Annotated in this window: 53 protein-coding genes; 31 read left to right on the top strand and 22 right to left on the bottom strand. The window is 68.7% G+C overall.

Translation table 11 applies throughout. The annotated features are described in order from the left end of the window. Positions 1 to 332 precede the first annotated feature (332 nt). The 4 genes from ACYVOK_RS35875 (at position 333) to ACYVOK_RS35860 (ending at position 4,368) form a co-directional block, all read left to right on the top strand. Positions 333 to 896, top strand: coding sequence for a dihydrofolate reductase family protein (locus tag ACYVOK_RS35875; RefSeq protein ID WP_460667077.1), 564 nt, complete (start codon positions 333 to 335; stop codon positions 894 to 896). A gap of 159 nt (positions 897 to 1,055) precedes the next feature. Beyond that, positions 1,056 to 2,483: a serine hydrolase domain-containing protein gene (locus ACYVOK_RS35870; protein WP_460667076.1), complete on the top strand. Its 1,428-nt coding sequence runs from the start codon at positions 1,056 to 1,058 to the stop codon at positions 2,481 to 2,483. Between the two features lie 128 nt (positions 2,484 to 2,611). Beyond that, positions 2,612 to 3,544, top strand: coding sequence for a hypothetical protein (locus ACYVOK_RS35865; protein ID WP_460667075.1), 933 nt, complete (start codon positions 2,612 to 2,614; stop codon positions 3,542 to 3,544). A gap of 62 nt (positions 3,545 to 3,606) precedes the next feature. Further along, positions 3,607 to 4,368 (top strand): alpha/beta fold hydrolase, encoded by a 762-nt coding sequence (locus ACYVOK_RS35860; protein ID WP_460667074.1) that lies wholly within the window; start codon positions 3,607 to 3,609, stop codon positions 4,366 to 4,368. Between the two features lie 65 nt (positions 4,369 to 4,433). Here ACYVOK_RS35860 and ACYVOK_RS35855 read toward each other — a convergent pair whose 3' ends face one another. From ACYVOK_RS35855 to ACYVOK_RS35840, 4 genes are all read right to left on the bottom strand, one after another. Beyond that, the gene (locus ACYVOK_RS35855; RefSeq protein WP_460667073.1) at positions 4,434 to 4,865 is read right to left on the bottom strand and encodes a YybH family protein; all 432 of its coding nucleotides are present in this window, start codon (positions 4,863 to 4,865) and stop codon (positions 4,434 to 4,436) included. Positions 4,866 to 4,936: 71 nt separating this feature from the next. After that, complete coding sequence (locus tag ACYVOK_RS35850) at positions 4,937 to 5,890, bottom strand: sigma-70 family RNA polymerase sigma factor (RefSeq protein ID WP_460667072.1); 954 nt, start codon at positions 5,888 to 5,890, stop codon at positions 4,937 to 4,939. Beyond that, complete coding sequence (trpD, locus tag ACYVOK_RS35845; protein ID WP_460667071.1) at positions 5,890 to 6,936, bottom strand: anthranilate phosphoribosyltransferase; 1,047 nt, start codon at positions 6,934 to 6,936, stop codon at positions 5,890 to 5,892. Before trpD ends, ACYVOK_RS35850 begins: the two co-directional genes overlap by 1 nt. 146 nt (positions 6,937 to 7,082) lie before the next feature. Next, positions 7,083 to 7,877 (bottom strand): glycoside hydrolase family 16 protein, encoded by a 795-nt coding sequence (locus ACYVOK_RS35840; protein WP_460667070.1) that lies wholly within the window; start codon positions 7,875 to 7,877, stop codon positions 7,083 to 7,085. A 90-nt stretch (positions 7,878 to 7,967) separates the two neighbouring features. On the opposite strand from ACYVOK_RS35840, the gene sigJ reads away from it, so the two are divergent. After that, the gene (sigJ, locus tag ACYVOK_RS35835; protein ID WP_460667069.1) at positions 7,968 to 8,846 is read left to right on the top strand and encodes an RNA polymerase sigma factor SigJ; all 879 of its coding nucleotides are present in this window, start codon (positions 7,968 to 7,970) and stop codon (positions 8,844 to 8,846) included. On the opposite strand, the gene ACYVOK_RS35830 is transcribed toward sigJ, so the two are convergent. Beyond that, complete coding sequence (locus ACYVOK_RS35830; protein WP_460667068.1) at positions 8,836 to 9,579, bottom strand: phosphotransferase family protein; 744 nt, start codon at positions 9,577 to 9,579, stop codon at positions 8,836 to 8,838. The genes sigJ and ACYVOK_RS35830 overlap by 11 nt on opposite strands. A gap of 82 nt (positions 9,580 to 9,661) precedes the next feature. Here ACYVOK_RS35830 and ACYVOK_RS35825 point away from each other — a divergent pair, with 82 nt between their 5' ends. Further along, a complete protein-coding gene (locus ACYVOK_RS35825; RefSeq protein WP_460667067.1) occupies positions 9,662 to 10,924 on the top strand; it encodes an FAD-binding oxidoreductase in 1,263 nt (420 codons plus the stop codon). A gap of 70 nt (positions 10,925 to 10,994) precedes the next feature. Here the strand turns inward: ACYVOK_RS35825 and ACYVOK_RS35820 are convergent, their stop codons facing one another. After that, complete coding sequence (locus tag ACYVOK_RS35820; RefSeq protein WP_460667066.1) at positions 10,995 to 11,930, bottom strand: SH3 domain-containing protein; 936 nt, start codon at positions 11,928 to 11,930, stop codon at positions 10,995 to 10,997. 244 nt (positions 11,931 to 12,174) lie between these two features. Further along, the gene (locus tag ACYVOK_RS35815; RefSeq protein WP_460667065.1) at positions 12,175 to 12,810 is read right to left on the bottom strand and encodes a TetR/AcrR family transcriptional regulator; all 636 of its coding nucleotides are present in this window, start codon (positions 12,808 to 12,810) and stop codon (positions 12,175 to 12,177) included. A 54-nt stretch (positions 12,811 to 12,864) separates the two neighbouring features. Here ACYVOK_RS35815 and ACYVOK_RS35810 point away from each other — a divergent pair, with 54 nt between their 5' ends. Next, positions 12,865 to 13,389: an ester cyclase gene (locus ACYVOK_RS35810; RefSeq protein ID WP_460667064.1), complete on the top strand. Its 525-nt coding sequence runs from the start codon at positions 12,865 to 12,867 to the stop codon at positions 13,387 to 13,389. A 52-nt stretch (positions 13,390 to 13,441) separates the two neighbouring features. Here the strand turns inward: ACYVOK_RS35810 and ACYVOK_RS35805 are convergent, their stop codons facing one another. The 3 genes from ACYVOK_RS35805 to ACYVOK_RS35795 form a co-directional block, all read right to left on the bottom strand. Then, the gene (locus tag ACYVOK_RS35805; RefSeq protein ID WP_460667063.1) at positions 13,442 to 13,753 is read right to left on the bottom strand and encodes a YciI family protein; all 312 of its coding nucleotides are present in this window, start codon (positions 13,751 to 13,753) and stop codon (positions 13,442 to 13,444) included. 72 nt (positions 13,754 to 13,825) lie between these two features. Then, positions 13,826 to 13,981, bottom strand: coding sequence for a DUF6131 family protein (locus tag ACYVOK_RS35800; protein WP_460667062.1), 156 nt, complete (start codon positions 13,979 to 13,981; stop codon positions 13,826 to 13,828). 96 nt (positions 13,982 to 14,077) lie between these two features. Continuing rightward, on the bottom strand, positions 14,078 to 15,478 hold the full coding sequence (locus ACYVOK_RS35795) for an MFS transporter (protein ID WP_460667061.1): 1,401 nt from the start codon (positions 15,476 to 15,478) through the stop codon (positions 14,078 to 14,080). A 170-nt stretch (positions 15,479 to 15,648) separates the two neighbouring features. On the opposite strand from ACYVOK_RS35795, the gene ACYVOK_RS35790 reads away from it, so the two are divergent. The 3 genes from ACYVOK_RS35790 to ACYVOK_RS35780 are packed head-to-tail and all read left to right on the top strand — an operon-like array spanning position 15,649 to position 17,969. Continuing rightward, entirely contained in the window at positions 15,649 to 16,011 is a 363-nt protein-coding gene (locus ACYVOK_RS35790; RefSeq protein WP_460667060.1) for a YciI family protein, read from the top strand. After that, a complete protein-coding gene (locus tag ACYVOK_RS35785) occupies positions 16,008 to 17,267 on the top strand; it encodes an RNA polymerase sigma factor (protein WP_460667059.1) in 1,260 nt (419 codons plus the stop codon). The genes ACYVOK_RS35790 and ACYVOK_RS35785 overlap by 4 nt, the downstream gene beginning before the upstream one ends. 36 nt (positions 17,268 to 17,303) lie before the next feature. Then, entirely contained in the window at positions 17,304 to 17,969 is a 666-nt protein-coding gene (locus ACYVOK_RS35780) for a hypothetical protein (protein WP_460667058.1), read from the top strand. A 42-nt stretch (positions 17,970 to 18,011) separates the two neighbouring features. Here ACYVOK_RS35780 and ACYVOK_RS35775 read toward each other — a convergent pair whose 3' ends face one another. The 3 genes from ACYVOK_RS35775 to ACYVOK_RS35765 are packed head-to-tail and all read right to left on the bottom strand — an operon-like array spanning position 18,012 to position 19,978. Continuing rightward, complete coding sequence (locus ACYVOK_RS35775; RefSeq protein ID WP_460667057.1) at positions 18,012 to 18,566, bottom strand: DUF4240 domain-containing protein; 555 nt, start codon at positions 18,564 to 18,566, stop codon at positions 18,012 to 18,014. 46 nt (positions 18,567 to 18,612) lie between these two features. Next, positions 18,613 to 19,173, bottom strand: coding sequence for a dihydrofolate reductase family protein (locus ACYVOK_RS35770; RefSeq protein WP_460667056.1), 561 nt, complete (start codon positions 19,171 to 19,173; stop codon positions 18,613 to 18,615). A gap of 1 nt (position 19,174) precedes the next feature. After that, positions 19,175 to 19,978, bottom strand: coding sequence for an alpha/beta fold hydrolase (locus ACYVOK_RS35765; protein ID WP_460667055.1), 804 nt, complete (start codon positions 19,976 to 19,978; stop codon positions 19,175 to 19,177). Positions 19,979 to 20,081: 103 nt separating this feature from the next. Here ACYVOK_RS35765 and ACYVOK_RS35760 point away from each other — a divergent pair, with 103 nt between their 5' ends. Further along, positions 20,082 to 20,774 carry a TetR/AcrR family transcriptional regulator C-terminal domain-containing protein gene (locus ACYVOK_RS35760; RefSeq protein WP_460667054.1) on the top strand — a complete coding sequence of 231 codons (693 nt, stop codon included), beginning with the start codon at positions 20,082 to 20,084 and terminating at the stop codon, positions 20,772 to 20,774. On the opposite strand, the gene ACYVOK_RS35755 is transcribed toward ACYVOK_RS35760, so the two are convergent. Beyond that, the gene (locus tag ACYVOK_RS35755; RefSeq protein WP_460667053.1) at positions 20,754 to 21,755 is read right to left on the bottom strand and encodes a LacI family DNA-binding transcriptional regulator; all 1,002 of its coding nucleotides are present in this window, start codon (positions 21,753 to 21,755) and stop codon (positions 20,754 to 20,756) included. The two genes, ACYVOK_RS35760 and ACYVOK_RS35755, sit on opposite strands and share 21 nt — an antisense overlap. A gap of 537 nt (positions 21,756 to 22,292) precedes the next feature. Between ACYVOK_RS35755 and ACYVOK_RS35750 the strand changes: the two genes are divergently transcribed. The 11 genes from ACYVOK_RS35750 to ACYVOK_RS35700 all read left to right on the top strand — a co-directional run bounded on the left by ACYVOK_RS35750 (position 22,293) and on the right by ACYVOK_RS35700 (position 34,358). Then, a complete protein-coding gene (locus ACYVOK_RS35750) occupies positions 22,293 to 23,798 on the top strand; it encodes a sugar ABC transporter ATP-binding protein (protein ID WP_460667052.1) in 1,506 nt (501 codons plus the stop codon). After that, positions 23,795 to 24,814: an ABC transporter permease gene (locus ACYVOK_RS35745; RefSeq protein ID WP_460667051.1), complete on the top strand. Its 1,020-nt coding sequence runs from the start codon at positions 23,795 to 23,797 to the stop codon at positions 24,812 to 24,814. Before ACYVOK_RS35750 ends, ACYVOK_RS35745 begins: the two co-directional genes overlap by 4 nt. After that, positions 24,804 to 25,781, top strand: a complete 978-nt coding sequence (locus ACYVOK_RS35740) for an ABC transporter permease (protein ID WP_460667050.1) — start codon at positions 24,804 to 24,806, stop codon at positions 25,779 to 25,781. Before ACYVOK_RS35745 ends, ACYVOK_RS35740 begins: the two co-directional genes overlap by 11 nt. Before the next feature lie 68 nt (positions 25,782 to 25,849). Then, on the top strand, positions 25,850 to 26,902 hold the full coding sequence (gene rhaS / locus ACYVOK_RS35735) for a rhamnose ABC transporter substrate-binding protein (protein WP_460667049.1): 1,053 nt from the start codon (positions 25,850 to 25,852) through the stop codon (positions 26,900 to 26,902). A 10-nt stretch (positions 26,903 to 26,912) separates the two neighbouring features. Next, the gene (locus ACYVOK_RS35730; protein ID WP_460667048.1) at positions 26,913 to 27,254 is read left to right on the top strand and encodes an L-rhamnose mutarotase; all 342 of its coding nucleotides are present in this window, start codon (positions 26,913 to 26,915) and stop codon (positions 27,252 to 27,254) included. A gap of 5 nt (positions 27,255 to 27,259) precedes the next feature. Next, positions 27,260 to 28,423 carry an L-rhamnose isomerase gene (gene rhaI, locus ACYVOK_RS35725; protein ID WP_460667047.1) on the top strand — a complete coding sequence of 388 codons (1,164 nt, stop codon included), beginning with the start codon at positions 27,260 to 27,262 and terminating at the stop codon, positions 28,421 to 28,423. A 6-nt stretch (positions 28,424 to 28,429) separates the two neighbouring features. Continuing rightward, positions 28,430 to 30,463, top strand: coding sequence for a bifunctional aldolase/short-chain dehydrogenase (locus ACYVOK_RS35720; RefSeq protein WP_460667046.1), 2,034 nt, complete (start codon positions 28,430 to 28,432; stop codon positions 30,461 to 30,463). 10 nt (positions 30,464 to 30,473) lie between these two features. After that, on the top strand, positions 30,474 to 31,919 hold the full coding sequence (locus tag ACYVOK_RS35715) for an arabinose isomerase (RefSeq protein WP_460667045.1): 1,446 nt from the start codon (positions 30,474 to 30,476) through the stop codon (positions 31,917 to 31,919). Further along, complete coding sequence (locus ACYVOK_RS35710; protein ID WP_460667044.1) at positions 31,916 to 33,340, top strand: rhamnulokinase; 1,425 nt, start codon at positions 31,916 to 31,918, stop codon at positions 33,338 to 33,340. The genes ACYVOK_RS35715 and ACYVOK_RS35710 overlap by 4 nt, the downstream gene beginning before the upstream one ends. Before the next feature lie 5 nt (positions 33,341 to 33,345). Next, a complete protein-coding gene (locus tag ACYVOK_RS35705; protein ID WP_460667043.1) occupies positions 33,346 to 33,588 on the top strand; it encodes a LuxR C-terminal-related transcriptional regulator in 243 nt (80 codons plus the stop codon). Positions 33,589 to 33,770: 182 nt separating this feature from the next. Then, complete coding sequence (locus ACYVOK_RS35700; protein WP_460667042.1) at positions 33,771 to 34,358, top strand: hypothetical protein; 588 nt, start codon at positions 33,771 to 33,773, stop codon at positions 34,356 to 34,358. Positions 34,359 to 34,537: 179 nt separating this feature from the next. On the opposite strand, the gene ilvA is transcribed toward ACYVOK_RS35700, so the two are convergent. Continuing rightward, positions 34,538 to 35,830, bottom strand: a complete 1,293-nt coding sequence (gene ilvA / locus ACYVOK_RS35695; protein ID WP_460667041.1) for a threonine ammonia-lyase IlvA — start codon at positions 35,828 to 35,830, stop codon at positions 34,538 to 34,540. Positions 35,831 to 36,061: 231 nt separating this feature from the next. Here ilvA and ACYVOK_RS35690 point away from each other — a divergent pair, with 231 nt between their 5' ends. Next, the gene (locus ACYVOK_RS35690; protein ID WP_460667040.1) at positions 36,062 to 36,928 is read left to right on the top strand and encodes an HIRAN domain-containing protein; all 867 of its coding nucleotides are present in this window, start codon (positions 36,062 to 36,064) and stop codon (positions 36,926 to 36,928) included. A gap of 82 nt (positions 36,929 to 37,010) precedes the next feature. Then, positions 37,011 to 37,535 (top strand): GNAT family N-acetyltransferase, encoded by a 525-nt coding sequence (locus tag ACYVOK_RS35685; RefSeq protein WP_460667039.1) that lies wholly within the window; start codon positions 37,011 to 37,013, stop codon positions 37,533 to 37,535. Here ACYVOK_RS35685 and ACYVOK_RS35680 read toward each other — a convergent pair. Together ACYVOK_RS35680 and ACYVOK_RS35675 are read right to left on the bottom strand one after the other, a co-directional pair. Beyond that, positions 37,450 to 38,019, bottom strand: a complete 570-nt coding sequence (locus tag ACYVOK_RS35680; protein ID WP_460667038.1) for a dihydrofolate reductase family protein — start codon at positions 38,017 to 38,019, stop codon at positions 37,450 to 37,452. The two genes, ACYVOK_RS35685 and ACYVOK_RS35680, sit on opposite strands and share 86 nt — an antisense overlap. A 53-nt stretch (positions 38,020 to 38,072) precedes the next feature. After that, complete coding sequence (locus ACYVOK_RS35675) at positions 38,073 to 38,522, bottom strand: winged helix-turn-helix transcriptional regulator (RefSeq protein ID WP_460667037.1); 450 nt, start codon at positions 38,520 to 38,522, stop codon at positions 38,073 to 38,075. Between the two features lie 145 nt (positions 38,523 to 38,667). Between ACYVOK_RS35675 and ACYVOK_RS35670 the strand changes: the two genes are divergently transcribed. Further along, on the top strand, positions 38,668 to 39,579 hold the full coding sequence (locus ACYVOK_RS35670; protein ID WP_460667036.1) for a nitrilase family protein: 912 nt from the start codon (positions 38,668 to 38,670) through the stop codon (positions 39,577 to 39,579). 79 nt (positions 39,580 to 39,658) lie between these two features. Here ACYVOK_RS35670 and ACYVOK_RS35665 read toward each other — a convergent pair whose 3' ends face one another. After that, positions 39,659 to 40,204 carry a GNAT family N-acetyltransferase gene (locus tag ACYVOK_RS35665; protein WP_460667035.1) on the bottom strand — a complete coding sequence of 182 codons (546 nt, stop codon included), beginning with the start codon at positions 40,202 to 40,204 and terminating at the stop codon, positions 39,659 to 39,661. An 84-nt stretch (positions 40,205 to 40,288) separates the two neighbouring features. On the opposite strand from ACYVOK_RS35665, the gene ACYVOK_RS35660 reads away from it, so the two are divergent. The 3 genes from ACYVOK_RS35660 (at position 40,289) to ACYVOK_RS35650 (ending at position 42,251) form a co-directional block, all read left to right on the top strand. After that, complete coding sequence (locus ACYVOK_RS35660) at positions 40,289 to 40,645, top strand: 5-carboxymethyl-2-hydroxymuconate Delta-isomerase (protein ID WP_460667034.1); 357 nt, start codon at positions 40,289 to 40,291, stop codon at positions 40,643 to 40,645. A gap of 113 nt (positions 40,646 to 40,758) precedes the next feature. Further along, complete coding sequence (locus ACYVOK_RS35655) at positions 40,759 to 41,178, top strand: hypothetical protein (RefSeq protein WP_460667033.1); 420 nt, start codon at positions 40,759 to 40,761, stop codon at positions 41,176 to 41,178. Next, positions 41,175 to 42,251, top strand: a complete 1,077-nt coding sequence (locus ACYVOK_RS35650) for a hypothetical protein (protein WP_460667032.1) — start codon at positions 41,175 to 41,177, stop codon at positions 42,249 to 42,251. Before ACYVOK_RS35655 ends, ACYVOK_RS35650 begins: the two co-directional genes overlap by 4 nt. A 28-nt stretch (positions 42,252 to 42,279) precedes the next feature. On the opposite strand, the gene ACYVOK_RS35645 is transcribed toward ACYVOK_RS35650, so the two are convergent. Together ACYVOK_RS35645 and ACYVOK_RS35640 are read right to left on the bottom strand one after the other, a co-directional pair. Then, positions 42,280 to 43,062 (bottom strand): DinB family protein, encoded by a 783-nt coding sequence (locus ACYVOK_RS35645; RefSeq protein ID WP_460667031.1) that lies wholly within the window; start codon positions 43,060 to 43,062, stop codon positions 42,280 to 42,282. Positions 43,063 to 43,257: 195 nt separating this feature from the next. Then, on the bottom strand, positions 43,258 to 44,133 hold the full coding sequence (locus ACYVOK_RS35640; RefSeq protein ID WP_460667030.1) for an alpha/beta fold hydrolase: 876 nt from the start codon (positions 44,131 to 44,133) through the stop codon (positions 43,258 to 43,260). 83 nt (positions 44,134 to 44,216) lie between these two features. On the opposite strand from ACYVOK_RS35640, the gene ACYVOK_RS35635 reads away from it, so the two are divergent. Next, complete coding sequence (locus ACYVOK_RS35635; protein ID WP_460667029.1) at positions 44,217 to 44,714, top strand: GNAT family N-acetyltransferase; 498 nt, start codon at positions 44,217 to 44,219, stop codon at positions 44,712 to 44,714. On the opposite strand, the gene ACYVOK_RS35630 is transcribed toward ACYVOK_RS35635, so the two are convergent. Together ACYVOK_RS35630 and ACYVOK_RS35625 are read right to left on the bottom strand one after the other, a co-directional pair. Further along, positions 44,711 to 45,196, bottom strand: a complete 486-nt coding sequence (locus tag ACYVOK_RS35630) for a DUF488 family protein, N3 subclade (protein WP_460667028.1) — start codon at positions 45,194 to 45,196, stop codon at positions 44,711 to 44,713. The genes ACYVOK_RS35635 and ACYVOK_RS35630 overlap by 4 nt on opposite strands. A 115-nt stretch (positions 45,197 to 45,311) precedes the next feature. After that, positions 45,312 to 45,665 (bottom strand): YybH family protein, encoded by a 354-nt coding sequence (locus ACYVOK_RS35625; protein WP_460667027.1) that lies wholly within the window; start codon positions 45,663 to 45,665, stop codon positions 45,312 to 45,314. A 62-nt stretch (positions 45,666 to 45,727) separates the two neighbouring features. On the opposite strand from ACYVOK_RS35625, the gene ACYVOK_RS35620 reads away from it, so the two are divergent. Together ACYVOK_RS35620 and ACYVOK_RS35615 are read left to right on the top strand one after the other, a co-directional pair. Beyond that, positions 45,728 to 46,699 carry a helix-turn-helix transcriptional regulator gene (locus ACYVOK_RS35620; RefSeq protein ID WP_460667026.1) on the top strand — a complete coding sequence of 324 codons (972 nt, stop codon included), beginning with the start codon at positions 45,728 to 45,730 and terminating at the stop codon, positions 46,697 to 46,699. Between the two features lie 239 nt (positions 46,700 to 46,938). After that, positions 46,939 to 47,298 (top strand): YciI family protein, encoded by a 360-nt coding sequence (locus ACYVOK_RS35615; RefSeq protein ID WP_460667025.1) that lies wholly within the window; start codon positions 46,939 to 46,941, stop codon positions 47,296 to 47,298. The last annotated feature ends 410 nt before the right edge of the window (positions 47,299 to 47,708 follow it).

The raw sequence follows: 47,708 nt of genomic DNA, 5'->3' as shown, positions 1-47,708 counted from the left end.
GAGACACGTGTCGCCTATGTCCTGAGACATCTGTCGCCTATGTGTTGAACCACAACACCACACCCTCCGCTCAAACCGTCGGGAAAGTCGCTTTGACCTGCGGAAACACACAGCCGTAGTTGGCTGGGGGTGGTGTCCCACTGAGTCCGGTTGAGTCCGATTGCGAGCGGTCACTTTCGGTTCTCCATGCGGAGTGCGTGCAATGCCCCCGTATGTTCCAGCCCTCATGACGCGTTCTGCCAATGACCTGTCGGATCCGGAGTGAGGCGTTCGTAGTAGGGGTGACGGGCGGCCGGAGGAAGGCCGCCGGACTGACAGAGAGGCATAGCGCCATGCGGAAGCTGGTCTACGGCATGAACCTGTCCCTGGACGGCTACGTCGCCGCGGCGGGCGACGACCTCGGCTGGAGCGTGCCGAGCGACGAGCTGTTTCAGTGGTGGCTCGACCAGGAGCGGGCGATTGGTCTGTTGCTGTACGGGCGCAAGCTGTGGGAGACCATGAGTTCCTACTGGCCGACCGGCGATCAGCAGCCGGGCGCCACCCCGGCGCAGGTCGAGTTCGCGCGGAACTGGCGGGATACGCCGAAGGTGGTGTTCTCTTCGACGGTCGACAAGGTTGACTGGAACACCCGTGTGGTCACCGGCGACGCGGTCGCGGAGATCACCCGGCTCAAGGCCGAGGACGGCGAGCCGATGAGGGTTGGTGGCGCAGCGCTCGCTGGGGCGGCCATGCGGGCCGGGTTGGTCGACGAGTACGAGATCGTGACCCATCCGGTGCTGGTGGGCGGCGGCACACCGTTCTTCACCGCGCTGGACAGCTGGGTGAACCTGAACCTGGTGGAGACGCGGACGTTTCCCGGCGGCGTGGTCCTGACCAGGTACGAGACGAGGCGTTGAGCGCGATTCCTTTGCGCGGCGCTCGCGCCGCGCCTTGAGACCATGACAGGCCAGTTCGGCATTTGCAGCGGGGACGGGGCGAGACGGCTCGCGGCCGACCGCTGTTGCCCGGTCAATTTGTTCGGGGGCAGTCTCGGTGCGGGCAGTTAGGATGCGCGGATGTCTCCTCGTGCCCTGCTGCCGCGGTCGACGCCGGCCGCATCGGCGATCTCGTCCCGCGCAGTTGCCGCGCTCCTGGACCGGCTCGAAGGGCAATCCATCGAGTGTCACTCCATCATGGTCGTACGCCACGGACACGTCGTCGCTGAAGGCTGGTGGGCGCCGTACTCGGCCGAACGCCCGCACCTTCTCTACTCGCTGACCAAGTCGTTCACGTCGGTCGCCGTGGGGCTTGCGATCGCCGACGGGCTGCTCTCGCTGGACGATCGAGTGGTGGACGTGTTGCCCGACCACGTTCCGGCCGGCGTCTCGGAGCAGGGACGCCGCCTCACCGTTCACCACCTGCTGTCCATGACGACCGGACACCGTACGGACAGCCTCGCCGAAGCCTGGCAACTGGAACCGGGCGACCTGGTGAAGGGCTTCTTGCGCGTGCCGTTTCCCGACCCCGAGGGAACCCGGCACGCCTACGACAACTCGACCACCTACATCCTGGCCCGGATGGTGGAACGGGTCACCGGGTGCGGCCTCCCGGAACTGCTCGACGACCGCCTCTTCAAGCCGATGGGCGTCGACCACGCCGAATGGGATCGAGTGGCGAGCGGTGCCGCCTTCGGATTCCACGGTCTGCACCTCACGACCGAGGCCGTGGCCGCCTTCGGCGAACTGCTGTTGCGCGGCGGGCTTTGGGGCGACCGGCAGCTCGTCCCGCGCGAATGGGTGGACCTCGCGACCACACGGCACATCGAGACACTGCCCTTCGATGAGGCGTCGGCGAATGCCGACTACCTCTGCGGTTATGGGTACCAGTTCTGGATGTCGCGTCACGGTTACCACGGTGACGGCTCGTTCGGCCAGCTCTGCGTGGTCGTCCCGGCACACGATCTCGTGGTCGCCATGACCGGCGCCAATCGGCAGGCACAGGCAATCCTCGACGCACTCTGGGAGTGCCTGCTGCCCGGCATGGATCACGCGGGAAGCACCCGGGACGACGAGATCCTCAGCGAGCGGCTGCAACGGCTGTCAATCGCGCCGGTGCTGGGTGCGGCTGCCCCGGAGCGTTCCATCGAGGCGCGACTCGACGGCTCCGCCGAGCATTCGGCTCTGCCCGACGGCACCACGGTGGTCGTCGATCCCGTGGACCGTGGGTGGCTCCTGCGACTCGGGTCGTCCCTCGACGTCGAGGTCGGCCACGGTGAATGGCGGGAAAGCTCACCGCTCGGTCGCCCTGTCGTCGCGGCCGGCGCCTGGCAGGGCAATACCTTCGTCGCCGAGCTCTGCGTCATCACCACCCCGCACCGGGTCCGGCTGGTGGTCGACGCCGACGCGGGGACAGCGGTGGCAACCTGGAACATCGTGCCCCTGACCAGCCCAAGTCTGGCGTTGCATCTGCGGTCGCCGTTGATGACCCGGCCCGACGTCGCGTAGGCGTGTTGCCAGCCGATCCGGCAGGTCTTGGTGCCCGAATCCCACACCCTCCGCTCTGTGATGTCTCAAGACATCGGCGTAGCTTCGGACACTCATCGGGCTCGAGGGCTTTGACTTGTGGGAGAAGCGTGATCACCAAGTGGCTGTGGCGCGAGTATGTCGCCGCCGATGAGGAGTATGAGCACGCGGATCGGCGTCTGCTGGGAACCGCCTACGGGCCCGCGGTGGCCAGGGCGCTCGCCTCAGGGCCGGATGTGGACGCAGCGCTCGAGTTCCTGTCCGTCCACCGCCCGCTCGAGGTCGTCGAGCGGTGTCTTGATGCGTTGCTCCCGGTGGCCGTCGAAGGCGGATCGGAGCAGGGTGAGGTACGGGAGTTGGTGTTCGCGGCCGACCGTCAGGCGGTGTCCAATGCCTTGCCCGCGTTGGTGGCTCGGGTCGTCAGGGGCCCGAATGAAGGGGATGCGGCCTATCTGGCCTATCACGGACTGATGGACCTACTCGAGAGGCTCGAGGAGTGGCGACTGCTGCACTACGTCGTGCGAGCCGCGCGGCAGTCGCCGGATCCGGAGGTCCACTCCGCAGCGGACGACTTCGACGACGATTTCGGCGCGCTGGAAAGGCACCCTGAGGAGCCTGGGATCGCTCCGGTGGATCCCTCTCGGCCGGAGTCACCTCCCCCAGAGGCAGCCCAGGCGTGGCAGGACTTCGCCCGGGCGCGGTCGCGGCGCAACAGCGCACGCAACGAACTGCTGCGACGCAGCTGGGTTACCAGGGTGATGCCTTACCGGCGGTCCGGCGCCCGGCTGCTGGCCGACGTGCTCGGCTCAGAGACGTACACCAACGACATCCGTGACGCGCTCCGCACGCTGGACACCGCCTCGCTCCGCCAGGCAGTGACCCTGATCTCGGAGACCCTGCTGACCGACCATCGACGACGTACCGAACGTTATCGCGCGCTGCTGACGGTCCTCGGCGAGCTACCCGACACCGCCGGCCTCGTCATCGCCCTGGAGTGCGCCCGCACCAGCGCAGACCCCGATATCAGGCGCCTCGCCTCGTAACCGCGTCCCGGGGACGGCCTGGCGGTTCCACTGCGTCGGTGTCTGGCTGCGAGAGTGGGGGGATGGAGCTGCAGGTGCCGGTAGCGGGTGGCGAGGTCTGGGCTGAGCATGTCGCGGGGGCCGGTCTGCCGGTGGTGTTGCTGCATCCGGGGGTTGGGGACTCGCGGGTGTGGGATCCGGTGATGCCGCGGCTGGTGGAGCGGCATCGGGTGGTCCGGTACGACGTACGCGGCTACGGGCGATCCGCGTTGCCGACGAGTGAGTTCTCGCTTGTCGAGGACCTGGTGAGCGTGATGGACCAGCTGGGGCTCGAGCAGGTCGTGCTGGTGGGCTGCAGCATGGGCGGTGACACGGCGCTGAGTCTGGCGCTGGATCATCCGGCACGGGTCCGCGGTCTCGTCCTGCTGTGCCCGGGCGTCAGCGGCTTCCCGTGGCCGGACGAGCCTGAGCTCGACGCGGAGTTCGAGGCGCTTGTGGAGAGGCGCGACGTCGACGGCCTGGTGCAGCTCGGCTTGCGGCTGTGGGCCGCCGCCGGAGCCGACGACGCCGCGGTCGCTCAGCTGGAGGCCGCCGTACCTGCATGGTTCGACCAAGGCGACTACCTGCGGAAGGACCCGCCGGTGTACGACCGCCTCCACGAGATCCAGGCGCCGTCCGTGGTCATGGTCGGCGACAAGGACCGCCCGATCCTGGCCGCCGTCGCAGGCGCCGCGGCCGCACGCATTCCCGGCTGCGAGTTCATCTGGCTGCCCGGTGCCGACCACCTGCCGAGCCTCCGCAGCCCGGACCAGGTGGCCGAGACCATCCTCCGGCTCGCGGTCTAGCAGTCCCCTCGAGCCGGCCTTGTACGCGGTACCCGCCGCGGCTACGGGTTCAGCGTGCTGGTGGATCAGTCGCCAGTCTGGTCCGCGGCGACCGCCGGGGGTACGTCGTCGTGCGGGAACGAGTGGTGTTCGTGGGTGACGATCCAGCGGCCCGACTCCTTGCGGAGACCGATCGTTAGACGCAGCCGCATATCCGGCTTGGCCTCGAACTCGTCCGGTGTGCCGCAGCGCAGCAGCGCGAAGGCGAAGGCGACGTCCTCGCCGGCCGTGACCTCGAGGGACTCCAGTTCGAAGGAAGCACCTGAGCGCTGCCATTCGAAGAACCCGGGCCAGGTGTCGCGGTAGGCGTCCAGGCCGCGCACCCCGTCGTACGGCGGGGGTACGTCGAACATCACGATGTCCGGGGCGTGGTCGGCCAGGACCGTGTCCAGCTCACCGGCGTGGACCGCGGTGACCCAGTTCTCGATCAGTGTGCGGACTTCCTGCTCGTTCGTCATCTTTCCGTCCTTCCAGAGGGAGCCGTCACGGGTAGAACCCCGGCTCCGGCCGGAAACTCATCGCGGAAACGTCAGCGAACTTCCTCGGGCAGCCCGAACGCGGTGAAATCGGCCTCCAGGAACGACACGACCTCCACGATCTGCGACCCGCGCACCTGGATCACGTCCAGCCCGCCCGGCACGTACCGGTCCCGGTCCCACAGGTACGTCCCGAAGGCCAACTGCCCGTTCGCCCGCGTCGGCAGGAACCGCCACTTCTCCCGCAGCGGGCCGTTCAGCAGGAACTGCCGGATGCCGGCCCGCCCCGAGAACCAGTGCATCAGCGGCGGCATCGAGTACTTCGCGTCCTCCGCCAGCATCGCCACGATCGCGTCGACGTCACCGGACTCCCAGGCGGCCATGTACCGCCGTACCAGGTCTCGCTGGGCAGATTCACCCAGCTTCCGCAGCGTCTCCTGCTGAGTGGGCTGCAACCCGCTCAACACCGCACGCGCCCGTTGCAGCGCACTGTTGACCGCGGCCACCGACGTCTCGAGCACGTCCGCGACCTCACGGGAAGCGAACGACAGTACGTCGCGCAGCAGCAGGACCGCACGTTGTCGCGCGGACAGGTGCTGCAGCGACGCCACGAATGCCAGCTCCACCGACTCCAGCGCCGTCACCCGCGCCTCCGGGCTCAGCCGCGAGGTCCACTCCAGCCGGCTCGGCGGGTACGGCTCCAGCCACTCGGCCTCGAAGGTGGCGTTCAGATCGGTGGGCAGCTCCCGCTTGCCCCGCTTCTCGATCAGGGTGAGGCAACGGTTCGTGGCGATCTTGAACAGCCACGACCGGATCGAACCGCGGTCCTCGTACCGGTCGAGCGCGGTCCAGGCCCGCACGAGCGTCTCCTGGACGGCGTCGTCCGCGTCCGCGTCGGACCCGAGCATCCGGTAGCAATGCGCATGCAGCTCTCCACGCCATGGCCCCACCAGCGCTCCGAAGGCGTCCTTGTCGCCGGCCTGTGCGGCGTCGAGCAGCTCACGCATCACCTGAACGCTAGCGACTGACCGGCCCAGCGTTCCAGCGTTGCCGTGGCGTCGCCGTTGTCCACAGCCTTCCGGCACCGCTCCAGGCAGTCGGCAAACTGCTCGAGCAGCAGGCCTTTGCCGAGCTCCAGAGTGACCAGTGCGGCCGCGGCATTCAGCAGTACGACGTCCCGCACCGGACCCGGCTCGCCGTCGAGCAGACCGCGCAGCACCCGCGCGTTGTACGCAGCGTCACCGCCGCGCAGCTCAGCCAACGACACCGGCGCCAGTCCGAGCGACCGCGGGTCGAACACCACCTCCGAGGCGATGCCCTCGTGCACGACCCACACCCGAGACGGTCCAGTGGTGGTCAGCTTGTCCAGCCCGTCCTCGCCGCGTGCCACCAGTGCGGACCTGCCCTGCGCAGCGAGGGCGTCGGCGATGACCGGCAGCATCCGCGGGTTCGCCACCCCCACCAGCTGGTGGTGAGGGTCTGCCGGGTTCAGCAGCGGCGCCAGCACGTTGAACGCCGTCGGCACCGCCAGCTCACGTCGTACGACGGCCACGTGGCGCAGCGCCGGGTTGAAGCGTGGAGCGAACAGATAGGTGAGCCCGACCTCGGCAGCGACCCGCGCCGCCTCCTCGGCCGACAGGTCGAGTGGGACGCCCAGGTGCTCCACCAGGTCAGCAGAGCCGCCTGCTGACGAGGAGGCGGCGCGGCCGCCGTGCTTGACCACAGTCACGCCGGTGGACGCTGCCACCACCGCTGCCATCGTGGAGATGTTCACGGCGCCGGTGCGGTCCCCGCCGGTCCCGACGATGTCCACGAACGGTCCGGGGATCCGGACCGGCGTTGCGTGCGAACGCAGTACCGAAGCCAGACCGGCGATCTCGTCAGCTGTCTCACCCTTGGCGCGCAGCGCGATCAGGAAGCCGGAGATCTGCGCCGCTGACGCGTCGCCCAGCACCAGCTGGTCCATGGCCCACGCGGTGTCGGCGGCGGTCAGGTCGGAGCCGGCCAGAAGCGCGGAGATGAGGCCGGACCAGGTCCGGAGTGGTGTTGCCATCGGCAATCCTCGGGGTGCTGGGCCGCCCACGAGGAGACATGACAACGGCCGCCTCGCAGGAGACGGCCGGGTGGGTACGCGGAAGCAGACCGTCTACTCGACGGCCCACCACATGCCCGCGCGCAGGAACATGCCGGCGACCTTACTCAGGCCACCAGCTGCTCCGCAACGTTCCACCCGCGGATGTGGTCGACGGTGAAGGCGGGAACGAGGTGGTCGTCGTCACCCCGGCTGCGATCAGGGAAGTCGAACACCGCGAGCATGAGCTGCATCGGGTACGATGGTGCGCCCTGGCAACTGCGGATCTGGGCGCCGTCGACGAAGAACGACGCCTCGCCGGCGGTCCACTCGACGGCGTACGTGTGGAACTCGCGCAGGTCGATCGGGAGGGGCACGGCTTCGAAGTCCTGGGGCATGGACGGGTCGCGCAACTGCTTCAACCCCATGCCGACCGCGGTCGACTCACCGGGCACGATCGCGTCGCCGAACACCTCCATCACGCAGATCTCGCCACACCGCTCCGGCTGGTCCTCGAGCCCGACCATCCACAGCGACACCATCGACCGCGGACTGATCTCGGCACGGGCGCGCAGCTCGATGTACCCGCCGTTCGGCGTCCAGCCCCAGAACGGCTCCTGCTCCTCGCGGACGACCAGGCCCTCGCGGTACGGCTGCTGGCCGACCGTGCTGCCCACCGGTCCGGAGTAGTTGCCCGACTGGATCCCTGAGACGCGCAGATCCGGCTTGTGATCACCGGCGCACCAGAGTCCCTGGTCCGGCGGGATGCTGAGCGTCAGACAGGAGTCACTCAGCTCGTACGTCGCTGCGGACGCCGCACGCGAGCTCCAGTGCGGGAGGTAGTACGGCGACCACACCGACAGGTCCAGTGAGGGTCCGTCGAAGTGGTCCTCGAACACCAGGTCACGTGGGGTATCCGGCATTCCCCCATCATGAGCCCTGGCCCAGCGCTGTCACATCATGGTGGCGCGATCCGTCAGGGGTGTGACGGCGTACGACAGGAGACTGTGACAGTGGACGAGCACGACCAGCTTGCGCGGCAGTTCGAGCAGCACCGTGGGCACCTGCGCGCGGTGGCGTACCGGATGCTCGGGTCGCTGGCTGAGGCGGAGGACGCGGTGCAGGAGGCGTGGCTGCGGCTGAGCCGGTCGGACGTGAGTGACGTCGGCAATCTGGGTGGCTGGCTGACCACTGTCGTGTCGCGGGTGTGTCTGGACACGCTGCGCAGTCGCAGGTCGCGTCGTGAGGAGTTCGTGCCGGACCCGATCGTCACGCGGGAGGACAGCGGGCCGGGTCCCGAGGAGCTGGCGGTCCAGGCGGACGCGATCGGTCTCGCGCTGCTCGTCGTACTGGAGACCCTGGCGCCGGCGGAGCGGCTCGCGTTCGTGCTGCACGACATGTTCGGGGTGAGCTTCGACGAGATCGCGACGATCGTGGACAGGTCGCCGGCGGCCGCGCGGCAGCTGGCGAGCCGGGCGCGGCGGCGGGTGCAGGGCCGGCCGGCGGCCGACGGGGATCCGGGTCGGCAGCGGGAGATCGTGGACGCGTTCCTGGCCGCCTCCCGGGGTGGAGACTTCGAGGCGCTGCTCGCCCTGCTCGATCCGGACGTCGTACTGCGGGCCGACGCCGGGGCGGCGAGTGCGGAGTTCGCGGGCCCGGCGGTGTCGAAGCTGATCCGCGGTGCGCGGGCGGTGGTCGAGCAGGCGCTCCTGTTCAGCCGGATGGCGCCGTACAACGAGACAGTCCTGATCAACGGCATGCCGGGCACGCTGACGGTCGTCAACGGCCGGGTCATAGGCGTGATGGACCTAGTCGTCGTCAACGGCAAGATCACCGAGATCAACATCCTCGCCGACCTCGACCGCCTCAACCACCTACCAATCACCGCCTGACCAACGCCAGCACCCGCTCAGCCTGCATCTCCGCCGTACCGGGTGGGTTCCGCCCGGCGCTCGGGCCGCCCGGACCGACCAGCGTGAGCCAGAACGCGGCCCACAGGCACCGCGCTGCGTGGAACCGGTCCGGGTCGACGGCGAACCGATCGGCGAAGCCGGTCCAGTCGGTACGACGACCGGACAGGTGCTCGACCAGGTTGGCGAGCTCTACCGCGCGGTCGCCGCGGCCCGCGTCCTCGAAGTCGACGATGCGGATCCGCGTGCCGTCCCACAGGTAGTTCTCCAGATTCGGATCACCGTGGGCAACCACCGGATCCCGTACGTCGATCAGTTCGACGGACGTGTCCAGCCACGCACGTGCCGCCGATCCGATCACCCCCGGACGGTCACGCAGTACGCCGAGCCCGGACCGGACCCGGCCGACGAGCGCCGGTAGGTCGACAGCGGGAAGACCGTCAGGAGGAATCGACCACAGCTCCCGCAACGCGTGCGCCAGCGCATCGAGCCGGCGGTCGTCCAGAGCGCCCCCGAGCGGGACACCGGTGACGACGGTCATCGTGATCGACGGAGGGGAGAGGACGCGGTCCAGGGGTTCGGGGGCCAGGTCGGGGCTGTGCCGGGCGAGCAACTGCAAGGCGGCCCACTCGCGGCCCGGCTCGTCGCGGGACCAGGAGACGTAGCGCTTGGTCAGGACCGAACCGTGGACTTCGACCGTGTGGGTGGGGCTCATTCGGAAAAGTTTGGTGGGGGTGTCAAGAAACGGGGGGCTTCTTCGACGTCTGGGTAGGGACGGATGTGAAGGAGTGGTTGGGATGACTGCGCAGACGGTGGTGCCGGTTGCGAGTGATGTGGTGGCGGGGCTGTCGGGGGCCGGGTTCAACGGGGCGGTTCGGCTGCCGGGGGAGGCGGAGTACGACGTACAGCGGAAGTCCGTGATCCCGACGGTGGATTCGCGGCCGCTCGTGGTTGCCGAGGCGTACAGCCGGACCGACGTCCAGGCCGCGGTGCGGACGGCGCGTGAGTACGGCGTGCCGATCGCGGTCCAGGCGACCGGGCACGGCACCCGGGTCCCCGCCGACGGTGGCATCCTGCTGAAGACGACCCCGATGACCTCTGTGCTGATCGACCCCGAGCGCCGGATCGCCAAGGTCGGGCCCGGTGCCCGCTGCGGCGCGGTGATCGACGCGGCCGGGCAGTTCGGTCTGGCGCCGTTGTCGGGTTCACACCGCGACGTCGGCGTGACCGGGTACACCCTCGGCGGCGGCGTCGGCTGGCTCGCCCGGAAGTACGGGTTCGCGGCCGACAGCGTGATCCGCGCCGAGATCGTCACCGCGGACGGCCGGTTCGTCACCGCCAGCGCGGAACACCACCCCGACCTGTTCTGGGCGATCCGCGGCGGCACGGGCAACTTCGGCATCGTCACGTCGCTGGAGTTCCGGCTCTACCCGGTCCGCCAGGTCCACGCCGGCATCGTGTACTACGGAATCGACCACGCCGGCGCCATCCTGCGCCGCTACCGCGACTGGACCGCCACGATCCCGAACGAGCTCAGCACCGCCGTCGTACTCACGAAGCTGGACGACGGTCGGCGTGCGGTCGCGATCAAGGTCATGTACGCCGGTGAGGCCGACGTCGCCGAGCACCTGCTGAAGCCGCTGTTCGAGGTCGCCGGACAGCGGCTGGCCGGCGAACTCGCGACGATCGAGTACGGCGCGGCCGCGATGGGCGGGACCCCCGCCCGGCACTTGGACTTCCTCGACGAGCTCACGGACGAACTGATCGACGTACTGGCCGACCAGGACGCGACCGTGGAGATCCGGCACTGGGCCGGCGCGATGGCCCACCCCGGGCCGGGCGCGGGTCCGGTCGGTCACCGCACCGCGACGTACTCGCTCATCGTCGACCGGGAGATGCCGACGCTGCCGAACTCCGGCCGCACCTTCGTGAACTTCCTCGGCGATCCCGGGCGGGCCGACACGGCGTACGCACCGGACGACCTGCGCCGCCTGCGCGAGGTGAAGCGGGCCTACGACCCGGCCAACCTGTTCCGGCTGAACGCGAACATCCGGCCGTGAACACAGCGACCCCGGCCCTCAGGTTCCGGAGGGCCGGGGTCGCTCGGGGCGTCAGCTGAAAGCCGACGGCTCAGACCGTGCCGGAGTTCCCGTAGACGGAAACGTGCACGTGGTCGTAGTGGTTCGCGGTCGCACCGCCGCGGTCCTCCATCGGGCGCCAGCCCTCGCTGCTGCGCTGGACCGTCCAGATGCGCTGCGCCCAGATCAGCTCGCTGATCCCGAGCTTCTTGTAGTTGGCCTTCAGCCAGGCGGCGACCTCGTCGCCCGCCGAGCCGCTGACCATGACGTCGAGCGCGCGACCGGTGGAGTGCTCGGAACCGCTGTCGCCGGCCCGGAGTCCGCCGTACGACGTGATGTTCGGGAACTTCGCGCAGACTGCCCGGTGCACCCGGATCGCGTCCGGGGTGAGGCCGTCCTCGACGTCCGAACCGGACTTGCAGGGGGCCTGGGAGATGCTGCCCGCGGTGCTGGTGCCGGTGCTGGGGCGGCGGGCGGTGGCTGCGACCGGCTTGGTCGCGGACAGGTACTGCGCCTTGACCCAGCGGGACTTCTCGTCGCGGACGATCTCGGCCCAGATGCCGTCGACCTTGCCGGTGACGTAGACCTTGGTGCCCTTGGGGATGACGTCGAGCAGGGTGCCGACGACCGGAACGGACCAGACGTTCAGGTCGGTGGTGGTGTACTTCGTGCCCATCACCTTCGGCGGCGTCGGCGCGGCCGCTGCCGCCCGGGTCTTGGTGGCGGCGGGCTTCGGGATCGGAGCCTGCTTCTTCAGGTGCTTCGCCGTCGGGCTGGCCTTGGGCTTCGGCTTCGGCGGGGTGACGTTCACTGGCGGGCGGAGGGCGTCGCGGCTGATCGCCGATTCGCGCGCCAGCTGCAGGGACGAGCTGGCGATCGGGGTGTCGATCTTCACTTCCGGGCTGGGCAGCGCGGCCGCCGAACCGGTGGCCACCAGAGCCACCGCCGCGCCGGGGATCGCCACCTTCGCGAGGCCTGGCTGGATCACCTTCGGGCGCGGTTGTCGGTGCCGCGCCTGTCTATGCCGTCCTGCAGTCACTGATCTCCCCATCTTGTCGAGACCAAACCGTTATCGACCGGAGGAGTCAAACACAGATCGCCGCAAAGTTCGCAATCGGCCCACACATTTAACGGATTACGAACATCCGAATGGGGTACCGGACGTAATCCGCCCGCTATCCGGATGTTATCGGTCCGAGATCAAACGCTTGGGCTGATTTCGTGCTGCCGTTTCAGCACAGAGCGTGAATGATGGCGCGCCCGATCCAGTCCGCGTACCGCTCGAGCGACCAGCCGCGGTGCAGGACCAGCAGTTCGTACAACTCGACCGCGATATAGGTCCAGAGCACGTCGGCCACCTCGTCGACCGTGATGCCGTCACGCAACTGACCGCTCTCGACCAGGTGCCGGCCGAACAGCGTCATCCCGGTCAGCCGCTCGTCCAGCAGCGTCTGCCAGGTCTCGCGCAGCGTCTCGTCGTGGTGCCGGCCGTCCCGGATCAGGATCTGGACCCGGGCCGAGCGCTCCTGCCGTCGCGCGAGACCGTCGACGTACAGCTGGATCTTCCGTCGTACGTCGGGCTCGGCCTGAATGACTCGCGCCTCGGGCCGCTCGGCCATCGGAACCGGCTCGTCGTCACCGGCGATGACGAAGTCGAACACCGCCTTGGCCAGCGCGGCCTTGGTGCCGAAGCCCTTGTAGATGCTCTCGGCCGAGACCCCGGCCTGCCGGGCGACCGCCGCGATCGTGGTCGCCTGGAAGCCGTCGGCCTCGAACAGGTCCCTGGCCGCGACCACGACGTCCCGCCGCCGACGACGGGCCTGCTCGCGCCGGCCGGAGGCGTCGTACTGCCTCTTGACTTCTGCCATCACCGGTCCCATGGTTTTAGATACAGGTCAACTGTATCTAATTCAGGGGGAGACATGAACACCACCGCAGGCGTGTCGGCGGGCGATCTGGCCGTCCGTGCGATCCGGATCATGGCCGACGGCGACCGGGCTGATTTCGACGCGGTCGTCCACCCGGACGCGGTGAACCGGGAGGACGACGTCGAACCGCCGGAGTGCCGCGTCGGCGGGCCCGCGGGGTTCTACGCGACCGCACTCTGGCTGCGGACCGCGTTCGCGGACCTGGCCTACGAGATCCACCATGTCGTTGCCGACGGCAACCTGGTGGCGGTGAACTCGACGATGAGCGGACGGCATGTCGCGCCGTTCGCCGTCTACACCCCCGACGGCGTGGACACGGTGTTCCCGGCGACCGGGAAGACGTTCGCGATCACTCAGTCGCACTGGTTGCGGGTCCAGGACGGCAAGGTGATCGAGCACTGGGCCAACCGCGACGACCTCGGCCAGGCCAGACAACTCGGCTGGGTTCCCCCGACGCCGGCGTACCTGTTCCGGATGGCACGGGCGAAGTCGCGCGTGAAGCGGGCCGCGACGAGGTGATCCGCAGGGGACGATCACGCTGGGCCGAGGTCTGGGGGACGCGAGGTTTCCGTCAGGCGCTGATCAGCGTCCCGCGGAGTTCGACCCGGTCGCCGACGGCGGCGGAGATCCGGGCGGCGACCGCCTCCGCGCGGGCGTCGTCGGCCACGTCGATCAGGACGAGGCCTGACACCTGATGATCGGTGGGCACGAACGGGCCCGCGGTGACGGTCTGTTCGTCGTCGCGGATCCGCACGATCCGGCCTTCGCTCGGCAGCTGGAGCTCCTCGGCGCTGACGAGCTCGCCGGTGGCGGCCAGCTCGTCCTTGACTGCGGGCAACCGGCGGGCGGCGTCCGCCCCGTAGATCATCACGACGTACTTCATGGGCTCACGGTAGCGACGCGGACGGACAGAACCCCGCGGGCGGACGCCCACGGGGTTTCCGAGGTCCAGCTGTCAGTACCAGTGCCTTCGTCCGCCGACCGCGCGGCCGGTGGACCCGAGCAGGAACAACACCGCGCCGACGACCAGCACGATGATGCCGAGCGTCCACAGGATCGAGATGTTCAGCACCAGACCCAGGACCAACAGGATCAGTCCGAGGATGATCATTGAATCCTCCTTGTCGAGGGCCGCCGGGCGGAGGTGGCGGCCGCACCAATCCCGTTCCCACTCCCGCGGGACGTCAACCTCCAACAACTGTTTGACCTACGGTGCGGTGACTGTCTGCAACCGCCGCTCCACAGGATGTTTCCGGCTGAGCAGGAGGCCGCAGCCCGCGAGGCCGACGGCCAGACATCCCCACACGGCCCAGAACGCGATCCGGTAGCCGTGGGTGAGTGCGGCGGGGCTGGAGCCCGTCGTATGGGCTGCGGCCACAGCAGAGAGGGCCGCGATCCCGACTGCTCCACCGATCTGGAAGCTGGCACTCTGCAGTCCGGACGCGACACCGGAGTCGTCGCCGGCCACGTCGCTGAGTGAGGCGATGGAGCCGGCCACGGTTCCGGCGCCCAGTCCGGCGCCGAAGATCGTCAGACCCCAGAAGGCCAGCTCGAAGTACCCGGAGTGGACAGTCACCTGGGTCATCAGCGTCGTACCGACCCCGGCGATCAGCAGCGAGCCGAACGCGACCCGACGTGGCCCGAGCCGTGTCACCAGGTGCTGACCGATGATCGACGCGACAACGGCGGCAGCAGCGAGTACGGCGCACATGAGGCCGTAGCGGACGGCAGAGACGCCGAGAGCCAGTTGGGCGTACTGCGTGTAGATGTAGTTCAGTCCGAACACTGCCAGGCCCCAGCCGATCGTGATGAGGTTGCCGCCGACCAGGGCGCGGGAACGGAAGATCCGCAGCGGTACGAGCGGTGCGGCCGACTTCTTCTCCACCAGCACGAACAGTCCGAACAGCAGGCCGGACGCCACCAGCAGCGCGATGGTCCGGCCGGTAGACGACTCCGGCGCCTCGATGACGGCGTACACGAGCACGATGAGCGCAGCGGTCACGGTGGCCGCCCCCGCCACGTCGAACCCACGGCGACCCGGGACTCGGCTGTCCAGCAGCAGCGCAGGTGCCAGTACGACGACCAGCACGCACACCGGCACGTTGATGAAGAAGATCCACTGCCAACCCAGTCCGTCGGTGACAGGGCCGCCGACGAGAGATCCCGCCGTACCGCCGATCCCACTGGTCGCTCCCCAGATGCCCAGCGCTTTGTTGCGGTCAGCACCGTCCGGGAACGTCGTCATCACGATCGACAACGCACTGGGCAGCAGTACGGCGGCCGATGCGCCCTGCAGGCCGCGGGCGAGCACCAGCGCGTCACCACTCCAGGCGAGCCCGCAGAGCAGTGAGGACGCTGCGAACAGCAGGAGCCCGCTGATGAAGACTCGTCGCCTGCCGAGCAGGTCGGAAATCCGCCCGCCCAGCAAGAGCAGGCCGCCGAACATCAGCGCGTACCCACTGGGCACCCACTGCACGCCACCGGTCGAGAACGTCAGTTCGCGTTCGATCGACGGCACCGCGACCAGCACGATCGACGCGTCGAGAATGATCATGAAGCCGGTCAGGCACAGCACCGCCAGTGCCCACCAGCGCTTCGTCTCGACCATGTGACATCTCCAGTCCGGCGGGACGCCCCGGCTGGGCGTCACTCGGTGGGGACGTCGGGTCCGGCCGGACCACTTCGACATTCCGGAACTGTCGAGATCGGCTACCCGTGTTCCGACGTACCGGGTGAGAGGGGGTCACAACGGCCTCCGGGAACGACAGGATGGTGCCTGTGAAGTACGTGCTGCTGATCTACAGCAACCCCGAGAGCTGGGCGAGCCTGTCCGCCGAGCAACGCGAGGGCCTGTCACGGGCCCACGACGAGCTGAGCCGCGAGCTCCGCGAGCAGGGCCTCCTGGTCAGTGCGGCCGGTCTGGCCGACCCCATCACCAGCCGGACCGTGTCGGTGCGCGACGACACCACGACCACGACCGACGGACCGTACGCCGAGGCCAAGGAGCACCTGGCCGGCTTCTACCTGGTCGAGTGCGACGACATCGACCAGGCGATCGGCTACGCGGCCCGGATGCCGGATGCGAAGTACGTCGCCGTGGAGGTGCGGCCGGTGATGGACACGTCCGGGCTGGAGATGTGACGGACACCGCGGGGCGGGCCGAGTACGCCGACTTCGAGCTCCTGCTGCGCGAGCAGGCGCCGCAGGTGCTCAGTGCGCTGGTCCGGCACTACGGGCACTTCGACCTGGCCGAGGAGGCGGTCCAGGAGGCGCTGCTGGCGGCCGCGCAGCAGTGGCCGGACGAAGGGGTTCCGGACAACCCGCGGGGCTGGCTGATCCGGGTCGGCTCGCGCCGGCTGACCGACCTGCTGCGCAGCGAGTCGGCCCGGCGCCGGCGTGAGGAGAACGCGGCCCAGCTCGCGGCACCCGAGGAGTTCGTTGCGTCCGGCCCCGACATCGACGATCCGGGCGGCCGGGACGACACGCTGACCTTGCTCTTCCTGTGCTGTCATCCGGCCCTTTCACCGGCGTCCCAGATCGCGCTGACCCTGCGTGCGGTCGGCGGTCTCACCACCGCCCAGATCGCGGCCGCGTTCCTGGTGCCGGAGGCAACGATGGCGCAGCGGATCAGCCGGGCGAAGCGCAGTATCAAGCAGGCGGGCAGTACGTTCGAGCTCCCGCCGGAGGCCGAGCGGGACGAGCGGATGGGCGCCGTACTGCACGTTCTCTACCTGATCTTCAACGAGGGCTACACGGCGTCGTCCGGTGCGTCGTTGCACAGTGCCGAGCTCACCAGCGAGGCGATCCGGCTGGTCCGCGGTGTGCGGCGGTTGCTGCCCGACGACGGCGAGGTGGCCGGCCTGCTGGCGCTGATGCTGCTGACGGATGCGCGGCGGCCCGCTCGCACCGGGCCGGATGGCGCACTGATCCCGCTGGCCGAGCAGGACCGGTCGAAATGGAACAAGGCCGCCATCATCGAGGGCGAAGCGCTGGTGACCGATGCTTTGTCCCGCACACAGCTGGGGCCGTACCAGGTGCAGGCGGCCATCGCTGCGGTACACGACACGGCTGAGCGGGCCGAGGACACCGACTGGCGTCAGATCGTCGCGCTGTACGAGGTGCTCGAGCAGATGGTCGACAACCCGATGGTGAAGCTCAACCACGCTGTCGCGGTCGCCATGGCGCACGGTCCGAAGGAGGGACTCGCCGTACTCGAGCCACTGGAGTCCGACGACCGCCTGGCGGGCCATCACCGGCTGGACGCCGTCCGGGCTCACCTGCTGGAGATGTCGGGTGACCTCGCCGGCGCCCGCGAGAGCTACTTGCTGGCGGCCCGCCGTACGACGAGCGTGCCCGAGCGCAACTACCTCCAGTCGAAGGCGGACCGGCTGGCCTGAGTCGCGGTGCCCCCCGCGGTGTGTCAGGTTGGAGCTGTGGATCTCACCAGGGCCTCACTGCTCCGCGAGATGCTGACCGGTACCGAGCTCGGCAGCCGGACGACGGAGTTCGCTCACACGCTGCGCAGGTTCACCACCCGGACCGGCGGCCTACTGCTGTTCGGGCCGGCCGACGACGAGCCGTGGCACTTGACCGCGCACCTCGACGACGAGCTGCACCGGGCCGGTGTCGAGGACATCCGTCCTGCTTTGGTTCGCTGGTCGCCACCGCCGGACGCACCACCGCACCTGGCGATCGGCCTGGACCGATTGCGTGACGCGGGCCGGGGCCAGTCGCTGCTGGTCGTGGTCGAGGAGAACCCGGCCGACACGTTGCTGGAGCGCGTCGACGACGTACGGCGCCGTGGTACGACGATCTTCAGCATCGGCAACGGTGACAAGGAGCTGATGTCGCTCAGCCACGAGGCGCTCGTGCCGGAGCTGCTGGTGCCGGACGGGTTCGGCTGGGCCAGCCGGAGGATCGAGGTCGACCACGACGAGCCGCAGCCCGCCCTGACCGACGTGGAGCCCCGGACCGCCGAGGGCTTCGAGATGGCCCAGCACCTGGTCAGCCTGGCCGCGGCGGACGAGGACGCCGGCCAGCCCACCTGGCGCCGCCGCCTCCGCGCCGCCATCGAACGCCTCAGCGGCGAACCCGGCTAACCACGCCGGCCGAGCCCGCCGCACCGGCCGGCGTACCCAGGACTAGTTGTCCAGGTAGAGCGCGGCCAGGCGGGGGAGGTGGGCGTGCAGGTCGTCCTCGTCGTCGAAGTCGATCTCCTCCCCGCCCGGCAGATCCGGAGTGTCCGGCGCCTGCGCGTCGACCGCCTTCCAGTACGCCGCCTCGTCGCCGGTGACGTTCTTGTACGCGTGGCTGCCGACATGGAGCAGCCCCTCGCCGTCGAACCCCTCGAAGCCTTCCGGCCGGTCCTCGTCGACCACGTCGGCCAGCGAGTCCGGGTCGGCCAGCGCCGCCTCCCAGACCTCCCGGCCCTGCGCGATCAACCAGCCCCGGAACGAGTCGAACCCGTCCTCCGAGGCCCCCGAGTTGATCAGGTACGCCGCCGCCCACAGGTCCCACCGGTAGGACTCGACCTGCAACCGCGCGAGCTCGACCCCGAACCCCACGATCTCCTCGGCCGCCAGCCCGCCCAGCAGCTTGGTCAGCGCGTCCGCAACCCCATCCGGATCCGCCACGGTGTCATCCACCCCACCGCGCGCATCCTCGACCAATCCCCAGAACCCATCCCTGTCCACCATCACAGCGTCTCGCTGAAGCCGGGTGGATGACCAGACCCTGTCCAGGTCACGCCCGCTGGAATGTGGTGATCAGGACGCCTTCGCCGACGGTGAGGGACTTCGTCAGGCGCCACCGGGTCTTGTCCGGGGTCTCGGCGAAGAGTTTGCGGCCGTGGCCGAGGATGACCGGGAAGGTCATCAGGTGGAGCTCGTCGACCAGGTCGGCGGCGATGAGTTCCTGGGCGAGCCGGATGCTGCCGGGCACCTGGATCTCGCCGGCGACCTCCTGCTTCAGCTTCGCGACTTCCTCGCGGACGTCACCGGACAGCACCCGGGTGTTGTTCCACGCCGGGTCCTTCAGCGTGCTGGAGACGACGTACTTCGGCATGCTGTTGTACTTGTCGGCCAGCTCACCCTGGTAGTTCGGCCAGGCCGCGGCGAAACCCTCGTAGGTCTTACGGCCGATCAGCAACGCCTCGGCGCCGAACGCCTCGTCCTCCTTGAACTTCTCCCCCTCCTCGCCGCGGTCGAACTCGAAACTCCAGTTCGGATACTTGAAGTCCTCGCCGCCGGGCGCCTCGACGACGCCGTCGAGCGAGCTGAACGTGGTGACCACGATCGTTCCCATGTCAGAGCTCCTTCGCGAACTGCCGCAGGACCGGGGCGAGGACCGGCGGCTCGACGTTGTGGTTCTCACCCGGCACAGGCAGCAACCGGGCGGTCGGTAGTAGCTCGGCCACCGCTGCCGGGCCGGTCTTCAGGTACGGCGGGGTGTTGTCACCGTGCATGACCAGGACCGGGACGTCGACCGCGGCCCAGCGCTCGGCCGGCAGCGGGTTGCCCGACATGGTCGTGCCCATGATCCGGCCGTCGTACGCGATCGTCCCGGCGATCTCCTCCACCCCGGTCCAGATCGGCGTCCCCCGGACCATGTCGACGAACTCGGCCGGCATGTTCGCCGCCGCGGTCATGAACAGCTCCACCGCGTCGCCCGGGCGGCCGGCCTCGACGCTGGCCTCGAGCCGCTCGACGTAGTCGGCCGGCAGCGGCGGGCGGGTGTCGTCGACGACGACCGGCGGCTCGAACAGCGCCAGCGCGGCGATCGGGAGCCCCGCAGCCGCGGCGTCCAGCGCGAGCAGGCCCCCCGACGACCACCCGAAGACGATGGCCGGCTCGCCCGCGTCCTCGATCAGCGCGGCGAGGTCCTCGATCTCCCGCTGGATCGCGTACGGCTTGGTGTCGGTGCTCTCACCGCGGCCGCGGCGGTCGTAGATGTACACCCGGAACTCGGCGCTCAGCAGCTTCGCCACCTCGGCGTTCGACGGGTTGACGGCCCGGTGCGCGGTGGCGCCGTCGACCATGATCAGCGGCCGGCCGGTGCCGATGGCGTCGAAGGCGATCGTCGTGCCGTCGGCGGATGTCACAGAACTCATTGCGGACCCTCCCTGTGTCGTCGTTCGGAACTAGACAGTACAGTACTCACAGGAGAACTGGACTGTCTAGTATGATTTTCGGCAAGCACAGAGGAGGACCGTCGTGGAGCACCGTCAACGAGCCGCCGTCTGGCAGCCGGAGCAGGCCGCCGCCATCGAGGGAGAGGGCCGGACGCCGCGCAAACGCCGGGCGATCGTGGCCGCGGCGACCGAGGTCTTCCTCCAGCACGGCTATGTCGGCGCGAGCATGGACGAGGTCGCGGCCAAGGCCGGGGTGTCCAAGCAGACCGTCTACAAGCAGTTCGAGAACAAGGAGCGCCTGTTCGCCGAGATCGTCCTCGGCACCAGCGAGCAGTTGCTCGACGGCCTGGCCCAGGCGTACGCCGAGACGCTCGACGGGGCCACCGACGCGCGGGAAGCCCTTCGTGCGCTGGCCCGCCGCTTCCTCGACAGCCTCACCACCAGCAGCGTGCTGCAACTGCGCCGGCTGGTGATCGCGGAGGCCGATCGTTTCCCGGATGTCTGCGGCCGCTGGTTCACCGTCGGCTTCGAGGGATCCCTCGAGATGCTGGGCGAGGCGCTGACCCGGCTCACCGAGCGGGGCTTGCTGCGTGAGCTACCCGATCCGACGCTCGCCGCGTACCAGTTCGCCGGCCTGGTCATGTACAAGCCGATGAACCGGGCCATGTTCGCCGGCACCGCCGCCGCCCCGGTCGAAGGCGAACTCGACAAGCTCGCCGACCAGGCGACGGAGGTGTTCCTGGCGGCCTACGGACTAGAGGGTTCCGCGCGTTGACGTCCGCACCACGAGCTCGGGTGTGAACGTGACGCGCTGGTGTTCGTGGTCCGGGTTCGACGATTCGTCCAGCAGGAGTTCGGCGGCGGTCCGGCCGAGCAGTTGACGCGGCTGGCGGACAGAAGTCAGGGGTACGGCGGCCGCCTCGGCGAACTCGACGTCGTCGTACCCGACGATGGCGAGGTCCTCGGGAACCCGGAGGCCGAGACTCACGCACTGCTGCAGAAGGCCCAGCGCCAGCAGGTCGTTGGCACAGAACGCGGCGGTCGGACGACGGGCCGCCGGCAGGCCGGCAAGTCGTTGCCCTGCACCCCTACCTTCTGCGACGGTGAGGGCGCCGGTGGTGATTTCGATCAGGTTCTCCGGCGGTTTGCCGGCCCTCCGCAATGCGCGGCGGGCGCCGTCGCGACGGTCGATGACCTGGCCGATCGTGTTCGGCCCGCCGACGTACGCGATCCGGTCGTGGCCGAGTTCGAGCAGGTGCGCGATCGCGAGTTCGCCGCCGAGGATGTCGTTGACCGCGACCGAGCAGTGCTCGTCGTCGTCGATGGCGCGGTCCACCACGACGACCGGCGTACCGCGGGCGGGGAGTTTGCGCAGGCGGGACGAGTTCTGGTCGATCGGGGTGATCAGGACGCCCTGCACCCGCTGCTGCTCGAGCAGGTCGAGGTAGTCCGCCTCACGGTCGGCGTCCTCGTTGCTGTTGCACAGGAAGACCGAGAGCCCGGCGGCGCGGGCCGCTTCCTCGACACCCTTCGCGACGTCGGTGAAGAACGGGTTGCCGGCGTCGAGCATCAGGTACGCGAGGATGCGGCTACTGCCGGCGCGGAGTTGCCGGGCCGACTCGTTCCGGACGAAGCCGAGTGAGGCCATCGCCGCCTCGACCTTCGCCCGCGTCATCGGGCTGACGACCTCCGGCCGGTTCAGCACGTTCGACACGGTCCCCAAGGACACCCCGGCGGCGGCCGCAACCGCCTTCACCCCGGCCGCATGTTGCTTCGCCTTCCGCCGCCGCCCGGTCCCCTCCCGAACCTTGCCGGCCTTGCGGCCGGATACGCCAGGCTCGGCCGGGGCCGAAGAGGAGGAAGGGGAGCCGGACAAGCGGGTGGAGGCTGAGGCAGCCTGGCCGGACCGCTCTCGGCGAGAGGCTGCCGAGCGGGACGAGCTCGTCGAGGTGGTCCGCGGGGCCCGGGAGCTCGATCCCGTCGAGGTGGTCCGCGGGGACCGGGAGCTCGATCCCGTCGACGCGGAGCCTGGGCCGGAGGTGGTGGGGGCGGGCTCGGGCGCGCTGTCGGCTGGCATGCGCGGCCTCCCGGCGTCGAGTCCCATGGGACGAGGGTTTGAAACGTCTTAGCAGCCGAGAGCGTACCCGTTTTCCGGGCGTTTTCCGCAGTGTCGCGTCCGGGATCGGCCGCCAAAGGCGGACGAACTCTTGACGCCCCAAGCTGCCCGCCCTTACGTTCGTGCAATCTTCTTGAAACCTTTCAGCAACTCTGCCGCCCCGGGTTGGAGGTGACCATGGCCGACGGCACGCCTGTCCTGCGGGTGCGCGGGGTGTCGAAATCGTTCGGCGCGGTCGCCGCCGTCCGGGACGTCTCCTTCGAGTTGTACGGCGGTGAGGCGCACGCCCTGGTCGGCGAGAACGGGGCCGGGAAGTCCACGATCGTGAAGATGCTGGCCGGTGTGCACCGCCCGGACAGCGGCACGATCGAGCTGAACGGCGTACCGGCGGAGCTGCACACGCCGGCCGACGCGAAGGCCGCCGGGATCGCGGTCATCTACCAGGAGCCGACGTTGTTCCCGGACCTGTCGGTGGCCGAGAACATCGCGATGGGCCGTCAGCCTCTGGGTCGTTTCAACACCATCGACCGGGCCGCGATGGTCCGGCAGGCGGCCCAGCTGTTCGCCCGGCTCGGCGTGTCGATGGACCCGAACCGGCCGGCCCGCGGGCTGTCGATCGCCGACCAGCAGCTGGTCGAGATCGCCAAGGCGCTGTCCGCGGACGCCCGCGTGGTGGTGATGGACGAGCCGACCGCCGCGCTCACCGGGGTCGAGGTGGAACGCCTGTTCGCGGTCGCCCGCTCGCTGCGCGACGGCGGCGCCGCGCTGATGTTCATCTCGCACCGGTTCGAGGAGATCACCGCGCTGTGTCAGCGGGTGACGATCATGCGCGACGGCCGGCACGTCTCGACCGACCTGCTCACCGACGTGACCGTGGACGAGATGGTCCGCAGGATGGTCGGCCGCGACCTCGGCGCACTGTTCCCGAAGCAGGACGTCACGCCCGGAGCGGTGGTCCTCCGAGTCCGCGATCTGTCCCGTGACCCGGTGTTCAAGGAGGTCTCGTTCGACGTACGGGCCGGCGAGATCGTGGCGCTGGCCGGTCTGGTCGGGTCCGGCCGGTCCGAGGTGGTGCAGTCGATCTTCGGTGTCGACCCGCGCGACTCCGGGACGGTCGAGGTGGCCGGGAAGACCCTCAGCCCCGGTTCGCCGAAGCAGGCGATGGCCGCCGGGGTGGCGCTGGTTCCGGAGGACCGCCGTCAGCAGGGCCTGGTGATGGACCTGTCGATCGAACGCAACGTGACACTGCCCAGATCGCGGTCGCTGTCCCAGCTCGGCTTCCTCACCGGCGGCCGGGAACGGCGCTCGGCGAAGGAGTGGACCGAGCGGCTGAAGACCAAGTACGGACGGCTGTCCGACGAGGTCGGCACGCTGTCCGGCGGCAACCAGCAGAAGGTCGTGCTGGCCAAGTGGCTGGCCACGAAGCCGACTGTGCTGATCGTCGACGAGCCGACGCGCGGCATCGACGTCGGAACGAAGGCGGAGGTGCATCGGCTGATGTCCAGCCTGGCCGCCGAGGGCGTCGCCGTACTGATGGTCTCTTCGGAGCTGCCCGAGGTGCTCGGCATGGCCGATCGGGTGCTGGTGATGCGCGAGGGCCGGCTGGTCGCCGAGCTCGACCGGAGTGAGGCCACCGAGGAGTCGGTGATGTTCGCCGCGACCGGTCAGGAGGCGACGCTGTGACGGCCGTCGAACTTCCCGCACCGCGCCGCTCCTCGCTGGACGTCGTGCTGAAGGTCAGAGAGCTCGGCATCGTGCTCGCGCTGGCCCTGCTGGTCGCGGTGACGGCGATCTCGAACCCGCGATTCCTGTCCGGGCAGAGCATCCGTGACATCCTGCTCGGCACCGCGATCCTGGCCGTTCTGGCGGTCGGCCAGGCCGTGGTGGTGATCACCCGCAACATCGACCTCTCGGTCGGCTCGGTGCTCGGCCTCAGCGCGTTCACCGTCGGCTCCCTGCTGCAGAACAGTTCCGGAGTCCCGGTCGTCGTGGCACTGCTGACCGGTGCCGCGGTCGGAGCGGTGTGTGGAGGACTCAACGGTGTCCTGGTCAGGTACGGGAACGTGCCGGCGCTCGTCGTCACGCTCGGCACGCTCTACGTCTACCGTGGCATCACGTACTTCTGGGCCGGCGGCCAGCAGATCAACGCCGACGAACTCCCCGGCGGGTTCCTCGACTTCGGCAACGCGACCCTGATCGGCGTCCCGTACCTGGTCCTGATCGCGCTGCTGGTCCTGGCGATCACCGGCGTCGTACTGCGGAACTACCGGGTCGGCCGGGAGCTGTACGCGATGGGGTCGAGCCCGCAGGCAGCCAGGCTGGCCGGTATCGCGGTCGGCCGTCGTACCGTCGGCGCGTTCATCGTGAGCGGCGCGCTGGCCGGCATCGCCGGGGTGTTGTTCGCCGCGCGGTTCGGCACCATCGACGCCGCGGCCGGCACCGGCTACGAGCTCAACGTCGTCGCGGCGGTCGTGGTCGGTGGGGTCGCGGTGTTCGGCGGCAGCGGGACAGTGTGGGGTGCCGCGCTCGGGGCGTTGCTGCTGACAACGATCGGGAGTGCGCTCGCCGTACTGGAGATCAACCAGTTCTGGCAGCAGGCGATCGTCGGCGGTCTGCTCCTGCTCGCGATCGGGGCGGACCGGCTGGTAGCCGTCCGGGTCGCCGCCAGTCTGAAGAAGCGAGGCTCCCATGTCAGCTGAGCTCACGGTCGCCCGGGGAGCCCGGCTGGCGAACTGGAACGTGGCGATCATCGCGATCACGGTGATCGTGCTGATCGTGGCCGCGGCGACGGTCGACAGCTTCGGCACGTCGCGGAACTTCGGCTTCCTGGTCCTCGACCTGCTCCCGATCGCGCTGGTCGCGCTGCCGATGACGCTGGTGATCGTGACCGGCGAGATCGACCTGTCGGTGGCGAGCACGCTCGGCCTGTCCAGCGCGGTGATGGGCTACCTGTGGAACGCGAACCAGCCGATCGAGTCGATCATCCCGCTCTGCCTGCTGCTCGGTGCTGTCCTCGGTGCCGTCAACGGCTTCTTCGTGACGTTCCTCGGACTGCCGTCGCTGGCCGTCACGATCGGCACGCTCGCGCTCTACCGCGGTCTCGCGTTCGTCGTCCTCGGTGACAGCGCGGTCGCCGACTTCCCGGCGCTCTACACCGACTGGGTCACCGGAACGATCGGTGGTACGCCGATCCCGAACGTGCTGATCGTCATCGCCGTCCTGGCCGTCGTCTTCGGCGTGGTGCTGCACGCGACGCCGGTCGGCCGGGCGGTGTTCGCGGTCGGCGCGAGTGAGCAGGCCGCGCGGTTCGCCGGTATCCGGCCCGGGCGGCTGAAGTTCTGGCTGTACGTCGCCAGCGGCTTCGTAGCGGGTCTGGCCGGCGTGCTGTGGACGCTGCGCTACTCCAGCGCGCGGGCCGACAACGGCGCCGGACTCGAGTTGGCCGTGGTCGCGGCGGTCCTGCTCGGCGGCGTCTCCATCTTCGGCGGCAAGGGTGCGCTGCCCGGCGTCATCGCCGGTGTCGTGCTGCTCGGTGCGCTGCAGAACGCGCTGCGCCTGTCCGATGTGTCCAACGAGGCGCTCAACATCGTCACCGGCGTACTGCTCATCGTCTCCGTGCTCGCCCCCAACCTCGCCCGCACCGTGCTGCAACGGCGCCGCACCTGAAAGGACGAACCATGTCTCGAAACACGAGAGAACCAGCCCTTCGCTTCGCTCGGGGCTGGGGAGGCGGTGTGGCGGCGCTGACCGTCGTCGCCCTGGCCCTGACGGCCTGCGGCGGCGGTACGACGAGGTCCGACACGGCCGGTGAGAACACCACCGCCCCGGCGGCCACCGCCGGCAAGGCCGATCCGAACGCCCCGCTCAAGGAAGGCCTGAAGATCGCCTACCTGCCCAAGCAGCTGAACAACCCGTACACCGACGTCGAGGTCGGCGGAGGCAAGGTCGCGGTCGGGGAGATCAAGGGCGAGTACAAACTGGTCGGCCCGAACGACGCCAGCGCGTCCTCCCAGGTCAGCTACATCAACACGCTGATCCAGCAGCAGCAGGACGTGATCGTGGTCGCGGCGAACGACCCGAACGCGGTCTGCCCGTCGCTGAACCAGGCCCGCAAGGCCGGGATCAAGGTGGTCACCTTCGACTCCGACGCGTCGAAGACCTGCCGGGACGCGTTCATCAACCAGGCCACCACCCAGGGCATCGGCGAGAGCCTGGTGAAGATGGCCAGTGAACTGGCCGGCGGTTCCGGTGAGATCGCCATCCTGTCCGCGACGCCGAACGCGACCAACCAGAACTCCTGGATCAAGGTCATGCAGACCGAGTTGGCCAAGCCGGAGAACTCGAAGCTGAAGCTGGTGAAGATCGCCTACGGCAACGACGACGACCAGAAGTCGTTCCAGGAGGCCCAGGGCCTGCTGCAGTCCTACCCGAACCTCAAGGTGATCGTCTCCCCGACCACGGTCGGCATCGCGGCCGCGTCCCGCTACGTCAGCGCGTCCAGCTACAAGGGCAAGGTCGCCATCACCGGTCTCGGCCTGCCGAACCAGATGCGCCAGTACGTCAAGGACGGCACGGTGAAGAAGTTCGCGCTGTGGAACCCGGCCGACATCGGCTACCTGGCGGCGTACGCCGGTGCCGCGCTGAGCTCGGGTCAGATCACCGGCGCGCAGGGCGAGAAGTTCAAGGCCGGAAAGCTCGGCGAGTACACCATCGGCGCCGACGGCGAGATCGTGCTCGGCCCGCCGACCGAGTTCACCGCCGCCAACATCGACCAGTTCAACTTCTGAGGGCCGTCCCGTGAATCGCTACTGCTTCTGCCTCCAGGTCAAACCCGACCGCATGGAGGAGTACGTCGAACGCCACCGCAACGTCTGGCCGGAGATGCAGGCCGCACTCCGGGACGCCGGCTGGCACAACTACTCGCTCTTCCTCCGCGACGACGGGCTGCTGATCGGATACGTCGAGTCCGAGGATTTGGAGGCGGCGCAGAAGGCGATGGCGGCGACCGAGGTGAACGCCCGGTGGCAGGCCCAGATGACCGAGTTCTTCACCGGGAACGACTGGCGACCACCGGACGAGTCGTTCCAGTTGCTGCCCGAGATCTTCCACCTGACTGCAGTAGATCCTGAAGGGGACTGAGAACCATGACGACCGAAGCCGTGAAGGCCGCCCTGAGCCGCCAGGAGATCGAACTGCCGTCGTGGGCGTTCGGCAACTCGGGCACCCGGTTCAAGGTCTTCAGCCAGCCCGGTGTGCCGCGCTCGCCGGAGGAGAAGATCGCCGACGCCGCCGTGGTGCACAAGTTCACCGGCGTCGCCCCGAGCGTCGCGCTGCACATCCCCTGGGACAAGGTGGACGACTACTCGGCCCTGGCCGCGTACGCGAAGGAGCAGGGCGTCCGGCTCGGCGCGATCAACAGCAACGTGTTCCAGGACGACGACTACAAACTGGGCAGCGTCACCAACCCCGATCCGCGGGTCCGGCGGAAGGCGACGGACCACCTGCTCGAGTGCGTCGGCATCATGGACGCGACCGGGTCCCGCGACCTGAAGCTGTGGTTCTCCGACGGCACCAACTACCCGGGCCAGGACGACATCCAGGACCGGCAGGACCGGCTCGCGGCCGCGCTGAGGGAGGTCTACGAGCGGCTCGGCGACAACCAGCGGATGCTGCTGGAGTACAAGCTGTTCGAGCCGGCCTTCTACACCACCGACGTCCCGGACTGGGGTACGTCGTACGCGCACTGCCTGGAACTGGGGCCGAAGGCAACGGTGTGCATCGACACCGGGCACCACGCGCCGTCGACCAACATCGAGTTCATCGTCGCCTTCCTGCTCCGGGCCGGCAAGCTCGGCGCGTTCGACTTCAACAGCCGGTTCTACGCCGACGACGACCTGATGGTCGGTGCGGCCGACCCGTTCCAGTTGTTCCGGATCATGAACGAGATCGTCCGCGGCGACGCGCTCGACCCGGACCGCGGCATCGCCTTCATGCTCGACCAGTGCCACAACATCGAGGTGAAGATCCCGGCCATCATCCGCTCGGTGATGAACGTCCAGGAGGCCACCGCGAAGGCGCTGCTGGTCGACCGGGACGCGCTGCGCAAGGCCCAGCAGGAGGGTGACGTGCTGACCGCCAACGCCGTACTGATGGACGCCTACAACACCGACGTCCGGCCGCTGCTCGCCGAGCTGCGCGAGTCGCAGGGGCTGGACCCGGACCCGATCGCGGCCTACCACCGCAGCGGGTACTACGAGCAGATCGTCAAGGACCGAGCCGACGGCCAGCAGGCCGGATGGGGAGCCTGAGCCATCATGACCGACACTGCAGCCGAACTCGTTGCGCGAAGCAACAGACTGGGTGCCGATCCGCGCAACACCAACTACGCCGGCGGCAACACCTCGGCGAAGGGGACGACGACCGACCCCGTGACGCAGCAGCCGGTCGACCTGCTGTGGGTGAAGGGCTCCGGCGGTGACCTCGGCACCCTCACCGCTGCCGGGTTGGCGGTCCTGCGGCTGGACCGGCTGAACGCGCTGGTCGACGTGTATCCGGGCGTCGACCGTGAGGACGAGATGGTCGCCGCCTTCGACTACTGCCTGCACGGCAAGGGCGGCGCGGCGCCGTCGATCGACACCGCGATGCACGGTCTGGTCGACGCTCCGCACGTCGACCACCTGCACCCGGACTCCGGGATCGCGCTGGCGACCGCGGCCGACGGCGAGAAGCTGACCGCCGAGTGCTTCGGCGACCGGGTGGTCTGGGTGCCGTGGCGGCGGCCCGGGTTCCAGCTCGGTCTCGACATCGCCCAGGTCAAGAAGGACAACCCGCAGGCGATCGGCTGCATCCTCGGCGGTCACGGCATCACCGCGTGGGGCAACACCTCGGCGGAGTGCGAGGCGAACTCCCTCGACATCATCCGTACGGCGGAACGCTTCCTGGCCGAGCGTGGCAAGCCCGAACCCTTCGGTGCCGTGGTGCCCGGCTTCGAGCCACTGCCGGCCTCGGAACGGCGGTTGCGGGCCGCGGCGCTGGCACCGGTCGTCCGTGGGCTCGCGTCGACGGACAAACCGCAGGTGGGTCACTTCACCGACTCGGACGTCGTACTGGAGTTCCTGTCCCGCGAGAAGCTGGCCCCGCTGGCGGCGCTCGGCACGTCCTGCCCGGACCACTTCCTGCGGACCAAGGTGCGGCCGCTCGTGCTGGACCTGCCCGCGACCGCGCCGATCGAGGAGGCCGTCACGCGGCTGCGAGAGCTGCATCTGCAGTACCGCGAGGACTACGCGGCCTACTACGACCGGCATGCCCAGCCGGACAGTCCGCCGATGCGCGGCGCGGACCCGGCGATCGTGCTCGTTCCCGGGGTCGGCATGTTCAGCTTCGGCAAGGACAAGCAGACCGCGCGGGTGGCCGGCGAGTTCTACGTGAACGCGATCAACGTGATGCGTGGCGCCGAGGCCGTCTCGACGTACGCTCCGATCGACGAGAGCGAGAAGTTCCGGATCGAGTACTGGGCGCTGGAAGAGGCGAAGCTGCAGCGGATGCCGAAGCCCAAGCCGCTGGCGACGCGGGTCGCGTTCGTGACCGGTGGCGGTTCCGGGATCGGCAAGGCGATCGCGCAGCGACTGGCCGCGGAGGGCGCCTGCGTCGTGGTGGCCGACCTGGACCAGGCCGCGGCCGAGGCGGTGGCCAAGGAGATCGGCGGCGCCGACGTGGCCGTTGCCGTGGGCGCCGACGTGTCGTCCGCCGAGGCGGTCGAGGAGGCCCTGCGGACCGCCGTACTGGCCTTCGGGGGCGTCGATCTGGTCGTCAACAACGCCGGACTGTCCATCTCCAAGTCGTTGCTGGAGACGACGGACAGGGACTGGGACCTGCAGCACAACGTGATGGCGAAGGGGTCGTTCCTGGTCTCCCGGGCGGCCGCGAAGATCCTGATCGACCAGGGCATCGGCGGCGACATCGTCTACATCTCCAGCAAGAACGCGGTGTTCGCCGGCCCGAACAACGTCGCGTACGGCGCGGCCAAGGCCGACCAGGCCCACCAGGTCCGGCTGCTCGCCGCCGAGCTCGGCGAGCACGGTATCCGCGTCAACGGCGTGAACCCCGATGGCGTCGTGCGCGGATCCGGGATCTTCGCCAAGGGCTGGGGCGCACAGCGTGCCGCGGTGTACGGCGTACCGGAGTCGGAGCTGGGTGCGTACTACGCGCAGCGCACGCTGCTGAAGCGGGAAGTGCTGCCGGAGCACGTCGCGGCGGCCGTCTTCGCTTTGACCGGTGGCGAACTCACCCACACGACCGGTCTGCACGTACCCGTCGATGCCGGCGTAGCCGCCGCGTTCCTGCGTTAGGAGGAGTCGGATGACCGAGTTGGTGGATGTCCGCCCGGGGCTGGAGCGGATCACGCCGCGCAAGACCAGGATCGGTCTGGTCGCGGGCGGTCTGGGTGCGTACTGGCCGCAGTTCCCCGACCTGCTTCCGCAGTTGCAGGAGTCCGCCCGGCGGGTGTCGTCGCGGTTCTCCGAGATGGACTGCGAGGTCGTGGACGTCGGGTTCATCTCGGACGCGCAGGAAGGCGCCGCCGCTGCGGAGAAGCTGCGGGTGGCGGACTGCGACCTGATCGTCGGCTTCCTCACGACGTACATGACCGCGTCGATGCTGGTCCCGGTCGCGCAGCGCAGCGGCGCGCCGGTGCTGCTGCTCAACCTGCAGCCGACCGAGTCGATGAACCACGCCACCTTCGACACCGGTGCATGGCTCGCGTACTGCGGCGCCTGCCCGCTGCCGGAGATGGCGAACGCCTTCGAGCGCTGCGGGATCGACTTCCGGTCGGTCTCGGGGTACCTCGAGGACGAGCGGGCCTGGGCCCGGATCGACCGATGGATCCGGGCGGCCGGCGTCCGGGCCGCGTTCCGGCACGGGCGGCACGGTCTGCTCGGGCATCTCTACCCCGGGATGATGGACGTGATCACCGACCCGACGTTGGTGTCGGCGCAGCTCGGCGGTCACGTCGAGATCCTCGAGATCGACGACCTCCGCGTCCGGGTGGAGAAGGTCACCGAGGCGGAGACCGCGGCCCGGATGGACCTGGCCCGGGAGATCTTCACGCTCGACGACTCGGTCGTCGAGGAGGACTTCCGCTGGGGTGCGACGGTGTCGGTCGCGCTCGACCGGCTGGTCGAGGACTTCGGGCTGGACACGCTGGCGTACTACCACCGCGGGCTCGACGGCGAGCTGCACGAGCGGGTCGCGGCCGGGATGATCCTCGGGGCGTCGTTGCTGACGGCAAGGGGCATTCCGGCGGCGGGTGAGTACGAGTTGCGGACGTCGCTGGCGATGCTGGTGATGGATCGGCTCGGTGCGGGTGGCTCGTTCACCGAACTGCAGGCACTGAACTTCCACGACAACGTGGTCGAGATGGGTCACGACGGGCCGGCGCACCTGGCGATCAGCTCGGACAAGCCGTTGCTGCGCGGGCTCGGGGTGTACCACGGCAAGCGCGGCTGGGGTGTGTCGGTCGAGTTCGACGTCAAGCACGGGCCGGTGACCGCGTGCGGTCTCGGTCAGCGGCGGGACGGGTCGTTCAACCTGATCGCGTCCGAGGGCACCGTCGTACCCGGACCGCTGCTGCAGATCGGGAACACGACGTCGCGGGTCGACTTCGGATGTGACCCGGGTGAGTGGACGGACGCGTGGTCGGGGTCGGGTGTCGCGCACCACTGGGCGCTCGGGACCGGTCACCGCGCCAAGGACCTGGAGGCGGTCGCGGACCTGCTGCACCTCGATCTGACTGTCGTGCAGCCATGAAACGTGTCGCGGCGGTGGATCTGGGGGCGTCCAGCGGGCGGGTGATGCTGGGCTCCGTCGGTGACGGTGTGCTGGAGTTGTCCGAGATTCACCGTTTCTGGAACGGGCCGGTGCAGGTCCGCAACACGCTGCACTGGGACATCCTGCACCTCTACCGCTCCATGCTCGACGGCCTGCGTACGGCGGGACCCGTCGACGGCATCGGCATCGACTCCTGGGCCGTCGACTACGGCCTCCTGGACAGCGCCGGCCGCCTACTCGGCAACCCGGTCCACTACCGCGACTCCCGCACCAACGGCGTGATGGAAAAGGTCCAGAAGACCATCCCACCCGAAACCCTCTACACCATCACCGGCCTCCAACAACTCCCCTTCAACACCCTCTACCAACTAGCCGCCGAGCCGCTGCTCGAGCAGGCGGAGAGGTTGTTGTTGATTCCTGATTTGCTGGCCTACTGGCTCACGGGGGAGGTGGGGGCTGAGCGGACCAACGCTTCGACGACGCAGTTGTACGACGTGCGGGCTCGGGCGTGGAGCCAGGAGTTGGCAGAGCGCGTTGGTGTATCGATGAAGCTGCTGCCGGAACTGCGGGAGCCCGGCGACGTGATCGGGACCGTGCTGCCCGACGAGACCGGATTGGCTGCAGGTACGCCGGTGATCGCGGTCGGATCGCACGACACGGCCTCGTCCGTGGTCGCTGTACCGGCTGCTGACGAACGGTTCGCGTACATCTCGTCCGGGACATGGTCGCTGGTCGGACTCGAGTTGGACGGACCGGTGCTGACCGCCGAGGCGCGGGAGGCCAACTTCACCAACGAGGGCGGCGTCGACGGCCGGATCCGGTTCCTGAAGAACGTGATGGGGCTCTGGATCCTGCAGGAGTGCCAGCGGAGCTGGGGCGACGACGACCTGCCCGGGTTGTTGCGCGACGCCGCCGGCGCCCCGCCGTTCGCCGTACTGATCGACCCGGACGCACCCGAGTTCCTTGCTCCGGGCAACATGCCGCGCCGGATCGAGGAGCACTGCCGGGCGACCGGCCAGGAGCCGCCGCGGTCCAAGGCCGCCACGGTCCGGTGCGTCCTGGAGAGTCTCGCGCTGGCCTACCGCCGCACACTGCGGTCGGCGCAGTCGATCGCGGACCGGCCGGTCGACGTACTGCACGTCATCGGCGGCGGTTCCCAGAACGAACTGCTCTGCCAGTTGACCGCCGACGCCTGTCGCCTGCCCGTGCTGGCCGGACCGGTCGAGGCGTCCGCATTGGGCAACGTCCTCGTCCAGGCCCGCGCGCTGGGCGAACCACTGCCGGACCTGGCCGCGATGCGCGCCCTCGTCCGCGCCACCCATCGACTGCGGCGCTACGAGCCGCAGGCAAAACCGGCCGACTGGGACGCCGCCGAGTCCCGGGTGTTCGGAACAAGGTGATCCGTATGACCGTCCTCCCCCAGGAAATCCGACCGCCGGCTCGCCGGGTGCCGCCGCGCGAGATCAGTCACGACGACCTGCAACTGCTCCGGCTGCTCGCCACCGGGTTGCCGGTGGACTCCGTGGCGCGCCGGCTCGACCTGTCCGAGCGGACCGTCCGCCGCCGTACCCGGATGGTCTGCGACCGCCTCGGCTTCGGCACCGCCATCGAGGCAATCGTCTGGGCCGCCCGCCGCGGCCTGGTCTGAAACCCGACAGCAACGGTGTGATCCGCCGCCGGGGCTCGACCGGACGGCCCCGGTACGCCGCACCGGTGACACCGTTGTCCTCACTGTTGCCTCGGGCATCTAGAACTCCGCGGTGCGGCCGCCACGTTAGCCCTTCGGGTCAGGGGGTACCGGGGGTCGGAACACCGAGCCGAGGAGGAACGATGGACGGAATGACCGTCCTGTGGATCGTCGTTGCGCTGGCGGCCCTCGTCATCCTGGTGGCTTTGATCGCCGGGGCGACGCGGACGTCGGCGAAGCGCCGGGCCGAACGGGACCGCCGGGAGGCGTACGAGCACGAGCAGCAGGCGAGGACGTCGGCGGCACGCGCGGAGAAGCAGCAGGCCGCGGCCGACGAGGTCGAGGCACGGGCACGCAAGGCGCAGGCGATCGCGGACGAGAAGGCCGCCGAGGCCCGTCGGCTCGCGGCCGGTGCGACCGAGCGGCGCGAGGCTGCGGCGGAGGCCCGGAGCGAGGTCGACGAGCACCGGACCCAGGCACAGAACCTGCGCCCGGACGAGTCCACACCGCAGGCCGCCACCTGGGGCAGCGACCGCGACGGGACTGAGGACCGGTGGCAGGGGCAGGACCGGGATGGGTCCAACCGGGACTGGGAGCGTGACTCCGCGTGGGGCCGGGACGGGCAACCGACCGACGAGCACTGGGCCGACGGCCGGCACCCGGACGACCCGCGTCGGCAGGCACCGCAGACCGACCAGCCGGAGACGCACCCGAAGCACTCGAAGCACTAGAGACACCCGAACGCACTGATCCCGCCGGAGCGCAACGGGGCCGAACACGGCACCTGACCGGAAACAGGTGGCCCAGGCTCCCCGGCGGGATCAGTGCGTGCGGATCCGGTGGCCCAGCCTCCCCGGCTGGATCAGCGCGTGCGGATCAGGTGACCCAGCTTGCGTGCGGATCGGTGGGTTCAGATCAGGTAGCGGAACTCTGGGGAGTTGGGGTGGATCCGCTCGATGTCGAGCGGTGCCGCCTCCATCCGGTTCAGCAGCCCGTCGAGGTCGTCGGGCCGGCTGATCTCGATGCCGACCAGCGCCACGCCGGTCTCCCGGTTGTTCCGTTTCACGTACTCGAACAGCGTGATGTCGTCGTCCGGCCCGAGCGCCTCGTCCAGGAACGTCCGCAGCGCACCGGGCTCCTGCGGGAACGTCACCAGGAAGTAGTGCTTCAGGCCTTCGTGCACCAGCGATCGTTCGAGGATCTCGCCGTACCGGCTGACGTCGTTGTTCCCGCCGGACAGCAGGCAGACCACGGTCTCACCCGGGCGGATGTCGAGACCGTTGCCCAGGGCACCTGTCGAGAGGGCGCCGGCGGGCTCGGCGATCAGTCCGTCGGTCTGGTAGAGCTCCAGCATCTCGCTGCAGACCAGGCCTTCCGGGACCGACATCATCTCGACGCCGGCCTCGGCGACCAACGGGAGCGTCACGTCGCCGACCCGTCGTACCGCGGCGCCGTCCACGAAGCTGTCCAGGTGCGGCAACGTCACCGGCTCACCGGCCTCGAGCGCCGCCGCCATACTGGCCGCGCCGGCCGGCTCGACACCGACGATGCGTACGCCGGGATGCCGCTCGGTCAGCCAGGTCGCGACGCCGGCGATCAGGCCACCGCCACCGACCGGCACGACCAGTACGTCGGGCGCCTGACCGAGCTGATCGACGATCTCGACCGCGACCGTTCCCTGTCCTGCAACGGTTCTCGGGTCGTCGAACGCGGGCACCATCGTGGCCCCGGTGGCCTCGGCGTCGGCGAGGGCCGCGGCAGCCGCGTCGTCGTACGTGTCCCCGGTGACGACCACCTGGATCTGCTTGCCGCCGAGGGCGGCGATCCGGTCGCGCTTCTGGCGGGGCGTCGTACGGGGAACGAAGACCTTGCCGTGGACGCCGAGGATGTGGCACGAGTAGGCGAGGCCCTGGCCGTGGTTGCCGGCGCTGGCGCAGACCACGCCGGCCGACTTCTGCGCGTCGTCGAGCTGGGCGATCAGGTTGTAGGCGCCGCGGAGCTTGTAGGAACGGCCGATCTGCAGGTCCTCGCGCTTGAGCCAGACCTGGGCGCCGGTGCGTTCGGACAGCCGGAGATTGCGTTGCAACGGTGTACGTACGGCGACGCCGTCGAGCCGCTTGACCGCGTCGTCGACCGCTGCCGCGTCAACGGTTTTCGGGTCCGCGCCGGACGTCGATCGAGCGACTGAACTACTGCCCTGCATGAGCTTCCTTCCCGTGCATTTGCACGATCTTCGCCGATTCGCTCGCTGCACAAGACAATTCGCGTCCACAGTACGGACGCGGGGAAACCTTTGCGCAACAGACCCTTGTTTCAGGCGTGAAACGGCCCTTCACTGGGCAGTCTAGTTTTCATCCGCTCACTCGGTGTAACGGCCAGGGTCCTGGCCGGGATGAGCCGAGTAAAGCCGGTCATAGTGGACTGGAGGGCACGAATGGAACTGATTCCGTTCAGTCTGTGGGGAGACGCCCTGTGGTGCGGTCAGGAGGTCGTGCGGGAGGCCCCGCACGAGCAGGCGATCCGAAGCCTGTTCCCGGACCCCATCCCAGCGCGTGGAGCAGACCTGGACACCGAGGCGGACCTGGTCCCGGAACCGCACAACCGTTTCGATCCCCGATCCATCGCCGTACGGGTGCAGGGGAAGGTTGTCGGCTACCTGCCGAGGGACGATGCACACCGGTACCACCCGGTGCTGTCGGATCTGGTGGCACAAGGCCTGCAACCGCGGGTGCCGTGCCACCTGTGGGTGAGTGAGTGGGAACCGGCCGACTGGGACGGCAAGGCCGACCAGGGGACGCGGTTCCACGCGAGTGTCGCGGTGGCCCTCGGGCAGCCGCACATGCTGGTCCCGGTGAATCTGCCCCCGCCAGGCAGCTATCACCTGTTGCCGCCCGGCAGCGCGATCGTCGTCCCGGGCAGCGAGGTGCGTCCCGACGTACTGGCACCGTTCCTCCGCCCCGAAGGCGAGTGCTGGGCGTACGCCACCCTGCACGCGATCGAGGAGGAGGACTGCATCCAGGACCGGCACCGGATGGTGGTCGAGATCAGGATCGACGACGAACCGGTCGGGCGGCTCAGCACGCGGCTGAGTGCGGAGTTCCTGCCGGCCATCCATTATCTGGCCGACATGCGCGCCGAGACCGCCGCCCGCGTCGCCGTTCGCGGCGACCGCACCGCATCGGAGGTGATCCTGTACGCGGCTCGGAGTCACGACCTGCCGGCCACCTGGCCGGACGGCCTGACCCGATCCCCAGTCGTATCCCCCCAATGGCACTACTGGGCCACCAAGGAAGCCAACTAGGCGGCTGCGCAGTACTCACCACGCCCCTCGGCGAGTACTGCGGAGCTACTTGTCGCAGCGGCTGCATCGGCCCAACCGATCGATGCACGATCTTCGGTGCCTGATCAAACCACTTGCCGACGCGGCGGCCGGCACGTTGGGTTTGCTCATGGGCATCGATGTCGTCGTACCCGATCGGGCGCTGCTCGAGCGGGCAGTGCGGAAGTTCATGGGGGTACAGGGTGCTGCCGACTCGGGCGGTCTGACGTTTGTTGCGCTCAACGGACCGGAAGTCGCCGGGTGGTGCTGGGGGTATCACCTCATCCGCCCCGACGGCTCGTCGATGCTCTACCTGCACCAACTCGAGGTCGACGAGGCGTACCGCCGTTCGGGCATCGGCCGGCAGCTCCTGCGGACTTTCATGAACGAAGGCACGAGCGCCGGAGCAACCAAGATGTTCCTCACCACCGGTGCGGCGAACACTGCGGCTCGCGCGTTGTACGACGCCATGGGCGGCGGGCTCGCCTCCCAAGGGCCGACAGTCAACTACTGGTTCCTGCTGGAACCTGAGGTCGATAGATCAGGGCGACTGTGCCGGAGGGGTAGGTGCGGGCGGTGCGCAAGGTGAGGGATCTGGGGTGGGGTACGTCGGCGAACATCGAGCCGCCGTGGCCGACGATGGCGGGGTTGAACTTCAGCCAGTACTCGTCGACGAGGTCTGCGGCGACGTGTGAACGAACGGTCCGGACACCGCCGAACACCACCAGGCTTCCACCCGCGGAATCCTTCAGCCGCCGTACCTGATCCACCCCGTCACCGGCCGCGAGCGTCGAGTTCGCCCAGGGACTGACGTCGAAGCCGCTGTCCGACGAGAGCACCACCTTCGGCGTCGCGTTCATCCAGTCGGCGAGCTCGCCGTCCGCCGCGGTCCAGTAGGCACCCGACGGAGTGAACGACTTCCGCCCCCAGATGATCGTGTCCGCAACAGATCTCAGCTCGCCGGTCAGCTCGTCGAGCAGGCGAGGGTCGTCCACCGTGAAGCCGAGATCGTTGTCCGGCCCCGCCATGAACCCGTCGACACTCACATCGCAGAAGACAATCAGTGGCCGCATCCGTCCACTCTGCCCGATCGCGGTTTCACGCCGCTTTCATCGTGGCGCCGGAGTCAGCCGGCGACCTTGCGGACGAACGCTTCGGAGGGGTCCAGATGGCGCCCGGCGGCGTCGGTGACCTCGAGTTTCCGGACCGGTTTCCCGTTCTGCGCGTCGAGCAGGACCGAGTGCGGCTCCGCGTCCTCGAAAAGATGGTCCTCGCCCCACTGGCGGAGGCTGACCAGGATGACGAAGAGATCCCGGCCCTTCTGCGTCAGGGCGTACTCGTGGTACGCGCTCCCGTCGGCAGCCGGGAGGATCTCGAGGATGCCGTGCGCGACGAGTTCTCGGAGCCGCGACGAGAGGATGTTCTTCGCCAGGCCCAGGTTCCGCTGGAACTCGCTGAACCGGCTGATGCCGTCGAAGGCGTCCCGGACGATGAGCAGCGACCAGCGGTCCCCGATGACGTCGACCGCCCTGGCGACCGGGCACTCCGCCCGCTCGTGAGTCACACGCTGCGGCATTCACGTCCCCCTTGGTGATGCGGCCGGGCGGCCGCACATCGGTAGGAGCCAAGTGGTTGCAAGTATAAACCAGATCCCCTACGCTCCTGCTCAATCGGTTTCAACTTGAAACCACTTCTGAGTGGACAGCGGAGGAGGCGACGTCATGACGACACAGCCGCAGGAGAGCGCGGATCAGAGGGTGAGCCCGGTGCGGGTCGCGGTCGTGCAGTTCGAACCGCGGGTCGGGGTCGAGAACCTCAAGGCCAACGCCATGGCGGTGGAGGAGCGGCTGACCGCGGCGGCCGATGAGGGAGCCGGCCTCATCGTCCTTCCCGAACTCGCGACCACCGGCTACGTGTTCGAGAGCCGCGAGGAGGCGTACGCCCACTCCGAACCGGTTCCGGACGGGCCGACCGTGGAGCTGTTCGCCCGGATCGCCGCCGCGCGGAACGCGTACATCGTCGGCTGTGTGGCCGAGCGCGATGGTGTGAAGCTGTACGACACCGCCGTACTCGTCGGCCCGGAGGGGTTCATCGGCCGATACCGCAAGACCCACCTGTGGAACACCGAGAAGCTGTGGTTCACCCCCGGCGACGAAGGTTTCTCGGTGTTCGACACCAGGATCGGCCGGATCGGACTGCTCGTCTGCTGGGACATCTGGTTCCCGGAGACCGCGCGGATCGTGGCGCAGCTGGGCGCGGACATCATCTGCGTACCCACCGGCTGGGTCTGGACGCCGCCGCCTCTGTACGACGCGAGCGGTGTCTGCATGGCGGCGTACCTGACCATGACCGCAGCACACGCCAACAACGTCTTCATCGCCACCGCGGACCGGATCGGCCAGGAACGGAACGCGGGATTCATGGGCAACTCGTTGATCGCCGGCACGAACGGATGGCCGATCGACCGGATCGCCGGGCCGGACGAGGACACCATCATCTACGCGGACATCGACCTGACGGCCGCCCGAACGGCCCCGATCTGGAACCAGTTGAACGATCTCCACCGCGACCGTCGTACCGACCTGTACGACCAGATGCTCGGCTACAGCGACCGCACTCCGCTACCGAGGTGACATGATGACGACAGTCCGCAGTACGACCGGAGTCACCGACCCCCAGCGGAACGCCTTCCTTGGCGTGACGTCTCTACGGTCAACCTGTCGCAAGGCGTGCGGCGTCGGGCCAGGTCATGCGGAGGCACTTGGGTGAGCCGTTGAGGCGGGTGGGGTCGCCGCCGGGCGGGGGAACGGTCGAGGTCTCGACGCAGGTCGCGCCGGCTGCGTAGTAGAAGGCCTGGGCTGCGGTGTTCTGTTGCAGGACCCACAGGTACATCGCGTTGCCGGTCGCCTCGTCGGTGACGGACTGCGCTGCGCGGGCGAGGAGTTGGCTGCCTATGCCGGTACGGCGTTGGCTGTGGTGAACATGCAGGTTGTCGACGAGACTGCCCCACCGCGGATCGTGGTCGAACATGACGTGGACGAAGCCGACGAGTTGGCCGTCGTACTCGGCCAGGACGGTCGCGGTGCCGGTCGATGCGGCGAGGCGCTCCGACCAGACCGTGCGCCGGTCGGTGTCGATGTCGCCGTCGAGGAACGAGTCCGAATACGCGCCCCGGTAGTGCCGCCGCCAACTGTCGGCGTGCAGCCACGCAACCTGCTCGGCGTCGCGTGCGGTCGCCGTACGGAATCCCAATGACATAAGGCCCTCCACTCGACGAACCTATCCCAGAAGCCTCGCCGGCAACCGCTTGTCCATCTCGTGGTCTGCTCGATAATGAGCGACATGCCGCAGATCACTGTCGAGTACTCCGAGTCCCTGGCGGATGCGTTCGACCGGCGCGGATTCGCGCTGGCCTTGCACCCCGCCGCGGCCGAGCTGATCGGCAGTTCCCTACCGGACTTCAAGACCCGCTTCCGCCCGATCGACGACGCGGTCATCGGCAACGGCGAAGCCGGCCGGGCAATGATCCACGTCGACCTGGCCATCCTTCCGGGCCGGGACGACGCCCTGAAAACCCGCTTGGGCGAACTGACCCTCGAGATCCTCTGCGGCCAGCTCGAAGCAGCTCCTGGCGTCAACACCCAGGTCACCGTCGAGATCCGCGACCTCATCAGCTACCACAAACGCGTCGTGGGGTGAGAGGGATTGGCTGACGCGGCGGCTGGCGTGAGTTCCAGCAGTGGTCGTACGTCCGACTGCTGCTGGCTCTGGAGTCGGGGATAATCGCTGCGACGGCGAGGATCGAGGTGGGCATGGAGTACGAGGAGTTCTTCGGTCGGTACAAGCGCGCCCACGAGGACTGGACGTTCGGGCGGCTCGACCGGGACGATGCGGCGGCCGAGTTGGAGCGCCTGCGGGCGATCGTGCCGTCCATCGAGCCGTCGGACCGGCGGCAGACCGCCGAGTACCTGCTGGAACAGTGGGCGAACGAGACGTCCCCCGAGGCGGAGGACAGGATGGCCCGAGCCGGCGCAGTACTGGCTCGTGCCGGGAGCGGCGACGGAACTGTTGCCGAGCGCAAGGCCCGGGCCGAGGCGGGGATCGCGGAGATCACCAGGATCGCGGACGAGACCGTCGATGTCGGGGAGCGGTTCGCCATCCTCGGGATGAACGAGACGCTCGCCAAGCTGATCGACGTTCTGGAGCGCTCCGGTAAACCTGACCGTCCATGACTCCGCCGACCGTACCGGGCCGACCGGGCGTCCGAAGCTTCGACGAACTCATGGACCGCCAGGCCGAGGCGGCCCTGGCGTTGTCCGGCGCAGATCATTCGTCCTGGCGACGGGGACGACTCGGACCGACGCGGACGGTCGACAACGGCATCGTCCTCGGTACGGCGGACTGGGACGGGACGCTCCGGTATCACCATGACGAGGTCGTCAAACCGCTGCAGGAGATGTTCGCCCGCCAGGGACAGCAGCTCGACGCCGCGACCCTCGTGCGATACCGCAGCGCGCTGCTGGTCGTGCTGCACGAGAACGCCCACATGCTCGCGCCTGCCGGCCGAGACAACGGCGACGAGCGAGACACACCGCTCAGTCCCGACGCTGCGCGCAGCGCACTGGAAGAAGGCGCCACCGAGGCGTGGGCCGTTCGCAATCTCGACCGCTACATCGACGAACTCGGACTCGAACAGGTTGCGCCGGGCATCAAGTCCGTCACGGAGGTCCCCAGGTACCAGCACTACCTTCCCGCGGTCGACGTACTGACCGAACGGATCGGGGACCAGTCCGGCGTCACGCGCGACGAGATCCTCCGGAGGATGAACTGCGCCCTGTCCGACGGCAAGTGGCCGGTCGCGGTCGACCTCATGTACGAGAGCTCGGAGCTGCCGGAGTTGGTGCCGCCGGAGGACATGCGCCGGGTGAAACGCGAGATCGACCAGGCGATGCGTACGCCGTTCCGTTCGCTGGCGGCCCTGGCGACCAGGATGCCGATCGCAAACCGCCGGCGCGAGTCGGCAGCCCTCGGTGAGGCAGCCTTCTTCGAAGGACTCCGCGCGGTCGCCCGCCTCGAGAACACTTACCGCACCGGCTCGGCCCCGTCCCTCCAGCGCGAACGCTCGACCGAGCAACCCGCGCCGTCAAGCCGGCCGACCAAGGACGTCGTCGACGTCGCCTTCTCCGGCACCGCCCCCGCCACCAACGCCGTCCACCACCGCCCCACCCGAACGACCCTCAACCGCCCGACCTCCACCTCCCCGCCCCACCACGGCCCGCAGCCCCACACCCGCGACACCCGCTAGCGCCGATCTTCAAGCTCGGGCCGGGCGGTCAACGGCCCGGTTCGGCTGCTGGAGAGCTCGCGTCGTCCTGCGCCTCGATCGCGTCGAGGTCGCGGACGGCGTACCGTTGGTGCTCCCATTCCTCACCGAGGATCACGTGCAGGCAGGAGAGGGTGGTCTCCGGGTAGTCGGGGGACCACGGGTTCTTGCGCGGCACAGCCAGTTCGTCCTCGGTGACCGCGTCGAGGAAGTCGCGCACCATCGCGACGCGACCCGCCCGGGCCTCCAGCACCTCGGCGTACGACGGTGTGTCAGTCGTGAAGACCGACATGTCTAGGCCTTCGTCCGCGGCGCCGTCGTACGCGAGACCGAGAGGATGGAACGGCTGTTCGATCTCCAGGATCGCCCGGCGAAGCCACACGTCCGTGGCCATCACCAGATGCCGAAGCGTCTGCGCGAACGACCACTCGCCACCCACCGACACGTCGACCGTACCCGCGGGCATCGCCGCGACGCGCTCGAGCGTGGCCGCCCACGTCCGCTCGAGCGCAGCCCAGGCCGCACGCAGTCCTTCTGGATCTCTCGCACCTCGTTCGGCGCGGCCGGGAAAGCGACGATTGAGCTCGGCGTCGACAAACGAGGTCACGTCGACACCGTTGACCAGCAAACTCCCACCCTCGAACAGCCACGGCGAGTCGATATCCACCCCCTGCACATCAACGCCGCGCATCACAACCCCAGACAAATCAGCCCCCACAAACCGAGCCCCCTTGAGGTTGACGTCAACAAACTCCGCCCCCCGCAAGTCATCCGACCGCCCAAAACTAGCCACAACCCCTCCTCACCAAACCCAAATCGCCCAACCTGCGACCCCAGACCCCGATCATCCAGCAACCCGACACATAATCCCCGACCGACCGACCTATGCCGACCCCTCGATCGGTGTTCCAACAACACCACCACGGTCGGATCCCGGGTCGTTCAGCTGCTTGGTGCACGCAGCTGCAGGCGCTCCGCGATGACGGTCCTACGAGCCCGCAGTGCCCCGGGCCGCGAGGAACACAGCGATCTCGTCGACGTAGCGTTCGGTTTCCTCCACGTTGGGGAAGTGGGCGCTGTCGTCGAAGACCCGAAGACGTGCATGGGGAAGGCGGGTGGCTAGGTCGCGGCAGGCGTCGACACCCGCGTTGCGATCCCAGAAGCCGACCATCACCAGAACCGGGACATCCAGGGCCGCCAGTTCGTCGACGAGGGGTACAGGTCGCGGCGGTTGATTGGCCAAGCCGGCCGACATCTCACCCGTGTTGACGAGTCCGCTGTCCTCCCAAAGGGCGCGGACTTGCTTGGCCGAGGTGGGCTGGTGGAACAGGAAGCGGTCGGTGGTCTCCCGATCGACGACGTCCCAGGCGGCGTACGGTCCGGACCGCTTGACTGCCGCACGGATCGCGGCGCGCATCTTGTCGTCGGTGGCGACCGCCTCGAAGCCGGAACCCCACGGTGACGGAGTGAGCGGGCCGGCTAGAGCGGTGCCTTGAAGGATCAGCGCGGTGACCCGCTCGGGGTAGGCGACTGTGTACTCAGCTGCCAGGTCGCCGCCGAACGAGATGCCGAGCAGCGCGATCCTCGGAAGGTCCAACTGCCGGCGCAGCTGCTCGAGATCGTCGACAAGGAGCGGTATCGAGTACTGACCGTCCGATGGTCGACCGCTGCGACCGCAACCGCGCTGTTCGTAGTAGACAACCGGACCAAGCTGCTCGAGCGCCGGGCCGGTCAGCCGCTCGAAGTCATAGATGAACCCGCCGGGCCCGCCATGGACCACCACAAGCGGCGTCCCCACGTGCGGCTCGCCAACCACACGCACCCAATGCCGCACCCCGTTGATCACCACATGCGCCTCCACCACCGTCGCAGTGTGGCCCAGCCGGCTACGAGCCACAACGACCTCTCTCCCAGCAGACGGCGGGTGGACTGTGTGAGGGTGAGCAGATGATCTTGGAGACGACCCGGCTTCGGTTGGTACCGTTGGGGCCGGAGTTTGCGTCCGAGCTGTGGAGTGTCTACTCCGATCCTGAGGTCGCCCGGTATGTGGGCGGTCAGTCGTTGACCGCTGAGTCCACCCGGGATCAGGCTGAATGGTTTGCTCGGGTGTGGGAAGAACGCGCTTACGGACAGAGTGCGGTCATCTGGCGAGCGACAGGACAAGTGCTCGGGCGTATCGGCCTCTCGTTTTGGCCTGAGTGGGGCGAGACTGAACTCGGGTACGTGCTGTGCCGTGAAGCCCAGGGTCTTGGGATCGCCCAGGAAGGTGCGCGGGCCTGGATCGACTGGGCGGCGGCGAACCTTGCCGATCGTCACCTCATTGCCGTCATCCATCCCGACAACACTGCAAGCGCACGGCTGGCTCGGCGGCTCGGATTCGTTGTAGACCGACGAGAGACGGTGCGCGGTCTGGCGGTCGACGTGTACCGCCGCGACCTGGCTTAGGTCGGGCGGAGGTGCGTGACTGGTAAGCCGTGCTCGGCGTGCAGGCGCGCGGCTACGAGGGAGCGGTGACATGCCTCCGGGTCGCGCTCGACACAGAGGAGCGCGGTCGTCGAGTACGTCGGAAGCTCGGCCACGAGCGCGTCGAGGTCCAACGGGTCGAGGATTTCACGGGTGTAGCGCTCGGCGTACTCAGGCGCCAGCACGATGCGGTTGCGCTTGCCCACGCCCTGGCGGTCGTCCTCGCGGTACTGGAGCTGGCGCAGCTCGGTGGTCGGCGCTAGTTCCTTCACTTGCCGGTAGCCGATGTCCGCCGCGGCGAGTGCGCGCAGGAGCTGCGCCGAGTTCGCCCAGGAGTACTCGCGGCCCCGAACGCCGCGACGCTGGCGGAGGTCCAGCAGCAGCCCGACGCCCTCGCCGGTGAGGTTCTCGACGAAAGCCTCGGCCGTAAAGCCGTAGACGCCGATCGTCGCGATGCGTCTCATCGTCGTACCCCCAGCCCTATGACGCCAAGTCCATGTCTGAGGCACTCGCCCAAAGCGGCGCGACGCCCGTGCTGTACGGCGGTGGGCTCGACCGCGCCGGCCCACCGCCGCCTCGCTACGGCACGAGTACCGGCTGGTCCACGGCCCATAGCCACGACCCATCGGACTGGCGACGGGCGATCTCGACGGTCATCTCACCGGTGGTTAGCGTGGACACGGTGAGTGCCAGGTCGCCGCTGACCAGCGCTGGATGCTGCCTACCCGGCGAGAGCACCGGCGCGGCCGCGACGAACTCCTCGTACACCTTGCGGATCTCCGCATGCCCGGTCGCGAGGTTGCCCGGCGGAAACGCCAGTACGGCGTTCGGTTCGTACAACGCCACCAGTCCGTCGACGTCACCCGCGTTGCCGCGCTCGATAAAGTACCTGCCCAGGTCGTTCGGCTCGGTGGCCACTGGCTTGTTTGTCATGCTGACCAGCCTGCCAAGGAATACACGACATCCTGTGTCGTGTATTCCGCTAAGGTTTTCGCATGCGCGCCGACCGATTGGTGTCGCTGGTGCTGCTGCTGCGCCAGCACGGTCGGTTGTCCGCGACCGCGCTGGCCCGCGAGTTGGAGGTATCCACCCGCACCGTGCTGCGCGACATCGAGGCGCTGTCGGCAGCCGGCGTCCCGGTCTACGCAGAACGCGGCCGGCACGGCGGGTTCACCTTGCTGCCCGGTTTTCAGACCGAGCTGACCGGACTGAACCACGACGAAGCACTTGCGCTGCTGGTCGCCGGATCGCGGCGCGGCGCGCAGGCGTTCGGCCTCGGCGCGGCGCTCGCTTCGGCCATGCGCAAGGTGGTCGACGCGCTCCCCGAGAGCTATCGGGCCACCGCGGCCGGCGCGGCCCGACGATTGCTCATCGACCCGGAGACCGACCTCCTGTCGCGGCGGCAGGTCGCTGACGAGGTGCCCGACACCGTAGTGGCCGAGGTACGGCGCGCGGTGTTCGCCGGACACAAGCTGCGCATCCACTACGCGGCTGCGGACCAGGCCCCGAAGTGGCGCACGGTGGACCCGATCGGCCTGGTCACCGTACGCGGCCAGGGCTACTTGCTGGCCACGAGGTCTGGCGAAGACCGCACGTACCGGCTGCCCCGGATCTTGGCCGCCGAGGAACTCGACGAACCCGCACAGCGACCGGACCGGGTCGACCTGGACCGGGCCTGGCAGGAACGCAGCACGCAGTTTCGGACCGGCGGCGACCAGGTCAGCGTGCTGGTACGGGTGAACCCGGCGCGCCGCCAGGACCTGGTGGGCACCGCGCTGGCCGTCCTCGCCGAAGAGGCCGACGCAGACGGCTGGCTGCGGCTGGAGGTCACCTTCCAAGACTCCAGACACGCCGAATGGGCTCTCTGGCAGCTCGCCACTAATGCGGAAGCCCTGTCCCCACAGTGGTTGCGCACCTCCCTCCGCAACCGCGCCGCCGCGATCGCCACCTGCTACGGGTCATCCTGAGAGTCGGCCTTCCGACCTGGCGACGGTGCGTACTTTCGAACCCCAACAGACCTGGTACGGGATCCGCCAGGCGCTTGTCCGCCAGGTGATCTGCGACAGTCCGAAGCACGGATCGCGGCATGAGTGCGGTGGACAACTCGTAGCCGTGAAAACCTGCCGGCAGCCTGTCGGATCCGGAGCGAGGCGTTCGTGGAACAGGTGAAGGCCTCGGGACGAGGCCGCCGGGACAAGGAGGAAAGATGAACGAGTACCTCATCTACTTCAACCAGCAGTGGGTGGGCGACCACACCGAGGAGTGGTTCGGCGGGCGCGGGCCGCTCGCAATGGCGGTCGTGGACGAGATGAAGGCTGCTGGCGTGTACGTGTTCGCCGGTGGGCTGGAGGAGGAAGACGGGCCGGTCTACAGCGCCGACCCCACCAGTGGCACCGTGATGATGACCGACGGACCATACGTCGAGAGCAAGGAATTCCTGGGCGGATTCGCCGTGGTGGACGTCGCCGACGACGAGGCCGCAAAGATGTGGGCCGGCAAGATCGCCGAAGCCTGCGGCTGGCCCCATGAGATCCGACGATTCAAGCCGCAACCCAAAACCCGGTGATGACATCGCGACTCGTCACCGCAGAGCCGACCCAGGCGATGCCAACATCGGGGCCACGCCGCTAGTACCTGTCCACGGAACCACCACCAGCAGTACCTCGCGAAGACCCTCGGTCGCGCACCACTGCCACATCAACGCCGGCGTGCCAGCTCGCTGACATCCAGGTCGCCGGTATGGCGCGACTCGACCCGGTCACGTATCCGCGAACGGGTTGTCGGCCAACCTACCGGGCCACGATGAGTCAGCTCATCACCAAGTCGATCAACGCATACAACAGCGAGGGCAACGCGCTCCGCCCATGAGAAACCCCAGGCCGGGTATCGCTCGACGGGTTTTGTTTGCGCGCTCGGAGGTGTTGTGGTTCAACACATAGGCGACAGATGTCTCAGGACATAGGCGACACGTGTCTC

Source organism: Kribbella swartbergensis, assembly GCF_054784135.1.
The sequence above is the reverse complement of the archived record's forward strand: the minus strand, read 5'-3'. Positions and strand labels throughout refer to the sequence as shown.

Excerpts from the sequence above, each read along its gene's own strand:
- ACYVOK_RS35720 (WP_460667046.1), top strand. The coding sequence starts at position 28,430 with ATGACCGACACTGCAGCCGAACTCGTTGCGCGAAGCAACAGACTGGGT.
- ACYVOK_RS35795 (WP_460667061.1), bottom strand. The coding sequence starts at position 15,478 with ATGGTCGAGACGAAGCGCTGGTGGGCACTGGCGGTGCTGTGCCTGACC.
- ACYVOK_RS35630 (WP_460667028.1), bottom strand. The coding sequence starts at position 45,196 with ATGAGACGCATCGCGACGATCGGCGTCTACGGCTTTACGGCCGAGGCT.
- ACYVOK_RS35685 (WP_460667039.1), top strand. The coding sequence starts at position 37,011 with ATGCACGATCTTCGGTGCCTGATCAAACCACTTGCCGACGCGGCGGCC.
- ACYVOK_RS35850 (WP_460667072.1), bottom strand. The coding sequence starts at position 5,890 with ATGCGTGAGCTGCTCGACGCCGCACAGGCCGGCGACAAGGACGCCTTC.
- trpD (WP_460667071.1), bottom strand. The coding sequence starts at position 6,936 with ATGGCAACACCACTCCGGACCTGGTCCGGCCTCATCTCCGCGCTTCTG.
- ACYVOK_RS35770 (WP_460667056.1), bottom strand. The coding sequence starts at position 19,173 with ATGGGAACGATCGTGGTCACCACGTTCAGCTCGCTCGACGGCGTCGTC.
- ACYVOK_RS35715 (WP_460667045.1), top strand. The coding sequence starts at position 30,474 with ATGACCGAGTTGGTGGATGTCCGCCCGGGGCTGGAGCGGATCACGCCG.
- ACYVOK_RS35875 (WP_460667077.1), top strand. The coding sequence starts at position 333 with ATGCGGAAGCTGGTCTACGGCATGAACCTGTCCCTGGACGGCTACGTC.
- ACYVOK_RS35700 (WP_460667042.1), top strand. The coding sequence starts at position 33,771 with ATGGACGGAATGACCGTCCTGTGGATCGTCGTTGCGCTGGCGGCCCTC.
- ACYVOK_RS35830 (WP_460667068.1), bottom strand. The coding sequence starts at position 9,579 with ATGAGCCCCACCCACACGGTCGAAGTCCACGGTTCGGTCCTGACCAAG.
- ACYVOK_RS35860 (WP_460667074.1), top strand. The coding sequence starts at position 3,607 with ATGGAGCTGCAGGTGCCGGTAGCGGGTGGCGAGGTCTGGGCTGAGCAT.
- ACYVOK_RS35690 (WP_460667040.1), top strand. The coding sequence starts at position 36,062 with ATGGAACTGATTCCGTTCAGTCTGTGGGGAGACGCCCTGTGGTGCGGT.
- ACYVOK_RS35870 (WP_460667076.1), top strand. The coding sequence starts at position 1,056 with ATGTCTCCTCGTGCCCTGCTGCCGCGGTCGACGCCGGCCGCATCGGCG.
- ACYVOK_RS35840 (WP_460667070.1), bottom strand. The coding sequence starts at position 7,877 with ATGCCGGATACCCCACGTGACCTGGTGTTCGAGGACCACTTCGACGGA.
- ACYVOK_RS35680 (WP_460667038.1), bottom strand. The coding sequence starts at position 38,019 with ATGCGGCCACTGATTGTCTTCTGCGATGTGAGTGTCGACGGGTTCATG.
- ACYVOK_RS35660 (WP_460667034.1), top strand. The coding sequence starts at position 40,289 with ATGCCGCAGATCACTGTCGAGTACTCCGAGTCCCTGGCGGATGCGTTC.
- ACYVOK_RS35710 (WP_460667044.1), top strand. The coding sequence starts at position 31,916 with ATGAAACGTGTCGCGGCGGTGGATCTGGGGGCGTCCAGCGGGCGGGTG.
- ACYVOK_RS35635 (WP_460667029.1), top strand. The coding sequence starts at position 44,217 with ATGATCTTGGAGACGACCCGGCTTCGGTTGGTACCGTTGGGGCCGGAG.
- ACYVOK_RS35765 (WP_460667055.1), bottom strand. The coding sequence starts at position 19,978 with ATGAGTTCTGTGACATCCGCCGACGGCACGACGATCGCCTTCGACGCC.
- ACYVOK_RS35670 (WP_460667036.1), top strand. The coding sequence starts at position 38,668 with ATGACGACACAGCCGCAGGAGAGCGCGGATCAGAGGGTGAGCCCGGTG.
- ACYVOK_RS35615 (WP_460667025.1), top strand. The coding sequence starts at position 46,939 with ATGAACGAGTACCTCATCTACTTCAACCAGCAGTGGGTGGGCGACCAC.
- ACYVOK_RS35810 (WP_460667064.1), top strand. The coding sequence starts at position 12,865 with ATGAACACCACCGCAGGCGTGTCGGCGGGCGATCTGGCCGTCCGTGCG.
- ACYVOK_RS35800 (WP_460667062.1), bottom strand. The coding sequence starts at position 13,981 with ATGATCATCCTCGGACTGATCCTGTTGGTCCTGGGTCTGGTGCTGAAC.
- ACYVOK_RS35650 (WP_460667032.1), top strand. The coding sequence starts at position 41,175 with ATGACTCCGCCGACCGTACCGGGCCGACCGGGCGTCCGAAGCTTCGAC.
- ACYVOK_RS35705 (WP_460667043.1), top strand. The coding sequence starts at position 33,346 with ATGACCGTCCTCCCCCAGGAAATCCGACCGCCGGCTCGCCGGGTGCCG.
- rhaI (WP_460667047.1), top strand. The coding sequence starts at position 27,260 with ATGACGACCGAAGCCGTGAAGGCCGCCCTGAGCCGCCAGGAGATCGAA.
- ACYVOK_RS35740 (WP_460667050.1), top strand. The coding sequence starts at position 24,804 with ATGTCAGCTGAGCTCACGGTCGCCCGGGGAGCCCGGCTGGCGAACTGG.
- ACYVOK_RS35620 (WP_460667026.1), top strand. The coding sequence starts at position 45,728 with ATGCGCGCCGACCGATTGGTGTCGCTGGTGCTGCTGCTGCGCCAGCAC.
- ACYVOK_RS35625 (WP_460667027.1), bottom strand. The coding sequence starts at position 45,665 with ATGACAAACAAGCCAGTGGCCACCGAGCCGAACGACCTGGGCAGGTAC.
- ilvA (WP_460667041.1), bottom strand. The coding sequence starts at position 35,830 with ATGCAGGGCAGTAGTTCAGTCGCTCGATCGACGTCCGGCGCGGACCCG.
- ACYVOK_RS35665 (WP_460667035.1), bottom strand. The coding sequence starts at position 40,204 with ATGTCATTGGGATTCCGTACGGCGACCGCACGCGACGCCGAGCAGGTT.
- ACYVOK_RS35655 (WP_460667033.1), top strand. The coding sequence starts at position 40,759 with ATGGAGTACGAGGAGTTCTTCGGTCGGTACAAGCGCGCCCACGAGGAC.
- ACYVOK_RS35775 (WP_460667057.1), bottom strand. The coding sequence starts at position 18,566 with ATGGTGGACAGGGATGGGTTCTGGGGATTGGTCGAGGATGCGCGCGGT.
- ACYVOK_RS35825 (WP_460667067.1), top strand. The coding sequence starts at position 9,662 with ATGACTGCGCAGACGGTGGTGCCGGTTGCGAGTGATGTGGTGGCGGGG.
- ACYVOK_RS35815 (WP_460667065.1), bottom strand. The coding sequence starts at position 12,810 with ATGGCAGAAGTCAAGAGGCAGTACGACGCCTCCGGCCGGCGCGAGCAG.
- ACYVOK_RS35750 (WP_460667052.1), top strand. The coding sequence starts at position 22,293 with ATGGCCGACGGCACGCCTGTCCTGCGGGTGCGCGGGGTGTCGAAATCG.
- ACYVOK_RS35805 (WP_460667063.1), bottom strand. The coding sequence starts at position 13,753 with ATGAAGTACGTCGTGATGATCTACGGGGCGGACGCCGCCCGCCGGTTG.
- ACYVOK_RS35675 (WP_460667037.1), bottom strand. The coding sequence starts at position 38,522 with ATGCCGCAGCGTGTGACTCACGAGCGGGCGGAGTGCCCGGTCGCCAGG.
- ACYVOK_RS35855 (WP_460667073.1), bottom strand. The coding sequence starts at position 4,865 with ATGACGAACGAGCAGGAAGTCCGCACACTGATCGAGAACTGGGTCACC.